We start from the raw sequence: 57,671 nt of genomic DNA on the forward strand, positions 1-57,671 counted from the left end.
GGGGAAATCCGACTATTGAAGTTGATGTAACACTTGACGATGGTTCGCTAGGTCGCGCAGCCGTACCATCAGGTGCGTCTACAGGGGCATATGAAGCGCATGAGCTACGTGACGGTGATAAGTCCCGTTATGGCGGCAAGGGTGTGCTTAAGGCTGTTGAGGCCGTTAATACTGAAATCTACGAAGAACTTATCGGTTTAGATGCTGAAGATCAGCGTCGCTTAGACCAAGCCATGATAGATTTAGATGGAACCGAAACAAAGTCTCGTTTGGGTGCTAATGCTATTCTTGGTGTGTCTATGGCTGCAGCGAAAGCTGCTGCAAACGCTTCAGCTTTGCCACTATACCGTTACATTGGTGGTGCAAATGCACACGTACTTCCAACCCCTATGATGAATATTATCAATGGTGGCGAACACGCAGATAACGCCATTGATGTTCAAGAATTTATGATCATGCCAGTTGGTGCACCTTCTTTCTCCGAAGCACTTCGGATGGGAACAGAAGTGTTTCATAGCTTGAAAAAATCTTTGTCAGATGCGGGACTAAGTACTTCTGTTGGTGATGAAGGTGGTTTTGCACCCAACATAGCTTCGACTGAAGAAGCTATTTCTTTTATCATGAAGTCTATCGAGAATGCTGGATACCGCCCAGGCGAAGATTGTGCACTAGCTTTAGATGCAGCGTCTACCGAATTCTACAAAGACGGAAAATATGTTCTTGCTGGAGAAGGCAAGTCTCTTTCTTCGGATGAAATGGCGCAATACCTCACAGATCTCGTCAATAAATACCCTATTATATCTATTGAAGATGGTATGGCTGAAGATGATTGGGATGGATGGAAAACACTTACAGGCCTTGTTGGCGCGAAATGTCAGCTCGTTGGAGACGATTTGTTTGTAACCAACTCCAAACGCTTGGCTAAAGGTATCGAATTAGGTGCTGCAAACTCTATTCTAGTTAAAGTAAACCAAATTGGTACGCTTACAGAAACAATGGAAGCGGTTAATTTGGCAACAAGTCGTGGCTTTACCTCAGTCATGTCTCACCGTTCAGGTGAGACAGAGGATGCAACGATTGCTGATCTGGCTGTGGCCATGAATTGTGGGCAGATTAAAACTGGTTCTTTGGCGCGCTCTGACCGTTTGGCTAAATACAACCAACTTCTCCGCATTGAAGAAGAGCTAGATGAACAAGGCGTTTATCTTGGTCGTTCGTCGATTCGGATCTAGGAAGAATTGCTAAGTTGAAAAAAAGAACGCTCAAAACTTAATTGGTTTGAGCGTTTTTTATTCTGCGCTGCAATAAAAATTGATAAACCTGACATTAAGCTAGTTTGACTATCAAAATAAGAATTGGTTAGAGGAAATTGATCTTTGAATGCGTAGTTTACTAGCAACTTTTGTCTTAAGCCTCGTTCTTTTCTACTTGGCTTATAATGCCCTCGCTGGTGATCAAGGGTTGGCGAAATGGACGAACTTGCAGAAACGAGAAAAAGAATTAATCCTTGAGCTAGAGGTGATTCAGGGCGAAAAAGATGTGGTATATGAAAAAATCCATCGACTTAGACCTGAAACTTTAGACTTAGACTATATTGAAGAAATAGCGCGTAAAAAACTCGCCTATGCTAGAGAAGATGAAGTTATTTTAAACGTCAAAGAATAGGTGCATTGGTCAATTCAATTGATCTAATTTGATCGAAAATCACAATATGGTGCGATGCAGCACCAATAATGCATAGCAGCTCTGACTGGACGGGGTGCTATTCAAGTCAGTAGTCTGAACAAAATGTCATGGAGGTTCGCTTGGTCGCCGCTAACGCTACATCACCCAAAAAGGGTAAAACGAATCCGAAGTCAGCTCCTTCAAACGAAGAGATGCTAAAATACTATCGGGATATGCTATTAATTCGTCGCTTTGAAGAGAAAGCTGGCCAATTATATGGTATGGGTCTTATTGCTGGTTTCTGCCATCTCTATATCGGTCAAGAAGCCGTTGTAGTCGGTGTTCAAAGTGCTTTGATCGAAGGCGATCAGGTTATAACTGGATACCGAGACCACGGTCATATGCTTGCATGTGATATGGAAGCGGACGGTGTAATGGCCGAACTTACCGGTCGTGAGGGTGGATACTCTCGCGGTAAAGGTGGTTCCATGCACATGTTCTCCAAAGAGAAAAATTTCTATGGTGGTCATGGTATTGTTGGGGCTCAGGTCTCTCTTGGTACAGGATTGGCTTTTGCCAATCAGTACAAAAAGAATGGCAATGTTTCTGTTTCTTATTTCGGTGACGGTGCTGCGAACCAAGGCCAAGTGTATGAGTCATTCAACATGGCCTCACTATGGAAGCTTCCAGCGCTATATGTGATTGAGAATAACCAATATGCTATGGGAACTGCGGTTTCCAGAGCATCAGCAGAACAGGAATTGTACAAACGCGGTATTTCGTTTGATATTCCGGGTGAAGCTGTTGATGGAATGGATGTTTTAAAAGTTCGCGAAGCTGCTCTGAAGGCAATCGAACACATTCGTTCTGGTAAAGGGCCTTACATTCTTGAGATGAAGACTTACCGCTATCGCGGTCACTCTATGTCTGACCCCGCCAAATACCGTAAACGTGAAGAAGTTGACGATATTCGGTCGCATCATGACCCTATTGAAGGGCTTAAGAAGCAGCTTATCGAATCTAAGATCGCCTCTGAAGAAGATCTTAAAGTTATAGACAAAGAAGTTCGTGTCATCGTGAACAAAAGTGCTGACTTTGCACAAACTAGCCCAGAGCCGGACCCGTCCGAACTTTGGACAGATGTATTGCGGGAGGTGTAAGTTACATGTCAGTAGAAATTCTTATGCCAGCTCTTTCACCAACTATGGAAGAGGGCACATTATCAAAATGGCTAAAATCTGAAGGCGATAAAGTCGCTCCCGGTGATATCCTAGCAGAAATAGAAACAGACAAAGCAACTATGGAAGTTGAAGCTGTGGACGAAGGCACAATTGCTAAAATCCTCGTAGCTGAAGGTTCTGAAGGTGTTAAGGTCAACGCAGTGATTGCAATGCTTGCCGAAGATGGTGAAGACCTTGCCGCAGTTGCTTCAGCCGGTCCTTCTGCTTCATCAGCCTCTAAAGAAGTAACTGAGAATCCTGAGCCTGCAGAAGTTAATGTTGGACACAACATGCCACCAGCAGATGACATGTTGTCAGACCCAGATATTCCAGACGGAACGGAATTCAAAACAACAACAGTACGTGATGCGCTCCGCGATGCGATGGCAGAAGAAATGCGCCGTGACGAAACTGTTTTTGTAATGGGTGAAGAAGTTGCTCAATATCAAGGTGCTTACAAAGTTACGCGTGAACTTCTTCAAGAGTTTGGTGATCGTCGTGTCGTAGATACACCAATCACAGAACATGGTTTCGCTGGATTAGGTGTGGGGGCTGCATATGCTGACCTTAAACCGATTGTGGAATTCATGACGTTTAACTTTGCGATGCAGGCCATCGACCACATCATCAACTCTGCTGCTAAGACATTGTACATGTCAGGTGGTCAAATGGGTTGTTCGATCGTGTTTCGCGGTCCAAATGGAGCAGCTTCTCGCGTGGGTGCACAGCACTCTCACGATTATGCGACGTGGTATGGAAATGTGCCGGGTCTAAAAGTTATAGCGCCTTATGACGCTGCTGATGCAAAAGGTCTACTTAAAGCAGCTATACGTGATCCAAACCCTGTTGTATTTTTGGAGCATGAGCTTCTCTATGGTGAAAGCTTTGAAGTTCCTGACATGGAGGATTTTGTTCTACCAATCGGTAAAGCTAAAGTCCGTCGAGAGGGAACAGATGTAACACTGGTCGCTTTGTCTAGAATGGTTGGCTACGCGTTAGAAGCGGCTGAAATTCTAGCCCAAGAAGGTATTAGTGCGGAAGTTGTTGACCTGCGTACTGTGCGTCCTCTCGATAAAGCTACTGTTATTGAAAGTGTGAAGAAAACAAATCGAGTTGTTGCCTGTGAAGAGGGCTGGGGAACATACGGTATTGGTGCAGAGATTTCTGCGATTTGTGTCGATGAAGCATTTGATTACCTTGATGCTCCGCCGGCACGGGTTCACCAAAAAGATGTTCCATTACCATATGCTGGTAACTTGGAAAAATTATCCTTGCCGAACACGAATGACATCGTGGAAGCAGCTAAAAAGGTCTGCTACTCTAAATAACTTTAGAGGATGCACGGTAATAAAAATGAAAAGGTTCGCGCAGCAGTTTAGCTGCGCTGCCTGACCATAAGGGAACTGCCTAGATGCCAATAAACATCACAATGCCAGCTCTATCGCCGACGATGGAAGAAGGTACTCTTGCAAAATGGCTTGTCAAACCGGGCGATGCTGTTGGGCCGGGCGATGTTATCGCCGAAATTGAAACTGATAAAGCAACAATGGAAGTAGAAGCTGTTGACGAGGGGCGTGTAGCAGTCATTCTTGTCGACGAAGGCTCTGAAGGCGTCAAAGTTAACTCAGTTATTGCTGTGTTGGCTGAAGAGGGGGAAGATGCGGACGCGATTAAAGGTCCAGCTGAAACTTCACCTCCAACAACTGCAGCAGCCTCCAAAGAAGCACCTGTCGAAAAGACTTCAGCGCCGGAAAAAACGCCTCCGCAATCATCGCCAGCTCCTTCGACTTCTTCGCCAGCTCCATCAAAAAATGGAGATCGTATTTTCGCATCACCATTGGCAAAAAGAATCGCTGCTGAGAAAGGCATAGATCTTTCTACAGTTTCAGGATCAGGGCCGCGCGGACGTATCATTCGCTCTGATGTTGAAAATGCTAAACCTATCGCAGCGAAGGCGGTAGCTAGTGCAGTTTCACCTGATGGCTTAATCTTGCCGCAAATTTTAGATGATCGCGTATATGCGCCTGAAAGCTATGAATTAAAACCGTTAGATGGAATGGCAAAAGTCGTCGCCAAGCGTTTGACAGAAAGCTTTATGCAGATCCCGCACTTCCCGTTGAATGTTGATATTCAGTTGGACAAATTGCTGTCAGCACGAAAATCGATCAATGATTCAGCGCCTGAGGGCGTTAAAATTTCAGTCAATGACTTTCTAATCAAAGCATCAGCTTTAGCTTTGATGGACGAACCTGATTGTAACGCAAGTTATACAGATAACGGGTTTGCGTATCACAAATCAGCGAATATTTCTGTGGCTGTAGCGATTGATGGCGGCTTGATAACACCGGTTATCAAGGATGCGCAATCTAAAGGATTGGCAACGATTTCTGCTGAAATGAAAGATTTGGCAAAACGTGCGCGTGAGAGAAAATTAGCCCCTCAAGAATATATGGGTGGTACGTTCTCTATTTCAAACTTGGGTATGTTTGGAATTAAGTCATTTTCTTCAATCATCAATCCACCTGAAGGCATGATTATGTCTGTAGGATCTGGAGAAAAACGTCCAGTGGTTGGCAAAGACGGTCAATTAACAACAGCAACTGTGATGACAGTAACATTGACTTGTGATCACCGTGTTGTTGGCGGAGCAGAGGGTGCCAAATGGCTGCAAGCCTTCAAACGTTATGTAGAAAGCCCAGAATCTATGCTGCTGTAACGTAGTGTAGATTTAGTGGTACTATTAAACATAAAGGAGCGAGCCCGTGGCGGACGCAAAAAACCAGTTTGACCTTATAGTAGTTGGTTCCGGCCCTGGAGGATATGCCACAGCTATCCGTGCATCTCAATTGGGTATGAAAACTGCCATTGTTGAGCGTGCTGAGTTAGGTGGTATTTGTCTAAACTGGGGATGTATCCCGACGAAAGCCTTGCTTAGAACATCAGAAGTTTTCCATATGATGGAAAATGCTGAAGCATACGGACTAGGTAAAGTTAAGCCTGTTGCACATATTGAAAAAATTGTGGAACGTTCTCGTGGCGTTTCCAAACAAATGGCTGGTGGTGTTGCTTTTCTCATGAAGAAAAACAAGATTACAGTTATTGAAGGAACAGCCAGTTTGAAGGCTGGAAAGCCTGCTCCACATGTTGTCGTGAAAGATGGTAAGGGTGCGGGAACCTATACTTCTAAACATGTTATTATGGCGACAGGTGCACGTGCACGAGCTATACCTCAGGCTGGGCTAGTCCCTGATGGAGACCGGATTTGGTCATATCGTGAAGCGCTTGTGCCTAAAGAAATTCCAAAGAAACTTCTTGTGATTGGTTCAGGAGCAATCGGTATAGAATTCGCTAGCTTTTATAACACTTTAGGGTCTGAAACGACTGTCATAGAAGCGCTAGATCGTATTCTTCCCGTCGAGGATGCTGACATTTCTAACTTTGTAGATAAACAGCTCACAAAGCAGGGAATGAAGCTTGTGAAATCAGCTCAAGTTCAAGGGCTGGAAAAAGGCAAAAATAGCGTTACGGCATCTGTGAAACTTAAAGATGGTAAAATTGAAAAGATAACAGCAGATGTTGTTATCGTTGCCGTTGGTATAGTTGGAAACGTTGAAAATACTGGGCTTGAGGAAGTTGGTGCAAAAATTGACCGCACACACGTCACAGTAGATGGATTTGGCAGGACAGGTGTGGCAGGTCTATATGCAATTGGTGACCTGACAGGTCCACCTTGGCTTGCACACAAAGCAACTCATGAAGGTGTTGTTTGTGTAGAAAAAATTGCTGGTAAAAATCCGCATGAATTCAAAACAGACAATATAGCTGGTTGTACCTACTGTCACCCGCAAGTTGCTTCTGTGGGACTGACTGAGGCTGCTGCAAAAGAAAAAGGGCACAAAGTCAAAGTTGGCCGTTTCCCGTTTATTGGTAATGGTAAAGCAGTCGCACTTGGAGAGCCTGAAGGCATTATCAAAACAGTGTTTGATGAAAAAACAGGTGAACTGCTCGGTGCTCATATGGCAGGTGCTGAAGTGACTGAGCTCATTCAAGGCTTTGTAATTGCGCGCCAAGGAGAGTTGACTGAAGCAGAGATTATGGAAACGATTTTTCCACATCCAACACTTTCAGAGATGATGCATGAAAGTACATTGGATGCTTATGATCGAGCTCTTCATATCTAAGGTACTCTAGAATTTTTCTCAAAAAGGCGGTCAATAATTTGGCCGCCTTTTTTATGCGGTTTTAATTAAACAGTATATTTGAATACAATGAGCGAAACCTATGGATTTCACGATAAAATCCAGCTGAATACTTGTTTTAAATGTCATTGACTTTCATTTTGGCATTAATATGAGCTCTTCGAATGTTATTTAAACTACTGTTATTTAAAACAAATACGTAAATGTCGACTAAAGTCGCTCTTATGTTCTCCCTCTCTTAAGTGGATCATTTTTAATGCGGCAATATAGCCGACTAAGAAAAGACCTTTAGGGGAGGCATATGACAAATCAATCTTCTTCATCTGGACCGACACCAGAACAGGCGAAAGCATATTGGGCGGCAAATGTTCGTTTAATGAGTGTGCTGTTGGCTGTTTGGTTTTTGGTTTCCTACGGCTGTGGAATACTTTTCAGAGACGCTCTGGACACAGTAAGTTTAGGTGGTGCGCCACTTGGTTTCTGGTTTGCTCAAAATGGATCAATCTATGTATTTTTAGCGTTGATCATCATTTATGCGCGTCAAATGGCTGCGCTTGAGCGAAAATTCAACATAAAGGGGTAGATTATGGATCAACAGATGTGGACCTACTTCTTCGTTGTCACAACTTTCGGACTGTATATCGCGATTGCGGTATGGTCTCGTGCCGGTTCAACTGACGAATTTTACATTGCAGACCATGGCGTGCATCCGGTTGTAAACGGTATGGCTACAGCAGCTGATTGGATGTCAGCAGCGTCATTTCTTTCTATGGCTGGACTAATCGCATTTCTTGGCTATGGCGGCTCAGTTTATCTAATGGGATGGACAGGCGGATATGTATTGCTGGCGTTATTGCTAGCACCTTACCTGAGGGAGTTTGGGAAATTTACCGTTCCCGACTTTGTCGGAGACCGTTTCTATTCACCAGTCGCTAGGGTAATAGCGGTCGTTTGTGCTATTTTCGTTTCATTTACTTATATTGCAGGTCAAATGAAAGGCGTTGGAGTCGCTTTCTCAGGATTTCTGGGCGTTCCCTTTGAATGGGGAATTGTGATTGGTATGGTGATAGTCTTCTTCTATGCTGTTTTAGGCGGTATGAAGGGAATAACATACACTCAAGTTGCTCAATATTGTGTACTTATTTTCGCCTACACAGTGCCAGCAGTGTTTATGTCTATGATTGTGACCGGCAATCCAATACCTCAGTTAGGTTTTATCTCTAACATCAAAGGTGAAGACATTGCGATGCTAGCAAAACTCAATGCAGTTCTCGTGGATTTGGGTTTTGCAGAATATACAACAACTAATAAAAGTATGATTGATGTATTCTGTATTACAGGTGCACTAATGTTTGGTACCGCAGGGCTACCACATGTGATCATTCGATTCTTTACGGTGCCTAAAGCTTCAGATGCGCGTCTCTCTGCTGGTTGGGCGTTATTCTTTATCGCACTATTATATACAACTGCGCCCGCTGTTGGCGCACTCGGTCGTATGAATTTCATAGATCAAGTGAACGAAAGCACGTATGTATCTGCTGAAGACTATGAAACAGGGGCAGCAGAGATTGCTGCAACAGGTGCTACACCAACACCAAAATGGTTTAACTCTTGGGAGAAAACTGGACTGCTCGGTTTCCAAGATAAAAATGGTGACGGTGTTATTCAATACCGAGCTGGTGATGCAAATGAAGTTGAACCGTTGAATAGGGACATATTTGTTCTTGCAAACCCAGAGATTGCACAACTACCAGGTTGGGTAATAGGTCTTGTTGTAGCTGGGGGGCTTGCTGCTGCTCTTTCAACTGCAGCTGGATTGTTGATGGTTATTTCTTCATCAGTCAGCCACGACCTTATGAAACGAACTTTAAAACCAGATATGGATGACAAAACAGAGTTATTTGTTGCTCGAGCTGCTGCTGCTGGTGCAGTGGTTGCTGCTGGTTTACTAGGTGTGTTCTCCGCGCAATTGGGCTTTGTTGCTCAGGTTGTGGCTTTTGCTTTCGGGCTCGCCGCTGCATCCTTATTTCCAATTATATTCCTTGGGATATTCTGGAAACGTTTCAATAAGGAAGGTGCTATCACCACGATGGTCTTCGGGTTAGTCTCAACATTTGGATACATTTACGCATTCAAATTTGGCGGGCTTTCTCCTGATCTGTACTTTTTAGGTATTTCCCCAGAAGGTATTGGCTTTTTCATAATGTGGATAGCGATGGTACTTGGAGTCGTGGTTAGTTTAGCTACACCTGAACCACCTCAAGATATTCAAGACCTTGTTGAGGACATACGTGTTCCTGGAATGCGATCTTCTCATGGTATTGCAGACGCTGGGATGGCTCCAGCTGAATAGACAAGCTAAAGTATAGAAAAACACAGAAGGGCAATCTTTAATTAGGTTGCCCTTTTTACTGAAGTTTTTTTGATTAGACCTTAGAAGATCTTGCCATTGTTGAGCATGACAGTTCAGATAGGTTCTGGAGAATGGAGCCTTTATGCCTGTTTGGTTAATCTTCTTTGTAATGACATTGTATATTTCAGGTCTATTTTTTATGGCTTGGAAGGGAGAGCAATATGCGAAACAGGCAGGCGCAGGGTGGCGACGGCATCCACTTATTTATTCGTTAGCTTTAGGGGTTTACTGCACGTCTTGGACCTTCTTTGGCGCTGTAGGTTCTGCCGCTATTAATGGATGGTATTTTCTTCCGATATATATCGGACCGATTTTGCTATATCTGTTTTGGCCAAGTATCTTACAGCGCATTGCAGATGTTTCTAAACGAGAAAGTATCAACTCTCTTTCTGATTTTTTAGCATCAAGATATGGTAGAAGCCGATTGTTGGCAGCCATAGCTACAGCAACTCTGACAGTGGTTTCTTTGCCATATATTGCGCTGCAATTAAAATCTGTAGGCATGAGCTTTCAAGCGATTACAATTGGTCACACGGATCATTCAGCAACACCGGCGGATCAGACTGTATTAGTTGCAGCTTTAGGCTTAGCTGTTTTTGCGGTACTTTTTGGCGCACGGTATGAAGATGCGACGAAACCCAATTACGGCTTAATGAATGTATTAGCTTTTGAAGCAATCGTGAAATTAGTTGCACTTATTGCGGTAGCAATATTAGGGATCGTTACTCTATCCGGATTGTCTGATTTTGAGCTCTCCGACTATGCGACAAAGTTTGACACACAAAATATACAGTTCAATTTTTTGTCTACAACATTGCTATCAATGGCAGCAATGGTTTGCTTGCCAAGACAGTTTCATGTGGCAATCATTGAGCGACGTTCTAACAATGAGATGAAATTATCTCGGATCGTGCTTCCACTTTATCTTTTGCTGACAAGTCTTGTCGTTATTCCGATAACCATAGCTGGTTTGCACTTGCTGCCGTCTAATACTCCAACAGACTTATTTGTTGTTCTTCTCCCTCAGGCAGCGCAACTTCCATGGTTGACTATACTGGTTTTTATTGGAGGTTTTTCCGCAGCTACTGGTATGGTTGTTGTTGCCGCTATCGCATTATCTACAATGATAACAAACGATTTGATCGTTCCAGTTATGTTGAGACTAAAAACATTTGACCCTGCTGACCAGAACATTGGATCAAAACTTCTCAACATAAGACGGACTACTATTTTAGGCTTACTGTTGTTTGGTTATTTGTTTTATCAGGCATTTGGAGACCGCAATGCTTTGATGGAGATAGGGTTACTTTCTTTTGCAGGAGCAGCACAATTATTTCCAGCTTTAATCGGAGCTGTCTATTGGCGTAAAGCCCACAGAAATGGAGCCATGGCAGGAATTTTAGCTGGCTGTGTGTTGTGGGCCTATACATTGGTTCTACCTGCTGTATTTGGGCCTGAATGGATGATGGGGAGTATTTTGCCACCCTCTAATTTCTTCGGAATTGGTACTGTAGATAGTCTTAGTCACGGTGTTCTTTGGAGCTTATCAATCAATACATTGCTATTTGTCATTCTATCGTTGAGGGCCAAAGAACGGCTACGAGATAGAGTGCAAGCAAATGTATTTCGAGAAAAAGGCTTAGAATCTGGTCACGGCAAGCCTGTCTCGTACACAGTAAAAGGCGTAAGTGTTGGTGATTTGCAGGCGTTAGCGTCTAGGTTCCTGAAACCATCTGCAGTTTCATCTGCTTTTGCTTCCTACGCTGAAGAAATAGGGGTCGATACTAATCCATCGGTAGAAGCAGATTGGCGGCTCGTGCAGCGGACTGAAAGGTTGCTTTCAAGCGCGTTAGGTTCATCTTCGGCGAGAGTTGTGTTGGGTTCTGCCATAACACGGTCAGACGTAACTTTAGATGATTTATTGTCTATTTTAGATGAGAAAAGTCACGCTAAGCGTTTTGACCGCCATCTTTTGCAAGCGACACTTGAGAACATATCTCTAGGCGTTTCCGTGGTTGACGGTGAACAAAAGCTGGTTGCTTGGAATTCAGCCTATATAAAAATGTTCGATCTGCCTGAAGAGTTGGTTCGTGTGGGAAGGCCAATTGCAGATATTATCAAATGGACAACAAAAAATGGAACAGCAGCAACGGATGAAAAAGATGCACTAGTCTCCATAAGATTAGCGCATATTAAAGAGGGACGACCCCACACTTTTGAAAGGCAACGGCCTGACGGGACCATAATTAAAACGATCGGAAATCCTATGCCTGGAGGTGGATATGTTAGCACCTTTACAGATGTTAGCGAAGACAAAGCAATAGAAAGACGATTGAGAGAAGCAAAAGAAAATCTTGAAATCAGAGTTGTGGAAAGAACTTCGGAATTAGAAAATCTTACGCAAGAATTAGATGGAGCAAGAAGAGAAGCAGAAGGTGCTAATGCGTCTAAAACTAGGTTCTTGGCCGCCGCAAGTCATGATTTACTTCAACCTTTAAATGCGGCTCGTCTATTTACAGGGGCATTACAAAGCAATCTACAAGGAACGAACCCTGATGCACTAAGACTTGTCGGTAAGATAGACCAAGCAATCCAATCTTCTGATCAATTGTTGCGAGGTCTACTTGATATCTCAAAACTCGACCATGGAGTAAGAGACGCTAATTATACGTCTCTTTCGCTCGGGGCTCTTTTTTCTGATATTGGTGACGAAGCAGACCCTATCGCGAAAGCAGCGGGTCTACGGTTTAAGTTGGTTCCCACCACGTTGGGAGCATTTGCTGATGAAGATTTCTTAAAATCAATAGTTCGGAACTTCGTTTCCAATGCTCTACGATATACTCGATCCGGTGGTGTACTTGTCGGTGCACGCAGGCGAGGAGGAAAGATCAGAATTGAAGTATGGGATACTGGTGTTGGCATCCCAACAAGCAAACAGCATCTTATTTTTGAAGAATTTCAAAGATTAGAAGAAGCTGATCGAAATGGAATTCGAGGCGCTGGATTAGGGTTGGCCATTGCAAATAGAATGGCTGGACTTATGGGAGCGAGCGTTGGATTACGTTCATGGGAAAATAAAGGATCGGTGTTTTTTGTTGATTTGCTGGAATCTCAATCGGTTAGCAAAGAGATTAAACAAGTTCAAAAAGAACATAAAAGCCTTTACAGCCTAAAAGGTGTGAAGGTACTTTGCGTAGACGATGAACCGACAATATTGGATGGTATGGAAGCACTTCTGTTATCTTGGGGCTGCATTCCATTTCGAGCGAAATCTGGAGATGAGGCTGTTAGAATTGCATCTTCCGAACATTTGGATTTTGCTTTTTTAGACTATCATCTATTAGGTGGTGAAACCGGTTTCGACGTGAGAGAAAAAATACTGTCCGCATGTAATTACTCATTACCAGCGGCATTGCTGACTGCCGATAAATCTGAGTATGCATTAAGTCGGGCGAAGAAGGAAGGGTTGGCTGTTTTTACTAAGCCCGTTTCTCCCAGGGATTTACAAGCATATTTAGCGGGGATCCCCATTGCTGCTGAATAACGACTATTTAGATTGCCACAACGCTTGTAGAGACAGTAATGCTTGTGTCCGGCTAGCTACACCTAGCTTTCTAAATATAGCTGTCATATGTGCTTTTACTGTAGCTTCCGAAATTCCCATTTCATAAGCTATTTGCTTGTTCAAAAGTCCACTCTTTAGACCAGACAACACACGACGTTGTGCTGGTGTCAAACTAGCTAACCTACTCGCTATTTCGCTTGCTGGAGAAGGTTCGATTGCTTGTTGAAATTCCGGTGGTGTCCAATTTTCACCTGATAACAAATCGGAGATAGCTCCCTTAAGAGAATTCATGTCGAGACTTTTAGGGATGTACCCAACAGCTCCGAGAGCCATGGCTCTTTCAATAATTTCTCGATCTTCAGTCGCGGTAACAATTGCTACGCGCTGTGAAGGCGCCTGAGCCTGAAGGGTAATCAGACTCTCCAAACCTGTTGTATCTTTTAAATTGAGGTCCAACAAGACAAGGTCTGGCAAACTACTTTTTAAGCATTCACAAGCTTCTAAAACTGATCCTGCAAAATATGTTGAACGGATATTAGGGTTTAAACTTGCAGCTGCAGCTAAGGCATCTCGAAAGAGCGGATGATCATCTACAATAAGTAGACTCGATGATTTTTTGATTTCCAACTCATGTTCATCGTCGCCCATTTTTTCCTCCACAATGCAATAACGTCTACCTCCCAAAATACTCCTTTTTTAAATACGGAGAATCTTCGTCGCGGCGCGTTTTGTATTTATTATCTTTCTTTCATTATGACAGAGTTTTTAGATTATTCTAGCAGGTCAGACCTTAGTCGGACACGACCAATGGATATCTAGCGGATTGGACGCCGCCTTTAGATACTGCCTAGATAAAAACTATACTGGGGAGAAACAAGATGAAGAAAACAGTACTCAAAAACTTAATGCTTTCAGCGTCGATATTGGCGTTTGCACCATTAGCAATTGCAGATGCACCTGGTGATATAGAATCACGAATTGCAGAACTTGAGGCTATGGTAAATGAACTTAAGGCAGAACTTACCAATCAAAAGGCATCAACCGATGAAGAAATTGTTCGATTAAAAGCGCGTGAACAATCAAACAGTGCGCCCGAATTAGACCCAAGTCAGCCTTCAATAACGTGGGGTGGAATCATAGATGTTGATGCACACGTTACGGACTTTTCAGATGGTGACATTGCAGGATCGTCTATTGCGCGTGATTTCTACATCCCTTCTGCAACTCCAGTTGGTGGGATAGGAGAAGATCCTTCCACAGACTTTACAGCCAAGTCGTCCCGCTTTTATGTCACAGCAAACAAACAGGTTGATGGCCATAAAATTGGTGGTCGGTTAGAAATGGATTTCCTAGGTTCAGCTCAGGGAAATGAAGCCGTATCTAACTCTTATTCACCGAGACTTCGTCGCGCATTTGTCTCCTATGACAATTGGTTGTTGGGACAGGAGTGGTCTACATTTCAAAATACATCTGCTATTCCAGAGTCTGCGAGTTTCTTAGTTCTTGGCGACGGTATGATATTTATACGTCAGCCACAAATCCGATATACCAAAGGCAATTTTCAGTTTGCCGTGGAAAATCCTAACACGAATACAAACTTAGCTGGGCTTGCAGATGATAGTTTAATTCCAGACCTAATCGCTCGCTATAATCTAACCGGTGATTTTGGAAACGTTTCAATCTCAGGGATCGGTCGACAATTGAAAGCTGAACTTGGAGCTCTAAATGAAGAGACAACTGGATATGGTCTTTCAATAGCCGGAAAAGTCAATGTAGGTGAAAAGAACGATATTCGCTTTTCTATTAGTGGCGGTGAAGGCATTGGTCGTTACATGGGCTTAGCTATAGCAAAGAGTGCGGACCTTACTTTAGATGGCAGCTTTGAAGCAATTCCATCTTACGGCGGATATCTAGCTTATCGCCACGTTTTAGGTGATAATAACAGGCTGAATATTGGTGCCGGTGGAATTACTATTGAAAACCTTGATTCAGCCTCAGATGCTATGACCAAACAAGCCCTTAGCGGATACATAGCCTATATGTGGGATATAGCTCCTAAAGTTACGCTTGGAGCTGAATTTATGCATGCTGTTAGAGAAAATGAGGGCGGTGATGAAGGTGATATGAACCGTTTTACTTTTTCAACAAAGTACGCCTTTTGATATATAAATAAGAATACGAAGAAAATGGACGGATAGGCGTTATGTCAAACCAAGATAAAATATTTCCTGTACCTGATGACTTTGCTAAGAATGCATTGATTGATGATACGCTATATCAAAAAATGTATCAGGCTTCCATCGATGATCCTGATGCTTTTTGGGGTGAACATGGCAAGCGCCTATCATGGTCCAAACAATACACAAAAGTCAAAGATGTATCTTGGAGCAAAGAAAACCTTCATGTGAATTGGTTTTCTGATGGTGAATTGAACGTATCTTATAACTGTATTGACCGTCATCTCAAAGATAAAGCCGACCAAATCGCTATTATTTGGGAAGGAGATGACCCGAATAAATCTGAAAATATCACTTTTGCACAATTGCATCGCCGCGTATGCCGGTTTGCAAATGTTCTAAAAAGTATGGGCGTTCAGAAGGGTGATCGAGTAACTATTTACCTTCCTATGATTCCCGAGGCTGCATACGCCATGCTAGCTTGTGCTCGAATTGGTGCCATACATTCAATCGTTTTTGCGGGTTTTTCTGCTGAAGCGCTTGCTGGAAGAATTAACGACTGTCGAAGTTCTGTTATCATCACTGCCGATGAAGGGCTTCGAGGCTCGAAGTCTGTTCCGCTAAAGAAGAATGTAGATGAAGCTGTAAAGCATGCACTCGGGGTAGACAAAATACTCGTCGTTGAGAACACAGGTAATCCGGTCTCTATGAAAGGAGGACGTGATATTTGGTGGCATGAAGCAGCAACTGGTGTTGATGAATTCTGTGAACCTGTAGCGATGAAAGCTGAAGACCCATTATTTATTCTTTATACTTCAGGTTCTACTGGCCAACCAAAAGGAGTTTTGCACACAACAGGAGGGTATCTTGTTTGGGCTTCGATGACTCATGAATACGTTTTTGACTACAAACCCGGAGATATTTACTGGTGTACGGCAGACGTTGGTTGGGTAACTGGCCATAGTTATATCGTTTACGGTCCTCTTGCTAATGCAGCAACAACTCTCATGTTTGAAGGTGTGCCAACTTATCCAGATGCTTCACGTTTCTGGAACGTTGTTGATAAACACAAAGTCAATATTTTCTATACAGCACCAACGGCTATACGGGCGTTGATGGGGCAAGGCGAAGATTTCGTAAAAAAGACATCCCGCAAATCCTTGCGCCTCTTGGGCTCAGTAGGGGAACCGATTAATCCTGAAGCTTGGGAGTGGTATCACAAAGTAGTCGGTGACAGCCGTTGTCCGATTGTTGACACGTGGTGGCAAACAGAAACGGGCGGAATTATGATTTCTCCATTACCAGGTGCAACTCCACTAAAACCAGGATCTGCCACTCGCCCATTTTTTGGAATTAAACCTGAACTCGTTGATTCCGAGGGTGTTGTTCTGGAGGGTGCAACGGAAGGAAATCTTGTGATTTCCGATTCTTGGCCGGGACAGATGAGAACAGTTTACGGCGATCATCAAAGGTTTAAAGATACATACTTTTCGGCATACCCGGGGAAATATTTCACTGGTGACGGATGTCGAAGAGATGAGGATGGCTATTACTGGATTACAGGCCGCGTTGATGATGTAATCAACGTTTCAGGTCACCGTATGGGAACGGCGGAAGTGGAGAGTGCACTTGTTGCACACGACTTAGTGTCAGAAGCAGCCGTTGTAGGTTACCCTCATGATGTTAAAGGCCAAGGAATATACGCTTATGTCACGTTGAGCGCAGGAAACGATGGCACGCCGGAATTAGCAAAAGATTTAGTCAATTGGGTCAGAGCGGAGATCGGTCCAATTGCCTCTCCAGATAAAATCCAATTCGCTCCAGGACTTCCAAAGACGAGATCGGGAAAAATCATGAGGCGTATTCTTCGTAAAATTGCAGAAGATGAATTCTCAAACTTAGGGGACACCTCTACTTTGGCCGACCCTGAGGTTGTGGATGATCTAATTGAGAATAGGCAGAACAGGAAATAAGATTTTTCTACCCTGTTTTCTTGGCATTAACAAAAGCACGAGCAAGATCAATGACGTTTGAGAGCATAGTAAAATGCTCCAAACGTCATTGGTTTATCCAAAAATCGAATTGTCACAGAGGCTTGTCTTCAGAATTTAGAATACGTTCTGCAGCACCATCTGGGTCATCATATTGCCCTGAGCGAAGAGACCACGCAAAAGCGATTAATCCTAAAAATCCCATAACCAGAGCTGCGGGTATTAAATAAATCAACATACTCATGGGTCTTATTTTACTCGCTTCGTTTGTGTTAGATTTAGACGCAGTGCATTTAAGGTAACAATTAAAGATGACCCTGACATAGCAATGGCTGCGACCAAAGGTGTAACAAAGCCAAATACAGCTATAGGAATTGCAACCAAATTATATAATGCAGCGAACCCGAAATTCTCAAGCATGCGAGAGCGCGATCTACGTGCGATGTCAATTATGTCCGCTATAACCAGAACGTCATCACCAGAAAATACGCCATCACTTGCGGCACGGCTAACATCTGCGGCACCGCCTGGTGTTAAAGAGGCATGCGCATTAGCTAAAGCACCTGCATCATTTAATCCATCGCCAATCATTAGAACTTTTCTGCCTTCTGATTGTAATGTTGCAATTCGTTCTGCTTTCTCTAAAGGCGAAATTGATCCACTATACAATTCAATATTTGATTTTCGAGCAAAAGCGGCAACTTTGTTGTGGACATCACCAGACAGTAATTCAACTTTAAATCCGCGTTCATCTAATTCAGTTGCAATGCAGTCTGCGCCCAACACTGATGTCTCATCAAATTCAAACGCGACAGGCTCATCGTCGTCGTACTGAAAATACAAGGAAGGAATATCCTTAGAAGAGGGGGCAACTCCAGTCACCCATTTTAAAGACCCTAATTTCGCGTTCTTTCCATCAACCACACCTTGAATTCCACAGCCTGAAATTTCTTCAATATTGGAAGCAATCTCTCCTGGGCCTGCTAAACAGGCCAATGCCCTAGAATATGGATGTCTGCTTCCTCTTGCTAGTTTGGCTGCCAATTCCAAGTGATTGAGATCGATATTATTATCTTTTAGGGATGCATCGGGTTTTGTTAATGTACCTGTCTTGTCGAAAATGACATAATCACAAGCAGCAATTCTTTCTAAAGCATCACCTGATTTTAAGTACACATTTTTTTTGAAAAGCTTTCCAACAGCAACGACTTGTACGACGGGGGCAGCGAGTGCTAGCGCGCAAGGGCAGGTGATAATTAGTACAGAAATAGCTATGAAAATTGCTGTTTTAAAGTCACCATTGTAAAGCATCCAACCAAGAAACGCAGCAGCAGAAACAGTATGAACGACTGGTACATATAGTTTCGCTGCCTTATCCGCAATTTGGCGGTATGTTGAACGTTGTTGTTCTCCGATTTCCAGTAATTTGGATACCTCAGCTAACATCGAATTTTCAGCTGAAGATTTTACGCGTGCTACGATACTTGAGGTTAAATTTATCGTTCCTGCGTATATGGTTTGACCAATTTGCGATATTACAGGTGTACTTTCGCCAGATACCATATGATTATCCAGCTCACTGCAACCTGATATAAGCACAGCATCAACAGCGAATCGCTCTCCTGCGGCAACCTGTATGATATCATCTGGTATCAATGTAGAAGCTTTGACAGATTCAGCACCACCATCAGCATTTATGCGAGTTACTGAGCCTGTTTGCATCAAGGCAAGATCTCGTGCTGCTGATTGGGCTTCCCTTAGCAGCTTAGCATCCAAAAATCGCCCTATAAGAAGGAAGAATAACAACATTACTGCTGCATCAAAATAGGTGTGCATACCGTGGTGAATAGTTTCATAAAGGCTCATGCAGGCTGCTAGTAAAACAGCTAAGGATATGGGAACATCCATATTTACGTGACCAGCACGGATTGCAGATATTGCGGATGAAAAGAACGGGCGTCCCGAAAATGCAACAACAGGCAGGGCAATACACGCAGAGATCCAATGCAGAAATTCTTTGGTCTCAGCGTTCATTTCATCAACACCAGCCCATACGGATACCGACAAAAGCATAACATTAGCTGCTGCAAAACCAGCTACAGCCATTGCCATAAGTAATTGACGTTCTCTCTTTGAGTGTTCGTTATCTGCCTCTTCAGGGTCAAAAGGGGTTGCACCGTAACCTAAAGAAGAAATTTTTGATATGATATCAGCGGATTGCAGATTTTTAGTTTTCCAAGAAACATGAAGACGACCGGTTGTCAGATTCATTCTAACTGCATTAATGCCTGCTAATTCACTGATGCCATTTTCTATTTTTGAAAGACAACCACCACATTTAGCGCCTCGAACGAGAATATCCAAACTGTATTCGTCAGCTGACTTCTTCACAAAAGCAGTCGGATCAACTAGAAGAGCAGTCTTGTCACTCTCTTTGGGTGCCAAGCCTGATGGACAACCAGCAATCTCTGAAGCATTAAAATCAATCGAACCGCCAGTGAGAGTCATGGGATGAATATCTCCTTTTGTGCTTTGAAGAATATTTCAGAAGATTTTTTTACTTCAATCTGCACGGTCCATCTGCCTGTTTCTAAGCTATCTATTGGATGGGCATATTCTCCATTGGCAGAAAATTGCATAGGAAAAGACACGTTTTGATGTTTACTAGAGTGCTGATTTAAAACAGCATTTACTTGCAACTCATTTAGAGGTTGGTCGTCTTTGTCAAAAAAACGAGCGACTAGGACTGAATTTTTTTGTGTGTCTTCAGAGTGCATCACACCTATTTCAGATCTCCAACCTAAAAGTACCTGTTGATGCTTTTCGTGTATCGTATCGTTGTAATTAATACCTTGAACATATGATTTTTTGGAAATTTCGCCAGGAAAGGACTTTATTGCTTGAGACAGAAATATTCCGTTCACAATGAAGATTACGCCAAAAAATGCAAGAAACATGAATAGAACATGTTTACCAGTAAGTTTGGTTTTTGATGAGTTTGTCTTTTCCATTAATCATCTCTTTTGGGTATAGCAAAAAATACTCTGTTGCTTTGAATATCACCTGTCGCAACATCCTTTGCTTCAATGATGAGGTGTTTGCCTGACTTATACTTGTCTGCTTCTGGAACAGTAATTAAAATTCTGAATCTATCGACATGCTCTCCAGACATAATGATTGTTTTGTCTGTATCGTCATTTCCAATTATTTTAAGGTCGAGACCGTTTATTCCGGATGCAGTGATTAGAACTTCTCGGTCTTCGCTTTTTTTGTTTACAAGTTTAATTGAATATCCATTGCGAATATCTCCATTGGATAATTTCACAAATGGTGGTGAGCGATCTTTGATGACATTGAGCTCAAAGGTTGAGCGAGTTGAAAGCCCATAGACCATTATACAAGAAATTGCAGCAATCAAAAATGCGTACAAAATAACGCGTGGGCGCAGCATATTATAAACTGCAGGCTTACCTTCTGATCTAGCTTGAACATTTTTATCTGTATCATACGCAATTAGCCCAGTTGGCCGATCAACGCGTTTCATTATTGTATCGCAAGCGTCAATGCATAGCGCACAATGGATACATTCAAGCTGAGCTCCATGACGGATGTCTATTCCAACAGGGCAGGCGACGACACAGGCATTACAGTCTATGCAATCACCGCGACCATCCCAGCTCGTATTTTTTTTATGAGCACCTCGAGGCTCACCTCTATCCCATCTATAGGTTACATTTAAAGCATGCTCATCAGTTAAAGCTGCCTGTATGCGAGGCCAAGGGCATAAATAAGTGCAGACCTGCTCGCGCATTGTGCCGGCGAGAGCGTATGTCGTGAAGGTCAATATTCCTGCAAATACATAAGCACTGACTTCAGCATCTCCTGTGAAGAAGTTTGCAAAAAGCGTAGGTGCATCATGATAGTATAATATTAGCGCGCCGCCAGTTGCGAATGAAATAAATAGCCAAACAATATGCTTGCCAACTTTGCGCAGTGCTTTGTTTACGCTTAGAGGGGCTCTATCCAATTTAATGCGCGCATTTCTATCACCTTCAAAAATTCGTTCTACGGCGATGAATAGATCAGTCCAAACCGTTTGTGGACACGCATAACCGCACCATACCCGCCCAAAGAGCGATGTAACCAGAAATAATCCAAGCGATGCTAATATCAATAAACCTGTAATATAGTAGATTTCTTGTGGCCAAATTTCCAAAAAGAAAAAATAAAAACGACCGCCAGCGAAGTCTGCTAATACTGCTTGATTTGGTGCGTCAAGACCACGGTCCCAACGCAACCAAGGGAGGATGTAATAAACAGCAAGTGCAAATACCAACACCACCCATTTAATGGTCCGAAATTTTCCTGAGACAAGTTGAGGGTATATTGGTTCCCTTGCCTTGTATAAGGCACTTTGTCCTGGAGGAGGTGGTGTGACGTTGTTATACATCGCTGTGAATCACTTTTTGAATGTTATTCGCCGCCGCCAAGTGTGTGAACATAAACCGCTAACGCTTTGATGGTGGCCTCATCCAAGCGTTCATTCCAATGCGGCATAATGGAGTTTCGTGCGCTATAAATAGTCTCACGAATTGCACTGGCATCTCCACCATATAACCATTCTTGATCGGTTAGATTCGGTGCGCCAAATGTTCGGTCCCCAGTACCATCAACACCATGACAAGAAGCACACTGATATTCAAAATTTTCTTCAGCTCGTGCAACTGCATCGGTATTTGCTTCCTGCCCTGAAAGCGAAAGAACTTTTTGAACAAGGTCATCAATTTCTGATTCGGAAATAAATCCATCTCGACCAAAAGCTGGCATTTCAGAATAGCGTGTTTCATCGTGGGTTGAACGAATTCCGTACGTGATTGTTTGTTGAATATCGTCTAGCGAACCACCCCACAACCAAACATCATCAGCAAGCATTGGGTAGCCAATAGCACCTCGTCCGCCAGCTCCATGACAAGTCGCACAATTATCACCAAATGAACTTTCACCCATAGCCAGTGCAAATTGTTGTAGTTCTGGTGTTTTCTCAATTTCTTCAAGAGAAGCACTCATGAGTTTTTGGGCATTTTCAATTCGCGCAGAGCGTAGTTCTCCAACTGCTTCACCAACTTGAGCGCGGTCAGATTGATTCCAAACCCCGACTGTATTTCCCTGAAACCCTGGTAGTGCAGGCCAAGCCGGCATCAAAATCCACCAAAGAATAGAAAATGCTATTGTGGCATACCAGACATAGAGCCACCAACGAGGCAGTGGATTGTTTAGCTCTTTGATACCGTCCCATTCATGGCCGGTTGTTTCTACACCGGAAAAGGCATCGACATCTTTATTTTTATCATCTGTCATCGGAAATCTCCCGATCTTCTAAAGGAACATTTGCTGCGGCATCAAAAGTAGATCTATTTGACGGCCAAAGCGCGTATGCTAGCGCAGCGGCAAACATGAGAACGAAGTAGAGAAGTCCCCAAGTTTGGGCAAAGCTTGATAGAGCGTGATAAGTCATAAACCCTATCTCCTATTGTGTAGGTCGTCGGCTTCGTATTTATCGAAATCGACTAGTGAACCCAGCATTTGCATATACGCGATTAAAGCGTCCATTTCCGTGACGTTTTCAGGATCACCATCAAACGCGCGAACAGCAACGGAACCTTCCCGGCCGGCTAAGTTTTCATAACGCTCGACCATTTCTTCCCAATCAGAATTAGGATCGGTTTGGACAATCAAATCAGATTTTGCAAACTCGACCATTTCATCTGTGTAGGGGACACCCAACGCTTTCATGGCTTTGATGTCCGCTTCAATATTTTCAAATTTCAATGGTCGACCAATCATGAATGCATAGGGAGGCATTACAGATTCTGGAACGACTGATCGCGGGTCTTTCATGTGGTCCATATGCCATGTGTCAGCATATTTTCCGCCCAGTCTTGCGAGGTCTGGCCCTGTGCGTTTAGACCCCCATTGGAACGGGTGATCATACATGCTTTCTGCCGCCAATGAGTAATGACCATAGCGTTCAACTTCATCTCGCAATGGGCGCACCATTTGTGAGTGGCAGACATAACAACCTTCTCTGATGTAAATATTGCGGCCTGCGAGTTCCAAAGGTGTGTAGGGGCGCATTCCTTCCACTTTTTCGATTGTGTTCTTCAAATAGAAGAGCGGAGCAATTTCGATTAATCCACCGATAGCAACAACAAACAAAATACCAATTGTCAGTATTGATGAATGCTTTTCAAGAAATGAGTGTTTGTTAAACAAAGACATGTTCCAAAGCTCCTATTCTGCAGGTTGCGCTGGAGCGCGTGTTGTAACAGGTTCATTGCTTAAGAGTTCTGCACGCTCCGCATCGCTGAGTTCGGAGAGGCGGGTGTCGCCGCGTGCTGTTCGCCATAAATTATATGCCATCACAATGGCACCGCCGAGGTAAAGAACACCACCAAGTGAGCGGATAATGTATGCGATATGTTTGGCTTCTACAGTTTCAACGAATGAGTATTCCAAGAAGCCGAATTCATTGTATGAACGCCACATTAGGCCTTCCATAATTCCTGCGACCCACATTGAGGTTATGTAGAGAACGATTCCTAAAGTCGCTGCCCAGAAATGCCATTCAACCATCGCTATGGAATACATACGTGGTCGTTTCCATAGATATTGAGTCATACAATAGAGGGCACCAAAGGATATGAACCCCACCCATCCAAGAGCACCTGAATGCACGTGTCCAATACCCCATTCGGTATAGTGGGAGAGTGAATTGACAGCACGCACAGACATTAATGGACCTTCAAAAGTCGACATTCCATAAAATGCTAATGATAGAACCATCATTCGAACTACAGGATCAGTTCTTAGCTTGTCCCATGCACCTGATAGCGTCATCAAACCATTGATCATTCCGCCCCATGACGGCATCCACAACATGAGTGAGAATGTCATGCCCAAGGTTTGTGCCCATTGAGGCAATGCCGTGTAATGGAGATGGTGTGGACCGGCCCAAATGTATATGAAAATCAAAGACCAAAAGTGAACGATTGAAAGGCGATAGGAATATACCGGACGATTTACGCGTTTGGGGATGAAGTAGTACATTATGGCAAGGAAGCCAGTGGTGAGAAAGAAACCAACAGCATTGTGTCCATACCACCACTGCGTCAGGGCATCTTGAACGCCAGCCATAGCTATATAGCTTTTTGAGCCAAATAAGCTTACGGGCAGGGTTAAATTGTTTACAATGTGAAGCATTGCAATTGTGACTATAAAAGAAAGGTAAAACCAGTTGGCAACGTAGATGTGTGGCTCTTTACGTTTCCAAATTGTACCAAGAAATACAAAAAGATACCCAACCCATACGATTGTCAGCCATAGGTCTGCATACCATTCAGGTTCTGCATATTCCTTTGATTGTGTGATCCCCATCAAATAACCGGTTGCGGCTATTACGATGAAAAGTTGATATCCCCAAAAAACAAACCAAGGCCACGCACCGCCAGCAAGTCGAGTGCGGCAGGTTCTTTGAACAACATAGAATGAACTTGATATGAGGACATTTCCTCCAAAAGCGAAGATCACGGCAGATGTGTGCAAAGGGCGTAGACGACCAAAGTTCGTGAAACCCCATTGGTCGAAGTAAAAGAGATTGGGGTAGGTCAATTGCAGGGCAATAATGACTCCGACGAGTAATCCAGCAATTCCCCAAAACATTGAAGCAAAGACACCGGCTTTTACGATACCGTCTTCATATTTTGTGGGATCAAATACTTGCTCGTCGTCGCGCCCAGCATACCAAAAGACTAGCGCTAACGTGCCGAGCACAAATCCTGCTGATAGAAGTCCAGCGTGAAAACCCATTCCTGGATCGACCGAGCGGGAAGCTACGTACAATGTGATGAAAGCAAGTAGGGTCGTAAAAATCCCTACACTCACAACACTAATATCGGGTCCATTTGCCCCTCGCAATTGCATATTCGTCACTTTTTGCCCCCTCGCATTGTAGCCATCTGGAGTTGCTTTTACCATATTTAAAATGGGGCTAAAAAACCACATAATAAATCCGTCTATTATTGTGAATGCGCTGGTTCTTTTAATTTTACAACGGCACATTTTGCCGCAATGACAGAAATCCAGATTTATTATAGGGTTTTTGAGCGTTCAGAATTATTGTCTAGGCGAAGAGGTATGTAAGATGTTGAATAAGTGGTATTTTATAAGTTTAGGAACTGCCACAGCACTTACCAGCATTGGGTTGGCTATGCGTTCTTGCGCTACAAATAAAGTGGATAACGTATTTGGCGCAACATGGTGTACACAGGATTTGAATGCAGTTACCCAAAGTACATTTTCTGTAAACGGTGCATTACACTGCGGCGGTTGTTACGTTGCCGCGTTGGGTTTAGTCATTGCCGGAGTATCAGTTTTTCAACTTTTGTTAGCGGTTATGAATTCGAACAAATGCTCAAAGAGAATTACAGCTTTCTCTTAGAATCGTAATTTCACAATATTGAGATTATGCGGTCTTGATTCTGTCAGCTGCCAGTTTTTGTACGGACCCAATATCCATTTTTCCTGACCCTAACAGTGGAATTTCATCTACTTTGAATACTTTCCGAGGTAGGGAAAGTTCGCTGACCCCGTGATTTTGAAACCAATGAAGTAAATCCATTCTATCTGCGTTATCATTCGTCGTAAGAAGTATAATTTGCTCGCCTTTGCGGGGATCTGGTAAAACCGCCGCAGCATGGTTGTGTTCTGGCCATACACTTTGAGCGCAATTTTCCACAACTGCCAACGACACCATTTCTCCACCAATTTTTGCAAATCTCTTGATGCGTCCACGTATTGTCAGAGCGCCGTCTTCGTCTTGACTAACAACGTCGCCGGTATCGTGCCATCCATCTTCGATTGGTTTTAGAACCATGGGATCATCTTCAGATAGATACCCAAGCATAACATTGGGCCCCTTCGCTTTCATTCGTCCCGCACCAACGATGCCGTCAACAGGCTCAAATTCGACCACAACACCAGGAAGAGGCCTTCCTACGGTGCCTGGTCTATTAAAATCTGGTTGGTTCACGGCAAGAACAGGAGCTGCTTCTGTCGCTCCATAGCCTTCGAGAATATCGACATTGAATTTCTTTTTGACGAAATCTCTAGTTTCTTTTTTGACGCTTTCAGCACCACAGACGACATATCGTAAACAACTTAATTCCTCATTGCCGGAGGCTCTGGCGTATTGGTTGAGAAAAGTGTCTGTTGCAAAAAGAATCGTAGCTTTAGTGTCAGCTATTCGCTTAGGGATTTCTTTCACTTGCAAAGGAGAGGGGTGAAGGACGACCTTCATTCCTGTAAGTAATCCTATCATGACCCCAGCTGTTAGTCCAAAACAGTGAAAAGTTGGAAGTGGATTATACATGATATCTTTAGGCGTGAGCATGCCTTCAACATGTTGAATAATTTGAAAAACATTAGACACTAGATTGGCATGTGAAAGAACAACTCCTTTGGGACTACCTTCAGTGCCTGATGTGAAAAGAGTTACAGCAGGAGAATCCCAATGCGCTTGTGAACGAAATAGCCAAGGTATGAATGGACCCAAACCACCTTTGATTTTGTCCATAAATGTAAGCGACTCTCTGACGTCTTCTAAGTAGATGAAATTGAGTTCATTCTTGAGTTCATCAACAAGGTTTTTGAGGTTTGCTTTTTCTACAAACTGATGTGCGGTAATGATGTTTGTTATATTTGCAGCTTTGCAAGCTGCTTTGATATTTGCACTTCCGGCGGTGAAGTTAAGCATAGCCGGTATGCGGCCATAAGCATTGAGAGAAAAGAAAGAGATGATAGAACCAGCTCCGGTAGGGAGCATGATTCCCATAGTTTCTTCTTTCATTCTTCCTTTAGTTAGTGCACTTCCAAGGGCAAAGCTTGCTCTGACAATTTCTGTATAACTGAGTTGTCTACCATCAGAGTCTTCAATGATAATTTTCTTTCCGCCGACTTTTGAACGAGCATCGAGTAATGCACCAAATATATTTTTCTGTGCTTTTCTAATGTCGAAAGACACATCTAGATTTGACATTTCCTACTCCCATCCGACGTTTTGATCACTTGTTGTGATACTTTTAAGGTATGGATACGAAATATTTTAACATGTCGACAAGCTCTAATTCATCACTATACTTGATCCTAATATAAATCAGGCCCATTTTCCGAACATGACAGAACTCTTCAACACGCTAAAAGATCGCCGCGCATCCAAACCAGACGTGCGCCATCCTGAAAAACAAAAGCGTCCCGATACGCCGGTTCTAAAAAAACCGGACTGGATCAGGGTGAAGGCACCTATGGGTGCTGAGTTTGCAAAAACTCAGAAGATCATGACTGAAGGTAACCTCACAACTGTTTGTGAAGAAGCGGGATGCCCCAATATAGGGGAATGTTGGACTAAAAAACACGCAACAATGATGATTATGGGGGACACATGTACACGCGCGTGTGCCTTTTGTAATGTTCGTACGGGTAAACCAAATCCATTAGATGCAGATGAACCTCGTAGAGTGGGTCTGGCCGTTGCAGAAATGGGACTTGAGCACGTCGTTATTACATCAGTTGATCGTGATGATTTAGAAGATGGTGGAGCTGCTCATTTTGCTGAAACGATTCGTTCGATTCGTGAACAAGCCCCCAATGCCACCATTGAGATACTGACGCCTGATTTTTTACGAAAAGGTGACGTTGCCAATATCGTCATTGATGCAAAACCAGATGTTTTTAACCATAATCTAGAAACTGTTCCGCGGCTGTACTTATCCATTCGCCCCGGTTCACGCTACTATCATTCTCTTAAATTGCTCGATCAGGTGAAACAACGCGATCCAAACCAGTTTACGAAATCTGGTATAATGGTTGGCTTGGGTGAAACCAAAGAAGAAGTTATGCAGGTGATGGATGATATGCGTTCTGCAGGAATTGATTTTTTGACAATTGGTCAATATTTGCAGCCAACACGAAAACATGCTGCGATCGACAGGTTTGTAACGCCAGAAGAATTCAAAACATACGAGACGATTGCTCGCTCAAAAGGCTTTCTCATGGTGTCAGCAAGCCCTCTGACGCGTTCTTCGTATCATGCCGGAGAAGATTTCGCGCAATTGAGAGAAGCTCGAGAAAAAATGAACGCCAAAAAATAAGATATGACGGTTGTTACTAAATCTATCGTCGTACCATATCGGGCCGAGCAAATGCTTGAATTGGTTTCTGATGTAAAAAGTTATCCAGAATTCATACCTTGGATAAGATCATTAAAAGTTGTGTCAGAGGCCGATTCAGAAGCTGGATGGGAAGGCAGAGCAACAGCCGCTGTTGGGTTTAAAGGGTTTTCGGAAACATTCACAACCGACGTTAAAAAGAGCCTATTGGAAAATAAAGTCAATGTTCAACTCGTCAAAGGGCCGTTCAAATATCTTGAAAATAGCTGGCAATTTTCTGACCATGAAAAAGGCTGCGAAGTTGATTTTAAAATTAGATTTGAGTTTTCCAACTTTCTCCTACACGCATTAATGAAGGCTAATTTCAATAGGGCGGTTACCGTTTTAATGGATGTCTTCATAGAAGAAGCAAGAAAACGTTATTCCGAGTGACTTTTACTGAGCAAGCCGCATCAAAAGCTCAAGCGCTACTTCCATAGATTTGCGACGGACATTGGAACGACCGATATCACCAAAATGACATGCTTCATGCAACGTTTCTCTATCTCGGCGTTTGGCGGCAATGTGTACTAATCCGACAGGTTTCATTGGAGTTTGGCCGCCAGGACCAGCAATTCCTGTGATTGCAACTGTTAAGGAAGCTCTAGAATGTTCCATTGCACCTTCTGCCATAGCTATTGCTGTTGGTTCAGATACGGCTCCAAAGTCAGCTAAAATATCACCCGATACGCCCAACATATCTTGTTTTGCGCGGTTCGTATAAACCACAAAACCGCGTTCGAGAGTTTGAGATGAGCCGGGAATTTCAGTTATTAGTCCAGCAAGAAGTCCCCCTGTACAACTCTCTGCAGTAGCTAGAGTTAATTTTTGAGTTTGGGCTGCTCTTAAGAATTTACGAGCTTCTTCAATCAATTGGTTGTCAAACATAAAAACACCCTAATGTTATTGAATTATAGGTTATTCACTTGAAACAAGTAAAACGCTTGCTTGAGCAGCAATACCTTCTTTTCGTCCGGTAAATCCTAATTTTTCCGTGGTCGTAGCTTTAACACTTACGCGATCTAATGGAATACCCAATATTTTAGATGTAATATCGCGCATTTTCATGCTGTGTGGTTTTATTTTGGGAGCTTCGCAAATAATTGTTATATCTGCATTTGCAATCATAAACCCTTTTGAGTCTGCCAGGTCAACGGCATGCTTCAAAAACACTTTTGATGCAGCACCTTTCCATTTCACATCACTTGGTGGAAAATGTGTTCCGATGTCTCCTTCGGCTAGCGCGCCATATATTGCATCTGTTAATGCGTGCCACGCAACATCGGCATCAGAGTGTCCTTTAAGAGATGCTGAATGGGGGATTTCTAGACCGCATAGAGTGACAGATTGACCGTCTTCAAAAGCATGAACGTCATAGCCGTTTCCTATTCTAGGAAGAATATTCTTAATCTCTAAGCTGTTTTGAAGTAGTTTTTCAGCCATCTCAAAGTCCTCTGGCAGCGTTATTTTTACTAAGCTATTTTCACCCTGAATAAGCGCGATATCGGCACCCAATGATTCAACTGCCTCCAAATCATCTACAAATTGCGATGATTTTCCATTCTGCGCTTGCCAGATAGCATTGAATCGAAAAGCTTGAGGAGTCTGGATGCGACGCACAGGGGATCTGTCCAATGTTTCAAGTTTTCCATCGGTGCCTACTTTTTTTATAGAATCCATCATTTGAAGTGCTGGAGCAGCAGCTTGATAATCAATCAAAGCCTCAAACAGTGAGTCTATAATCTTTAAACTCACACCTGGTCTGGCAGCATCGTGAATTAGAACAATGTCTGGAGAGTTGGGTTTAATGTGCTTAAGTGCATTCCTGACACTATCCGCTCGCTCTTTGCCGCCTAGAACAATAGAAATGTTATTATATGGTTGGCAAATTTCTTTAGCTGTTTGCAGGTATTCTTCGGAAATAACGACAACAATCTCGTCAAATTTTCCGCATTCTGAAAAAGTTTTAAGACTCCAATCAAGGACTGGGCGTCCGTTGAGCATCGCAAACTGTTTGGGTGTAGAAAGGCCGGAGCGGGAGCCAGTGCCAGCTGCGACGATAATTGCTGTATTATGTGACATCTCGGTGACTGCCTCTATATTAATCATCAAGCTGCGCTAAATGGCCTTGATAGATTGCTATATGCATATAAAATGCACAATAATTAGGCTATGTAAGCCGTTTTGGAATTTGTAATGATATCTGTTGGCGATGTAGAAATTAATGACGCGGTTTTTTTAGCTCCGATGTCAGGAGCTACCGATGCGCCGTTTCGTCGCCAAGCGTCAAGGTTTGGTGCTCCTGTCGTTATAACTGAAATGATAGCAGGTTCAGAATTGGCTACAGGTCGTCAAGACATGGTTTGGCGAATAACGAAACCTGAAAACACTTTTCCCTTCGTTGTGCAATTGGCAGGTCGAGACCCTAAATGGATGTATGAAGCGGCTAGAATAAGCGCTTCAGCAGGTGCAGACATAATCGATATCAATATGGGTTGTCCATCGCGGCAGGTAACAGGCGGTCAGTCTGGCGCGGCTTTGATGCGAGATCTTGATTTGGCGCGTGAACTAATCATTGCGGCACGTGAAGGTGGTGGACTACCCGTGAGTGTGAAAATGCGTCTGGGGTGGGACGATGACACCTTAAATGCTCCAGCCTTGGCCAAAATATGCGAAGAGGAACACGTTAAACTTATCACAGTGCATGGTCGTACGCGATGTCAGTTTTATACTGGGAAAGCTGACTGGAATAAAGTAAAAGACGTTAAATTAGCATCGAATTTGCCGCTTATCGTGAATGGTGACATAGATTCATCTAAAACAGCCAAACAAGCTATTTTATTATCACAAGCCGATGGTGTGATGATTGGAAGAGCAGCTTTGGGACGGCCTTGGTTGCTTGGTAAAATAGCTGCTGACTTGGCTAACCGTCCCTACATTGAGCCAACTTGGTCTGAAAAATTGAGTTCTTTATGTGAACAAGTGTCTGATAGTGTTTTGCTTTATGGAGACCGATTAGGTGTTAGAGTTTTTAGAAAGCACCTCGCGGCTTTTATAGATTATTCTAGAGAAATTCGACTAAACACTGAAGATAGAAATGAGCTTAGGGGACGGTTTTGCCGCATCAGCTCAGAAAATGATGTCATTTCAGCAATTACGTCTTTGGAAGCTCCTCAAACTGCCATTTGTAGAACTGAGGAGCTTGTTTAATGTCAACTAAAATGACCTTATCTGAACAAATACTTGATACGCTTCCTGTAGCTGCGCTCAGTGTAAATTTAGATGGTATCATTGAATTTGCCAACCCTATGGCAGAAACTCTGCTTTGCCAAAGCATTGCACTTCTTAAAGGCAATCCTCTTGAAAAATTAACTGCAAAAGATTCTGCGATAGTTGATTTGATTCATAGAGCTGCGAAAGATGGAGGAACTGTATTTGCTAGAAACATCGTATTATCAGGCCCATTTATCTCACCAATTCATATTGATGCGACTGCCGCTCTGTCTCAAAACGAAGATATTATTGCGGTAAGCCTTTCACCAACAGCCCATCAAGCGGATCATGAATCAAAAAGTCAATCAGCCGCTATGGCTGAGGTAGCTAGAATACTGGGACACGAAGTCAAAAACCCTCTTGCTGGTATAGTGGGTGCCGCGCAATTACTCGCGCGTCAGGCTCGCAATGATCAAATGTCTATGCTGACTTTAATTAAGGAAGAGGGCGCTAGGATAGGGCGCCTTGTTGATCGATTCGCTGCATTTGAAACGTTTTTCAGACCTCGGCCTACCATGACGAATATTCACCAAGTTCTAGATAGAATTATGGAAATGTCATCTGCAAGTTTTGCGGAGAATGTAAAACTAACTTTCAGATTTGACCCGTCATTGCCCGATATTTTCGTTGACCCAGACCATATACATGAAGCTTGTTTGAACCTCGTCAAAAATGCTGCTGAAGCCATCACAGACACTAGGGACAATGGTCATATTCACATAGAGACTCGATATCGTGCGGGCGTGAGTATGCGTCATGGAAAAGGGGAAAAAATCACCCGGTCAGGTGCTATAGAAGTTTCGATCAAAGACAATGGCCCCGGTGTACCAAAATCTGTCGCGGATAAAATTTTCACCCCATTTTTCTCAACTAAACAATCAGGCGAAGGGATAGGCCTGACAGTTGTTGCTGAAATTATATCAGCTCATGGCGGATTTGTAGAACTTGACAATTCTTCTACAGGAGCATGCTTTAAGCTGTTGCTGCCTATAACAAAATCAAAAACATAAAGGTAAATCATAGTGAGTGGTCCTACAGTATTAGTCGCAGATGACGACTCGAGCGTACGTTTAGTTGTCAGCCAAACCCTCGCTCAAGAAGGGTATCACGTTAGATCGACAAACACAGCGTCAACACTGTGGAAGTGGATTGAGGCAGGAGAAGGAGATTTGTTAATTACAGATGTCTATATGCCTGATGAATCAATCTTCGATATAATGCCGAAAATCCGCCAAGAGCGGCCTGAATTGCCTATTATCGTTATAAGCGGACAAAGCACCGTATTAACAGCAACAATGGCATCTGATCATGGCGTTTACGATTATATGCCAAAGCCATTTGATATTGATGTATTGGCAGATTCTGTAAAACGCGCGCTTCAAAAGCGGTCATTGAAAGGAATTGAACCCGCTAGCCGGAAGGCAGAAAAAGACGAAGCACTTCCATTAATTGGGCGCTCTACACCTATGCAAAACGTGTATCGTGTAATTGCGCGGGTGATGAATACAGATTTAACGGTGTTGATTGAAGGTGAAAGTGGCACTGGTAAAGACCTTTGTGCAAGTGCCATCCATGACCTTGGAAAAAGAAAGTCTGGTCCTTTCGTTGCGGTTAGTCTCGCCGCTTTACAAAAAGAACAAGTTGAAGCTGATCTTTTTGGTGTAAATATTGATGGTGAGGCATCTTCTCCCGGACGTGTCGGCGAAGCAAACGGTGGAACACTATATCTCGACGAGGTAGGTGATATGCCATTGGAAGCTCAAACCCGATTGCTCAGATTTTTACAAGATGGACAATACTCCTCACATGGCGGTGGTCCTGTTCGACAATCAGATGCAAGAATCATTGCGTCAACAAAGCACGATCTTCGCAATCTTGTAGAACAAGGGTTATTTCGTGAAGACCTGTATTACAGGCTAAATGTTGTCTCTCTATCTCTTCCACCTCTTCGTGAAAGAAAGGAAGACATTTTAGAGCTTGCTGCTGCGTTCTTAGTGCGCGCAAAAAGAGAAGGTTTACCAGAAAAGCAACTTGATAAATCTGCGTATGACCTTTTGTCAGCCTATGATTGGCCTGGTAACGTCCGAGAATTGGAAAACCTGATCCGCCGCCTTGCTGCTTTGAGTCCGGAACCAGTAATATCCGCCCGGGAAATTGAACGAGAAATGCGTTCTGGAACAAAACCAGAGACAAAAACGGATGCATTTGAGGCAGAGGTAGAGGCGTTATTGTCTAGACATTTCATGGCAAGGCTAAGTATTGCAAATGAATCTGAAGGTACGATTTATCAAAATGTAATTGAGCAAGTTGAACGTCCTCTTTTGAAGTTGGCGCTTGCTGCAACGAATGGAAATAAGGTTCGCGCTGCTTCATTACTTGGATTAAACAGGAACACTTTAAGATCTAAAATCAATAGCTTAGAGATTTCTGATGAGGAATAATCGAAGATAATTAAAACTTTCTGCGTGTGCACTTAAATGTGTTCACGCAGATAAGTGTTTACGAATTCGTGTGTTGCGTTTATGTATCAGTGTGTCTCAGTTGCGACACGTAGTTTAGTAAGCATAAATGCGAACCCCTAGAATAAAACTCATATCTCCAACAAATTATGGTCCTGTAGGGACTGCTGTGCTGCGTGCACTATTTGCGATTTCTGCAATCGTAGCTACTTTCGCGACATACCTATCTGTTGCTGATGTCGGGAACACATCTACGGCCGGCAGCCCCATGATGACATGGCTTCTTGTGGCCAATCTGTTCATTATCTTGATACTTGCTGCTGCATTAATGGCGAGGATCTATCGACTTTTTCGAGAGAATAGAAGCACCCAAGGTGGCGCCAGACTTCGACTAAGAATTATTGCATTGTTCGGGCTGGCTGCAATGGTTCCTACGATAATCGCAGCGTTACTTGGGACACTAATAAACAGAAGTGTCGAGAATTGGTTCTCTGAAAGAGTATACGCTGTAATCGAAAATGCTTCCGATGCTGCAAATGCTTCCTTTACAGCGGTCATAAGTGATGTGCGGAGTAATGTAACTGAGGCGGCAAAAGACTTAAATGATGCGTCAGTGGTAGCTGCGTTTACGGAAGCTCCTTTGCAGTTCAAAGAATTTTTGACAGCGGAATCTCAATTGAGAAATCTTCCTGTACTTGCCATTTACAATTCTCAGAAGGAAATAGTGTTTTCAACGCAAAATGACACACCTCTGACAATAGGGCCGATGTCCGAGCTAAACTGGATTGCCGCAAAAAATGGCAAAGACGCAGTGAGTGTTTCAGAAGACTTTGTAGTGAGTACGCTTACACGGCTTACAGCTTATCCAAATGCTTACTTATATAGCGCGAGCCAAGGTCCGATTTCGGTCGGTAAACAACTAAAAGCAACACAAGCAGGTTTAGAAGAATATCGGGCTGCGGGACTTCGAAAAGATAGTTTAAGAACAGTTTTTGTGCTGTCTTACATCGAGTCAGCTTTACTCGTCCTTTTAGGCACAGCTTGGTTGGGTATGTATGCCGCTGGGCAAATTGCAACCCCAATCGGAGATTTAGCAGCAGCAGCTAGGTCAGTACGAGACGGTGATCTATCGGTCCGATTGGATCGTCCTAAAGGTCGAGACGAAATTGACGACCTTTCTCAAGCGTTCAACCAGATGACTATGCGTTTATCACGCCAAAGAAGAGATCTAGACTCTGCTAGGCTAGAAGCAGAAGGGCGTTCTGAATTTATTGAGACGGTGTTATCGGGTGTTGAAGCAGGCGTTATACGCGTTGACCCGCTCTTTAAAATAACACTCGCCAATGCGTCAGCCGGTAGATTATTAGAGCTATCGTCTGAAATGCTTCAGGGCGCTCTATTACATGAAGTCGCACCGGAATTCTTATCTGCCCTCCGCAAAGCTGTAGAATCTAGTGAAGCAATAGGATCTAATATTCAGATTACATCTGGTCGAGGAACTAGAGATATTCACGTTCGAATTTCTCCTGAAGCTGAAATGAGTGGCTTTGTCGTTACATTCCATGATACGACCAGATTGGTCGCTGGGCAAAGGCAAGCAGCATGGAAAGATGTAGCTCGCAGAATTGCGCATGAAATTAGAAATCCGCTAACACCGATACAGCTATCTGCCGAACGGATACAAAGGCGTTTTGGCAAACAAATTACTATAGATAAGGACACTTTTGATAGCTGTACTGACACGATCTTGCGTCAAGTTGGAGATATTGGTCGCATGGTTGAAGAATTTTCTTCTTTTGCACGTATGCCAAAACCGACTTTAGCTCCGTTTGACTTGAATGAGCTTGTTCAAAATATTGCATTTGCACAACGTTTGGCGTCACCAACAGTTGCTATTGTTGCTACAGTTCCAGAACAAAAAAGCATGATGACAGGCGATGAACGTCTGCTTGGTCAAGCGCTAACAAACATAATCAAAAATGCACGTGAATCTGTCGAACGGCACATACTCACGGGTGAGATTAAAGTTGGTTCTGTTTCTATAAATCTGGAAGTTATGTCTGAAAAAGCAATTTTAACTGTTCGAGATACTGGGGTTGGGTTTCCCGTTGAGGACAGAAGCCGCTTGTTGGAGCCATATGTAACAACACGCGAGACTGGAGTTGGTCTCGGTTTGGCGATTGTAAGTCGTATTGTCGAAGATCATGGCGGCGAAATAACCCTAGGGGATAATGAATTAGCGGAATCTGGCGCACGTGTGAATATCAGTTTGCCACTTACCGTACTTAATGAAGATGAGGAATTACCCCCCTCAAGTGAAGGAGTAGCATGATGGCGTTTGAAATCTTAGTGGTTGATGACGAAACGGATATTCGAGAGCTAGTCGGTGGTATTCTAGAAGATGAAGGCTACAAAGTCCGTACTGCTGCTGATGCAAAGCAGTCTATGGATGCAGTTAGAGAACGTGCACCAAATCTTGTGCTACTAGACGTCTGGCTAAAGGGGTCAGAATTTGATGGTTTGGAAATTCTTTCAATGCTGAAAGAATTAGATCCCAATATGCCGATAATCATTATGTCAGGGCATGGAACTGTTGAAACTGCGGTTACAGCAATTCGAAATGGGGCATATGATTATTTAGAAAAGCCATTCAACTCAGACAAATTATTGGTGCTAGTACAAAGAGCTCTAGAAGCAGCTCAATTGCGCAGAGAAAATACACGACTTAAATCACAAACAGCCATAAGCGATCAATTGATAGGTGACAGTCAGGCAACGCAACAATTAAGAGCTGCGATAGCCAAAGTTTCACCTGCCAATAGTCGTGTCCTTATTTCAGGTCCTCCCGGTGTAGGAAAAGAACTCGTGGCTAGGATGATACATGCTAATTCTTCAAGAAATGATGGTCCATTTGTCGTTGTGAATGCAGCAACTATTGCACCTGAACGCATGGAAATGGAGTTGTTTGGAGAAGAGGATCAAACCGGACGACCAAGAAAAATAGGTCTGTTTGAACAGGCACACAACGGAACTCTGCTTTTAGATGAAGTTGCGGATATGCCGGCAGGAACTCAATCAAAAATACTTAGAGTTTTAATAGATCAGCGATTTAAGCGAGAAAATGGGAATTCCGACGTAAAAGTCGATGTCCGAGTGATTTCTTCGACAGCCCGTAATCTTCAAGATGAAATATCTGTGGGACGGTTTAGGGAAGATCTTTATTATCGCCTTAGTGTGGTGCCAATAAATGTGCCTTCTCTTGAGAGTCGTCGTGAGGATATTGCTGATTTAGCAGTTTTCTTTGCTAAGCGTATTGGTGAATCTTCTGGACTGCCTGCTAGAAGTTTCTCTGAAGAAGCCTTAGCTGTACTTCAATCATCAGAATGGCCTGGAAATGTACGCCAACTAAGAAATGTGGTTGAACGTATTTTGATACTTGCAGGTGGGGATTCTTCCCAGCAAATAATGCCTGACCATCTTCCAATTGATAGAAGTGGTGATGGAAGCAACACAGCTTCCATGGATACCATTTCTCTACCTCTTCGGGAAGCTCGAGAAAAATTCGAACGAGAATATCTTACGCTACAAATTACGCGTTTCGGCGGAAATATCTCTCGAACAGCAGCTTTTATTGGTATGGAGAGATCTGCTCTGCATCGCAAACTAAAAGCTTTGGGTGTAGATACATCTTCAGAGAAGCTTTAACACTTCAGTGTTGGATAGAAAAACATGCGAATTATCATTTGTGGAGCTGGGCGCGTCGGTCAAGGTATAGCCGAAAGGCTCTCTTTGGATCATGACGTGACAATGATCGACGCCGATGCAAAGCTTCTAGAGCAGGTTGGAACGCGCTTTGATGTTCGAACAACTATTGGGCATGCTGCATCTCCAGCTATCTTGGCGGAAGCTGGCGCTGACAACGCAGAAATGATTATTGCGGTAACATATTCAGATGAAGTCAATATGGTAACGTGCCAAGTGGCACATTCGCTTTTTAAAGTTACGACCAAAATTGCAAGAATTCGAAGTCAGGCATATACGCATCCCGCATATTCAGACTTATTTACTCGCGATAACTTGCCAATTGATATGCATATATCGCCGGAATCAGAAGTAAGTGAGTCCATTTTGCAAGGGCTTATGACGCCTGGTGCTTTTCTTTCCGCAGATATGGGAATTTTAAGCTCAAGCGAAGGCGGCGTAGTCAAGCTCCTCGGTGTTGAAATCACCGATAAAAACTCTCCAATGCATGAAGTACGTCTGGAGGATGTATATGAGTTATGTCCAGACAGCGGTGCGCACATTGTTGGAATTGGCCGAGACAAAAGATTATTTGCACCAAAAGACAATCATAAAATAAAGCTAGGTGATCGTATCTATTGGATCATCCCAACGGACAAAATTGAACATATGTTTGATATTCTTGGCTTGTCTGAAGGGCAAAGCCGACATGTTGTCGTTGTTGGTGGTGGTCATATCGGCCTAAATGTAGCCAAACAATTGGAAAAAACGCACAAGAGAGACACGAAGAATGGTCGGCTAAAACACACGGTTAAAGTGCGTTTGATAGAAAAAGATAATGAGCGAGCAAACCATGCTGCTGAAGCATTGGAAAGAACAATTGTGCTGCATGGAGATGGCTTGGATCCAGAATTACTCGAAGAAGCTGGTGTGTCAAATGCTGATTTAGTCGTTGGCCTTACCAATGATGATAAAACAAACCTTCTTTTAGGTGCGCTTGCTAAAAATATCGGTGCGAAGAAGGTTGTTTCTCTCGTAAATGAAGCTGACTTGGCAAACATCAAATCTAATGTCGGTATCGATGTCTTGATAGATCCAAGGTCGATCACTGTTTCGAAAATTCTTTTGAAATTGAGACAAGGACGATTGTCAAATCTCAAATCACTTGAAAATGGTGCTGCTGAAGTTGTTGAAGGTATAGTTAAAGAAACGGCACCTTTAGTGGGTATGAGTTTAGTTGCCGAGGAATTGCCCGAAGGCATTTCTGCTGGTGCACTTATTCGAGACGGCAAGCCAATAGACCTATCTAACCGCGTAAAGGTTCAAGATACGGTTATTCTTTTTGCAGAAAAAGAAATGGCCCGAAAAGTCGATCAACTTTTCCGCGTTAAGCTTGAATATTACTAGGCTCTAGGGAAGGGAAGACAATATTGAACCTTTCAAGTGTTCTCAAGCATCTTGGGCTAACAGCTATCGTCATAGGTGCCTGTGCGTTGCTATGTGGATTGTTCGCATCCATCTCAGGTGATGCTTCATCAGCGCGTGGTTTTCTGTTTTCTGGAGTTCTCGGTACTTTTTTAGGCGGGTCATTTCTAATATTATTGTGGGATGTTCCTGCCAAAACCGGAGCAAGGGAAGGTCTTCTATTCGTACTTGGTTTTTGGTTTTTGATGCCGCTTATAGCCGCTCCTCCTTTCTGGGCGTCGGGTGTTTCTAATTCATGGATCGAAGCAAGTTTTGAAGCCGTCTCCAATCTAACGACCACAGGAACAACCGCTGGAGAAGCTGTTCAACCTGATTCAATACGCTACTGGCGCGCTATTTTGCAGTTTATCGGCGGTGTATTGGGGGTGGTTATGGCAGTTATCGTACTAGCTGCCTTAAATTTGTCTGGTCCTGGCGTGCACAGGTCGCATCTCTTAACGCTAACTAGAGATGACCTATTCGGGCGTATTGGTAGAATTACGGCGACAGTAGCACTGGTTTATGGGATAGCTGCTATAATTGGGACATTCGCCATTGTGTTGGCAGGCGCTGAATTTATTGATGCTTTCACACGTAGCCTAGCAGCGATATCAACCAGCGCGACTTTGAGTGGAGCAGCTGGTGCTTACGCATATTCTCCCGCAGCGGCGGCTGTCATAACGCTTTTACTTTTCATCGGTGCAACAAATATCGCTCTTCACGCGGATATTTTGAGGCAAAGCAGTTGGAGAGTTTACCTAAGAGATACCGAAACGCAGATTCTAATACTTGGCGTACTGGCCTTTGTATTGCTCATGGCTATCTCAAAACAGAAGTTTGATTTTCGTTTCATCTCTGAGGCGCTTTCTTTTGTGTCTACTTCGGGAATGAATGTAACGGGAAGTGAGAAAGTTCTTGATATCCTACCACAACCTATTCCTGATGTTTTTGTCTTTGTAGGTGCTGCAGCTCTTTCGACAGCTGGCGGTTTAAAAATGACACGTGTATTGGTTTTATTTAGTCGTGCGCTTACTGAGTTCAAAAGGTTATCATTTGAACATTCTACAGCAAAACTTAAGTTCCAAGGGCGGACACGTGCAGATGCCATTGTTGTCGGCGTATGGGTTTATTTAATAGCCTATCTTGGTGCCGCAATTATTCTAGGCATGTTGCTGGCATTGACTGGATTGAATGTCGAAAATGCTTTTCGGGGTGCTATTGGCGCGATCGCAAATGCTGGTCCGCTTATGGATGCAGCTGTCGTGGACCAATCCCCCAGTTCTACATCACTCTTTGTCCTTGCCATTGGGTGTATATTAGGGCGTATTGAAGTCTTAGCGCTGGCACCATTGTTTTCTAGTGATTTTTGGCGCAAATAGTACTAGATAAACTTTTTACGAATCAAAACTCAGTTTGTCGCAACGTTAAACCAAGACCCAAAACGGAAAATTAATAACAAAGTCCCGAAAAGAGGCTCATAATAAAATGTCATCCGATAAAAAACAAAACCTTCAAGACACCTTCCTAAACGCTGTACGTAAAGACAAAGTCCAATTGACTATATTCCTTATGAATGGGGTCAAGCTTCAGGGCGTCGTCACATGGTTTGATAACTTTTGTGTGTTACTAAAAGGCGATGGTAGACCGCCACAACTTGTTTACAAACACGCTATTTCGACAATTGCACCAAATAGTCCGGTAAAATTATTTACTGGTGATGATGGCTCTTCCGACGAAGCGTGAATACATCCAATTTAATAGATATCTCGGTGCCAACTCAAATAGCTGGAATAGTCATTCCAGCACTATTTGATGCTCCAATCTATGATCAATCACGGATCGAAGAAACTCAAGGCCTCGTTGAAGCCTTAGGTGTAGAATTGGGCTTTACTGATGCTGTCCGCATTAGAAAGCCCAATGCTGCTAAACTATTTGGTGCCGGTCAATTAGATCTCATCAGTGAGAGGCTAGATGATTGCGAAGGCAATTTACTCGTCGTTGATTGCTCGCTTTCCCCCATTCAACAGCGAAACCTCGAAAACACTTTGAATGTTAAAGTAATGGATCGAACCGGCCTTATACTTGAAATATTCGGAGTGAGAGCACGTTCTGCTGAAGGGCGATTGCAAGTAGAAATGGCGCGTCAATTATATGAACGCTCTAGGCTAGTAAGAACCTGGACACACTTGGAACGCCAAAGAGGTGGAACAGGCTTTCTAGCGGGTCCGGGTGAAAGCCAATTGGAAGCTGACCGACGGATGTTGGACGGCAGAATCGCAAAACTAAAATCTGACCTTGAAGCTGTTCGTCGGACGAGGCGACTTCAAAGGGCTGGGCGTAAACGTCGCGGCGCGCCAATAGTTGCACTTGCTGGTTATACGAATGCGGGAAAATCTACTCTGTTTAACTCACTAACACATTCGAGTGTATTTGCAGCTGATATGCCATTTGCAACCCTTGATCCAACTGCACGTGATGTTGAGTTGAGCAGTGGCAAAAAAATTTCAATGATTGATACGGTTGGTTTTATTACCGACCTCCCAACTCACCTGATCGAAAGCTTTAGAGCAACAATTGAAGAAGCTATTGAAGCGGATTTATTATTGCACGTAAGAGATATCAGTCATCCTGAAACTGACAGGCAGTCTAGTGATGTAAATGATGTTCTTACGAAACTAGAACAAGATTTGAATGCTGACCGTCCTCCAGTGATTGAGGTGTGGAATAAATCAGACGCTTTGAGCGATGATGTGCTGACCGCATTAAAGACAACTGCGGAAAATCGAGATGATATCGTTTTGACCTCGGCGACGACAGGTGAGGGCTTAGTTGATCTCATGCAAATGGTGCAAGACAAGCTATTTGCTTCAACGCGTGAATTTGAGCTGAAGATTGAACCAAAATATGGGCGTGCGCGTTCTTGGCTTCATCAAAATTGTGATATTTCCAATGAAACGGTTGATGAGAATGGAAATGTTATTATCCGTGTGCAGTTGTCTGTTCGTGAACTCAATGAATTTGCGCATGAGCATCCAGACTTGGATATGAATTTAGTTATATTATCATCAAAATCCTAAAAGGTGATGAGGTCATGATGTTTATTTGGTCTCAGTAGCCTTTACATGCTGCCAGAGGTCAGATTGGGCAGATAGACTGAGTTGTGAAAAGTCGGAGCCTAATTCTCTTGCACGTTCTTCCATTGCTTGAAAGCGGCTTACAAATTTAGCATTTGCTGCCCGAAGTGCGCTTTCTGGATCAACATTATGCTTTCGGGCAAGATTGGCCACAACAAGGAGTATATCACCCATTTCCTCTTCTACATGGGCTTGATCATTTTGTGTGGCAGCTTCTTCAAGTTCCCTCAATTCTTCTCGAAGTTTATCTGTAACTTCTTTTGCAGATGGCCAGTCAAATCCCACTCTAGCAGCCCGTTTTAAAAGTTTCTCAGCCCTTGTCAGGGATGGTAACGCATACGCTACGCCATCAAGTGCAGAAACTGGAGTTTTATCATCTGATTTGTTTTCACGTTCTTTAGCTTTCAACTCTTCCCAATGACTTGTTTGGGCGTCAGAGTTTTCAATTTCGACACTCCCGAAAACGTGTGGATGACGGTGAACCATTTTATTGACGATGGAACGCGCAACATCTTGAATATCAAATTCACCCTGATCTTTTGCGATTTGACTTTGGAAAACCACTTGAAGAAATAAATCGCCTAACTCATCCCGAAGTTCCTGCATGTCATTTCTATTGACAGCTTCAGCAACTTCATAGGCTTCTTCAATTGTATAAGGAACAATAGATTCAAAAGTTTGCTCCAAATCCCACGGGCAGCCGGTTTCTTTATCGCGAAGTCTTTCCATTAGTCTAATGAGATCGGAAATCGCATCTTCAGAAGAGATAAATGAGCGGTCTTTGGTCTGATCCATTGAGAATGTTCACCTGATACTGATATTTGAAAGCAAGCTTGATATGAGCTCGGGTTTAAATTGAATGATCCTGAAAGCTAGCGCTTTTAATCAATGCGAATACATTCATTCCAGCTTTTAATCCAAGGTTAATTAAAGAAGCACGCGTTATCCTAGATTTCAAAGAATGACCATTTACATCAAGCACAACTTCACCAAAGGGACTAGTTTCTTCTAATTCGAACGATCTAACGACACATGGAATGATATTTTTAAAGCTCGTATTTTGGGGATAAATTGTAGCAATACCAACATCCTGCATACGAATTTTGATAGCGATTTTCTGATCAACCTTTAAAGGAAAACGTTGAGGTAGAAACAATTGCTGCCCTAATACATCTATTTCAGCAAGCATCATCTCTTTGTCGATGTTTTTGACAACGCCTACAAATAAAGAAGAATCTGATTGCGTAAAAATTTGAAGGTCTTCCAAAGGTTTTTCAACGAAAACTTCTTGAGTTTTACCAAAAGCAATTTTCCTACCTTCAGATATGATTAAAGTAGAACCTGTAAGGCGCAAAACTTCTTCGATATCGTGGCTGACTAATATTATAGGAATGGAAAAATTAGACTGAAGGCTCTCTAAGTACGGAAGAATCTCAGTTTTTCTCTCCCTATCAAGTCCCGTAAGTGGTTCATCCAATAGTAAAAGTGATGGGCGTGAAAGCAATGTTCTACCCAAAACAATTCTTTGCTTTTCCCCTCCAGATAATTCTCTGCTGGTCTTATTCAGCAATGATGACAAATTGAGGTTTTCGATGACTGAATCTAGAGAGAGTTGAGAATTCTGGTGTTTGCTTCGTTTGTCGGCATATTTCAGGTTTTCAATAGGTGAAAGGTGAGGAAATAGCCTTCCATCTTGAAATAGATACCCTATTTGTCGTTTATGCGTTGCTTCATCGATTTTCTGTTTGCGATCATACCAAACAGTTTCTATTCCGCTGCCATCGCTGGATCGTATTGAGCCGTTATCAGGCGTTTCCAAACCTGAAATCATTCGAAGCAGGGAACTTTTTCCCGAACCACTCGCACCAAATATTGCGACAGGTGCCTCAAACGAAAATTCTTGAGAAATTTCTATATTGAAATTTTCCCATTTCTTTTCAATGTCCAAATAAAGCCGATTAGCCGACATTTAGTCGAAACCTTTTATTGAGAGTGTATACGCCCAAAAGAATAGCGAACGACATGAGAAGAAGGAATGCAGACCACAAATGGGCTTGAGCATACTCAAGTGTTTCAACATGCTCATATATAGCAATTGAAATAACTTTGGTTTCGTTGGGGATATTACCGCCAACCATAAGCACAATGCCAAATTCACCAATGGTGTGGGCAAATGTTAGAACCATAGCTGATATAAACCCTCGCAATGACATCGGAATGATAACACTCACAAACGCATCTAAGGGTGTCGCTCCCAATGACTGAGCTGCTTCATATTCTTTTCTGCCGACAACTTCAAAAGCAGATTGAAGAGGTTGGACCATAAATGGTAAAGAGTAGACGAGGGAAGCTAAGACAAGCCCATTGAATGAAAACGTAAGTGTCTCGCCCGTTATTGTCATCCAGAAAGCTCCTAGGGGCGAATTTGGATTGAAGGCAACCAGAAGGTAAAACCCAATAACTGTTGGCGGTAGAACAAGCGGAAGCGATACGACAGTTTCACATATTGGTTTTAACCGAGACTTCGTGTGAGCAAGCCACCAAGAAAACGGTGTTCCTAGTATCAACAGGATTATCGTAACGGTCACAGCCAGCTTTAACGTAAGCCATAAAGGTCCAAAATCATCTATCATGGGGAAAAGCATTAATGTGCAACGTCATACCCACTATTCTTAATAATTTTTCTGGCTGTGTCCGACTTTAAAAATGATAGAAATTCAATGGCAGCCTGATTAGAAGACCCAGTTGAAAGCAACAAAGCGTCTTGTCTAATTGAAGAATAGTCCTGCTCAGGAATTATCCAAACATCATCATCAATTTCAGGTGAGAAAAATGAACCCGCCAGCAGGCCTATACTCGCATTTCCACTGGCTACCATAGCGTATGCCTGTCCGACATTTTCACCCAATACGAGTTTTTGTGTGAACCCCTTTGTTCCGAAATGCTTTTCTAAAAATTCCATCGCTGCAACACCATAGGGAGCCAGTTTTGGGTTTGCTATGGCGATCTTAGTATCAGTCTGTAAAATATTCTTCCAGCTCGCTTTGTCGCGATTAGGAGCCCAAAGAACAAGCTTGCCGATAGCGTATGTAAACCGTGTACCTGCTACAGCCTTAGGGGATTCTTCTAACAATTGGGCGTGCTTCTGGTCTGCTGAAAGATATGCATCAAATGGAGCGCCATTCAAAGTTTGAAGATAAAGCTTTCCCGTTGAGCCAGAAATAATAGTCAGTTCATGCTGAGTTGTTTCTTCAAATTTGGCTTCCAGTAATCGCATCGTTGGGATGAAATTAGTCGCAACTGCGATATTCGCTGTTTCGGCTGTACATATTGGCGTAAACAAAAGTAGACAAAGTAAAAGAGAATTCAGGAAATGTTTCTTGGCATTCAAGGACAATTGATTGAAAAATTTCGACATTCTCATATTGGGCTTAAAACTCATTTTTTGAAATAAAACTAAGAATGTAACATTGTTGGTGAAACTGCAATTGCCTGTTTGTTTTAATGCAAAGGCTAAATAGCGCAATCACAGCATGAGTAAGCGCCAAATACACTAATTCATAAGAAGTATGGATTGCCAGAAGCGTAATAGTGGCGAGCTTTCAACACCTGTTTTGATAAAAGCTAAATCAGCCATAGTGGCGGAGAAGGAGGGATTCGAACCCCCGGAACCCGCAAAGGCTCAACGGTTTTCAAGACCGCCGCATTCGACCACTCTGCCACTTCTCCGAGGCGCTGTTCATACATAAACTAATTTTATTTGCAAAGGGAAATCTTACTTTTTTTTCTAAAAAGATAAAAACCACAAAACCCTGTTAATCATACTCTTGAGGAAAAACGTCGAAACGAGGCTATCAAAGCCCAATAGCTGTTAACTTATATAGTTAAAATTTAAGACCGTCTTATTAAGGTAAACGCCCTGGTAACCATACAGGTTATCAAATTTGGGCATAAAATTAACTATTAATCCAATTTCCTTTGTTATGTTTACTTCATACCCGCCGAAAGAGCGGAGAGTTTGAGGAAAAAATTCCCGAGCTCGCCTTTTAAAACAAAAGGAAGACCAGACCGATGGCAAGAGCCGCCCAAACACGAAACGCAATGCGTTTTTGTATAGTAAAGAGAGTTGTGCTTAGCACAGCAGTGATTGTTTCAGGTGTGATAGCGCCTGGAGCAAGTGCTGAAACCTATAATGGAGTGCCAATTACTTTTGTTGGCAGTTCTCCTTCAACTCCCCAATATATGCAGATTGCCTCCGCGCCAACAAGTTCAGCAAAAGTGCAGGGCGGCTCTAAGCGAATTGAATACAGATATCCTGACCAACCTAATATGTCATATGGAAAGCAGGGGCCGCGTTTATTGGGAAATAATGCCAAGCCGATTGCCTTTGCTTCTGCGACAAGCGCTATTTCTCGTAATCAAGCGCAAAAGATTAGCGGCTCGTCATACGTGGCTCCAAGTGGTGTGCTAAACAATTCTGCTACAGCGTCGAATCGTGGATTTAGAGCCGTAAAATTGGCCTCCACACCTCCAGCAGGGTTCGCAAAACAGAAAATCGGTGCTCCGTATGAAATTCAAGGACGATGGTATGTGCCGTTTGCTGAGCCAAATTATGATGAAGTCGGAGTAGGGTCTTGGTATGGACCGCAATTTCACGGCAAAGATTCTGCTGTCGGTGAAGTCTTCGATCAAAACGCTCTGACTGCCGCACACCCAACGCTGCCTATTCCAAGTTTGGCGCGTGTTACAAACCTAGAGAATGGCCGTAGCGTCGTCGTACGCATAAATGATCGTGGACCGTTTGTTGACGACCGTATTATTGATTTGTCTAAACAATCAGCGACTGTTTTAGGATATAAAGACAACGGCACAGCCAAAGTTCGTGTTCAATATATGGGATATGCGCCAGAGGCTCACAATTCTATTCCAGCGAAATACGTTGAGGAAGCACGCCAAACGCTTGCAAAAGGAAAAGCTGAGGCACCAGCAAATCCCATGTTGATGAAAGCAAGTTATTCGCCTCGCCCAATACAACGCCAGATGATGCCACTTCAACAAGCTTCACTTCCATTGTCTTTTTCTAATCAAGAGAAATATGTTCTTCAGGCAGGTGTGTTTGGTGAATTGGCCAATGCTCACCAATTACGTGCGAAACTTCACACTTACGGACACGTGTCGGTTAAAGAAACGCGAATCAATGGTCGCGACATGTTCAAAGTCTTTGTCGGTGAATGGCAAACACGCGATCAAGCGGTTAAGGCCAGAGCAAATCTTGCTGGTAGCGGCTTTGAAACACTGATTGTGTCCAACTAGACAGATTTTTGTCAAAACATACGCTTCTTTCAGCTGGAAACATTGACGTTTCCAGCTGAACTGATTTTGTGTGCCTTATAAGGTTGCTTTTGGTCAGCCGTCCCTGTCTATGCGATCGTATAGATTGAGTATAAAGGTTTCACATGCGCATTTTTTCTGCATTCATTGTTAGTACATCCCTCCTGCTTGGAGGCGTTTATACGCCAGCCTATGCCGATGCTCTGAATACGTCAGCCGATTATGCTTACATTATGGATGCTGATACCGGCATGGCCTTGTATTCAAAAGATGGCGATACGCCATTTATCCCCGCTTCCATGACCAAGATTATGACCGCCTATATTGTGTTTGAACGTATTCGCGATGGCCGGCTTACTCTCGAAGATGAGTTTGTTGTATCTGAAACTGCGTGGCGTGAAGGTGGAGCCGCTTCTGGTGGTTCTACGATGTTTTTGGAACTTGGCTCAAAAGTATCAGTAAGAGACCTTTTACGCGGTGTGATCATTCAATCTGGAAATGATGCATGTATCGTAATTGCTGAGGCGATCAGCGGTTCTCAAGAAGCCTTCGCTGAAGAAATGACGCGGCGTGCCCGCGAGTTAGGATTAGATAGTGCTACGTTTGAAAACCCTACTGGGCTCTACTCAGACAATCACCGCATAAGCGCTGCAGACCTTGCACAACTTGCTTATCTTACAATCAAGGATTTTCCTGAATTCTACGCTTTGTATAGCGAGAAAGAATTTACTTGGAATGGTATCCGTCAGCCAAACCGAAACCCTCTATTGGGCGAAGTTCAAGGTGCTGATGGCTTAAAAACCGGACATTTAGAAATTTCGGGCTATGGCCTTGTTGGATCTGCTGTACGGGATGGAAAACGCCGGATTATTGTTCTCAACGGCCTTGATAGTATTGCAGAGCGTGCATCCGAAGCTCGTCGCGTTATGCGGTCGGCTTTTGTAGATTTTAAAGTGGTTGAAGTCGTACAGCCAGATCAGATCGTGGGTGAGGCAGACGTATTCCTCGGAAAACAGAAAACTGTAGAACTTAAGGCCATTGAACTTATGAAGGCCGCTCTACATGCCGATTCCATTCGTGATATAAAGGTTGAAGTGGTTTACAACGGTCCACTTAAAGCGCCTCTATCCGAAGGTGATGTTGTTGGTGAAATAATCGTGTCAGCACCAGGCATGCAGGATGTAAGAGCACCTGCTGTTTTGGCACAATCGATCGCTAGAAAAAGTCTATTTGAGCGCGCTTTAGTCGGAATGGGGCTTGGTGGCTAGAACATGAACCTTGGACGATTTGTTACGCTCGAGGGTGGTGAAGGTGTTGGCAAATCAACATTGGCCTCCAATCTACAAAAAAAACTATTAGAGTTGGATATAAAGTGCCTGCTTACGCGGGAACCTGGTGGTTCGCTTGGTGGCGAGGCTATTCGCAACATAGTGCTTAATCCACCACACAAAGAAGATTGGTCGCCGTTGACACAAACGCTTTTGTTTTTTGCCGCGCGTTGCGATCATTTGGAAAATGTTATCAAGCCAGCTCTATTGCGAGGTGAATGGGTTATTTGCGATCGTTTCACAGACTCAACCCGTGCCTACCAAGCCGTAGCTGGCGGCGTTGATGATCATGTTGTCAGCACATTGGATCAGCTAGTTGTAAATGAGCAACAACCCGACCTTACGCTTTTATTAGACATGCCGCTGGAGGCCTCGGCGAAACGACGGATCGAACGCAATGGGCCACAAGATGCATTTGAGAAACTCCCTCAATCTTTTCATGAAAATGTTAGGCAAGCATTCTTAGAAATTGCAGATAGGTATAAAGATCGATGTTATGTTTTAGACGCATCAAATTCAGTTGATCAGGTGACGGCTGAAGCTTTAGAGCTAATATGTAAGCGGTTTTCTGTTCAATGAGTGAAATAGACATAGCTTCATTTGGGCCCGTAATTGGTCATGACGATGCACAAGCAGAGATTCTTGAAGCTCTACGTTCAGGACGCATGCATCATGGCTGGATGTTTACTGGCCCACGAGGCATTGGGAAGTTTCGTACAGCAATGCAGTTTGCTGCAGCTTTGTTGTCAGGTGAAACAGGTACACTAGATATTGATGAAGCTAATCATACGGCTCATCTAATGTTGAATAATTCACACCCAGACCTTCGAATTGTCCAACGTCCTTTTGATGATAAAGGAAAACAAAAAGCAGAAATTCCTGTTGCGTCGATCAGGGATTTAATCAAATTTTTCTCATTGCGGCCCGCTATGGGAGGCTGGCGTATCGCTATAATTGATGCTCTGGATGAAATGAACCGCAATGGTGAAAATGCTCTTCTTAAAACCCTTGAAGAACCACCTGCACAATGTCTCATCATTCTTATAGTTCACGGAGAGGCGCAGGTTCTTCCAACGATAAAAAGCAGATGTCGAAATTTGCGTTTTAATCCATTATCAGAAGCAGAAGGCGTGACAGCTCTTGTAAACACAGGCATGCTTGAGGCTGATGCGAAAGATACACTCAGCTATGCTCCAGGCCGGCCGGGCATTGCCATGAAGCTAAAGTCTTCTGACGCACGTACTGCAGCGCGTTCAGCGAGAAGTGCTGCATCAAAGCCTGCAGGGATTGATTTTAGGCAATTGTCTGAAGTTCTCACAAGCGCGGCCAAATCTCCTGAAGCCTTTGATGCCGCGTTTAGCTCTCTATGTGCAGTGGCTTACAAATCTGCAAAAAATGCCGATGACGCATTATCAGCGGGAGCTTGGGCCCAAACGCATGAAAATCTAATTGCTTTAGCCGCTGAGACTAAAGCACTTAATCAAGATAAATCTCAGGCTGTCGCTAATGCGATAACTCAGATTCAAAGAACAGGACGTTTGGTAAGTCGATGAAGCCCACCTTATTTGATAGCCATATCAACCTTCACGGCGAACAATACGATGAAGATAGAGAAGAGGTTCTTCTGCGGGCGCGTGAAGCCGGTGTTTCTCGATTCATCTCCATTTGCGATAAATTAGAGAATTTTCCAGCAATCCGTAAGCTCACAGACCAGCATAATGATATGTGGTGTTCAGTAGGAGTGCATCCTCATTACGCTAAACATTACGAAGCTTTGACGAGCCAAGAGCTGATTGAGTTGGCCAATGATGAGAAAGTTTGTGGAATTGGAGAAACAGGATTAGATCTGCATTATGGCTATAGTGATATCCAATTGCAGGAAAATGCCTTCCGCAAACACATTATAGCCGCAAGGGAGACCCAGCTTCCATTGATTATTCATAGTCGGGAAGCAGATGACCTGATGGGCGATATTCTAGAAGAAGAGATGCAAAAAGGTAGGTTTCAACCTCTTATGCATTGTTACACATCAGGTGCAAATCTAGCGCGACGCGCTACTGCACTTGATGCATATTTTTCGGTGTCTGGTATTTTGTCCTTTAAAAAAGCTGAGGATGTACGAGCAGTAGCTTTGGAGATGCCACTCGACCGTGTAATTCTTGAAACTGATTGTCCGTATCTAGCACCAACACCTTACCGCGGTAGACGCAATGAACCTGCATATCTAACTGAGGTCTGCAAAGCCTTCGCTAATCTACGAGGGTTGAGCTTTGAAGATGTCGGTAAGATAACGACGGAGAATTGTTTGCGATTATTTGGGCGGGTTAAATAATGTCCCAGAAAAGTAAAATACAGCTTCGAATTCTCGGATGCGGTTCATCAGGCGGCGTTCCGCGTATAAATGGTGATTGGGGCGATTGCGACCCGACAGAGGTCAAGAACCGACGTTCAAGATGTTCCGTCCTAATACGAAAGTGGAGTGACAAACATTCAAAGCCCACTCAGGTGTTGATAGATACATCACCGGATATGCGAGAACAGCTCCTTGCGGCAAATGTAAAAAGGCTAGACGCCGTTGTGTACACGCATGATCACGCCGATCAATCCCATGGTATTGATGACTTAAGAGCTATAGCTTATTCCAACAAAATGCGGTTACCCGTCCACATGGATACGGCAACAGCAAGCACACTGATGACCCGTTTTGGCTATTGCTTTCATGGAGGCGGCGGATACCCATCTATATTAGAGGGCAAAGATTCTATCCGCGTTGGTGAAGTTCTCAATCTTGATGGCCCAGGCGGGAAGCTTGAGTTATTACCACTAGATCAAGACCATGGACGTATCAGATCTTTAGGTTTTCGAATGGGCCCAATTGCATATTGTAATGACACTGTGGGCTTGCCAGAAGATACTTTCCAAGCACTTGAAGGTGTTGATACGCTCATCGTTGATGCTTTGCGTTATCATCAGCATCCATCACATGCGCACTTAGATCTGGCGCTAGAATGGATAGACAGGGTCAAGCCTCGGATAGCTGTGCTTACGAATATGCATATTGATATGGACTATAAAACGTTACAAAAAGAACTTCCTGAGAATGTTATGCCGGCTTATGATGGTATGGAGCTAGAAGCCTCATACTAATTTAGCTAGGCGTCAACAAACGATAACTCGCTGTTTTTACTTGTATCTATTATTCAAAATTGCACATAATGTAGATTATGCGATTTATTGCGGTGGCTAGAATATAAAAGTCTACGGTGCAAGTTTCTTGATATAACTTATCGATGTGCATTGGGTGTGTTTAGATATTCTGTGAGACATAATTGAATGAATGCGACTATTCTAGATAAGCAATTGCACCTGACCAAGCTTATGCTAGAGCGACAAGCGATTGTTACTGAACATAAGTTCCAGCACTTGGATGAAGCCTCCCCTGTTTATTTTTCAGCATATCGCAGCGACCTTTTAGGTAGATACCTATCAGGCAACAAAATATTCAAATTAGCTCCAAACCTACAAGAATACCTGACCTCAACCCAATCCCACATTCCCGTTGCGACTTTTGGCGGCAGCCATTCAAATCATTTAAGAGCTTTTTCAGCTGCATCTAGACTTCTACGGCTACATTCAATTGTGTTTATGCGGGAAAGTCCAAATGGAATGCATAAGCCTCTAGCTGAGACGGTTATCCAAAGAGGTTGTAAGCTTATTCTTCTGTCACCAGAGGAATATAAACACCGTGAAGATCAAGCATTTTTATATAGCCTACACTCCAAGCATGGACCATTTTACCTGATATCTGAAGGTGCAACATCACCACTTGCCGTGAGGCATATCGCCAATGTTTTTGCGCCGTTGAAGAGCCAATTTTCTCACGCTTTTGTACCCGTAGGCCTTGGCGGAACATTGGCTGGAATTGTTGCTGGTTTAGGTGCTGAAACCAAAGTTATAGGTGTTTCAGCATTAAAATCAGATTACAGCCTAAAAAGTCGGGTTGAAAACCTGCTAAAAGCCTCCAATTGTGAAAATTCTGGAAACTGGACGATTGATTACAATTATCACTTTGGTGGATTTGGGAAAGCAAAACCTGAGTTGTTGAATTTTGCATCCCGTTTTGAGGCTCAGACAACACTCAAATTGAACCAAACATATACAATGAAATCTGCATACGCATTATGCTGTGAATTGCGGGATGCAAAGATGGACAGTCCCTTATGGGTCAATACATTCAACCCCTATTGAAAATCACTTTCAGGAATTTGTATCACAGATGTATCGATAATTTCTTCCATGACAGGATAACTATCGGTTTGGTTTACGTTTGGTAGCTCAGCGATGACACCGCCTAGCAATTCTCTAAATGCGTCCATGTCTGATGTCCGAATTTTCATCAGATAGTCATATCCACCCGATAGCATATGACATGCCAGCACTTCGGGTATATTCTTCACCGCAAGATTGAAACCTTCCAGCGCGGTTCTACGCGTGCTTTCTAGCTTTACCTGCACATAAACCAAATATCCCTTTTGAACTTTTTTAGGATCTATATCTGCGCGATATCCACGTATTACGCCATTTTTTTCCAATCGGCGAAGTCGCTGAAGACAAGGACTCTTTGTTAAATTAACAGCTGCGGCAAGCTCAACAATAGGTATTCGACCTTTTGTCTGTATAACTCGCAAAATGTCTCTGTCTTTCCGGTCAATCATTTTATCTCCTATCAATATCAAAGCCCATATGTAATGTTTTTTTATAAATAGCAAAACAATAGCAATGCATATTGCTAAATATAGGTCCCTATTCCTTTTCAAAATATGAGATTATTTTTCGTTGCAAAATGCATCTCTCAGAGGTCGACTATGGATACCACATACACACAAGTTTCTCGTTCAAAACCCAATACTCATGTTTTTGACGATAGTTTTCTTGGGGAATTTTCTTCCCTTTATGCGGCCTCAGAAACTGAGGTCGTGCAATTTCTTTTAGGCCAGATTGATGTTACTGCTGATCAAAAGAGCAACATCAAGCAACGCACGATACAACTTGTAGAATCAAGTCGAGAAGATGCTGGAGATGGCGCGCTATTTGATCAATTCCTTCAGGAGTTTGGTTTATCCTCTACTGAAGGTGTAACGCTAATGAGATTAGCGGAATCGCTTATTCGCACACCAGACTTTGATAATAAAACATCGCTTCTAAGAGACAAATTAATAGCAGGTGATTGGAAGTCACACGCCGGCAATTCGTCTTCTTGGTTAGTAAATAGTGCGACTTCAGGGTTACGTTTGTCTTCAGCATGGATCAAAGCGTCTGGTGGTGTAAATGCAAACAACCTTGTCTCAAAATTAGGTGACAGGGTTTTATTGCGCGCTGTCCAATATGCAATGAACATGATGAGTGATCATTTTGTGCTTGGTAAAACAATTGGATTAGCGCTCAAAAAGTCCGCCATGTATGAGAAAAAAGGCTTTAGTTTTTCCTACGATATGTTGGGAGAAGCTGCACATACACAGGCAGATGCTGATCACTATTTCAAAAACTATCTAAATGCCGCCAATACTATCGCAAAAACGGCAAAAAAATACCCATCTTATAAAGAAGCGCCTGGATTGTCAGTAAAGCTGTCTGCCTTACACCCACGCTATGAGTCAGTGCAACGCCAAGAGTGTGTTCCCAAGCTAGTTGAAAGCGTTGGAGAAATAGCGCTTATTGCAAAGCAAGCCGGCTTTGGTTTGACGATTGATGCGGAAGAAACTGAACGTCTAGAAGTCTCTTTAGAGGTTGTACATGGCCTATTGAACAACCCGGCACTGCATGGATGGGACGGTTTGGCTGTGGTCGTTCAGGCTTATCAAAAACGATCGCAAAAAACGATAGAATGGCTGGTAAATACTGCTAGAGCAGCAAACAGGTGTATTTCAATTCGCTTAGTCAAAGGCGCTTATTGGGATATGGAAGTTAAACGCGCTCAAGAACTAGGGCTTGCCGATTATCCTGTGTTTACCCGCAAAGAAAACACCGATCTTTCCTATCTGGCGTGTGCACAACAATTATTCAAAGCAAATGACTGCATCTATCCTCAATTTGCCACACACAACGCTCAAACAGCCGCAGCTATTATCGAACTTGCCGGCAAGAGTAGAAACTACGAATTCCAACGCCTTTACGGTATGGGACCAGAATTGCATGCAATTTTGATGAAAGAAGCTGGCGTTAAAAGCCGCATATATGCACCTGTTGGAAAATACAAAGATCTTCTACCTTATCTTGTGAGACGATTGCTTGAAAACGGAGCAAACAGCTCATTTGTATACAAGGTATTAGACCCGAAAACACCTGCATCTTCACTGGCTGTTTCGCCGGAAAGTTTAGTGACAAAAAACATTCCAGAAATGAACCCCAAAATCCCTTTGCCTTTGGATCATCTCGGTTACGACCGCTTGGCAGCGAAAGGTTGGGACTTCACGCAATACCAAACAGCATCACAGCTTATGGCCACAACAAAACGCTATGTGCCTGAAGATGTTTATTCTATTATTGCAGGTAATAAGGTTGAAGGAACACTGAAACCAGTCATCTCTCCAACACATGCAAGCAAACCAATATCTAATGCTCACTTTGCCGATAAAGAGACCTTGCAACAAGCTTTTGATGCATGTCACCAATCGACTTGGAGTACGCAGTTTACACCTGAACAACGTAGTCAATGTCTATTAAAGGCCGCAAAACTTCTTGAGCAACGTGCAGATGCTTTCTTTTCCTTATGTGTTCAGGAAGCTGGTAAAACTTTACCAGATGCCATTGCCGAAGTACGTGAAGCGGTCGACTTTTGCCGATATTACGCCGGTGAAGCACTGACACCAAATATGCATTTACGTTCCCCTTTAGGAAATGTGCTTTGTATTTCTCCGTGGAATTTCCCTCTTGCTATATTTTTGGGGCAAATTACTGCGGCTTTATCGGTTGGAAATAATGTCATAGCCAAGCCGGCCGAAACAACGCCAATAATCGCAAGTGAAGCAATAGACCTACTTTATGATGCTGGCATCCCTCACGACTCGCTACACCTTATCATTGGTGAAGGGTCAACTACAGGATCTGCTCTCGTCGCGTCTGAAGAAATCCATGGTATTTGTTTTACAGGCTCCACCCAGACTGCCAAAAGAATTTCTCAGACTTTGGCAGATACTAACCGTCCACTCACGCCGCTTATCGCCGAAACTGGTGGTCTGAATGCGATGATTATTGATTCAACAGCACTACTTGAACAATGTGTGGCTGATGTTGTTGCATCTTCTTTCCAAAGCGCTGGTCAGCGCTGTTCCGCCTGTAGAATCGTATGTGTTCAAGACAGCATTGCCGATGACTTTATAAAAATGTTGGCCGGAGCAATGGCTCTTCTAAATGTCGGAGAGCCTGCATATCTATCAACGGATGTTGGTCCAGTCATAGATCAAAACGCAAAAAACAAACTAACCTCATATTCTAATGAGGGAAAAAAACGTTGGAAAGTTATTGCGCAAACACCTGTGCCCGAAGATCTTGATGGGTATTTTGTCCCGCCAATAGCTTTTGAGATAAACGCATTATCTGAACTAGAGGAAGAACAATTTGGACCAATTCTTCATGTTGTTAGATTTGCGTCAGATAAATTATCCGCGACCGTAAATCAGATAAATGCACTGGGATATGGTCTGACAATGGGCTTGCATACGCGTATAGATGCGCGAGTGGATGAAGTTCGAAACACCGCTAAAGTGGGAAACCTATACATCAATCGCAATCAAATCGGTGCTGTTGTGGGTGTTCAACCATTTGGTGGAGAGGGACTGTCAGGAACTGGCCCTAAAGCAGGTGGACCGCACTATCTCTACAGGCTTTCAAAGCATAATCAGTTCAACGACTATACGAACTCTGAAACCTTCACGCATGAATTGCCTGAAGATGGAGCCGATATTGATAAATTGGCGCTTACCAATGCGCAGATTGCTCTATCAAATTGGAGTATTTCTGAAGCCGAAGCATTTATGACTCAATTCACCGAAGATCAGCACACCTATCTAGATGTTGAATCAATGTCTCATTTGCCATTAGTTCGACTTCCTGGACCAACAGGTGAAACAAATGAGCTGTCATTACATCCACGCGGGGTACTCGTGTGTTCTTCTGATCATGTGGAAATAACAGAGCTGCAAATCCTAAAAGCTTTAGGAAGCGGAAATGCAGTCATAGTTTGTGTGGATGATCTACAGAAAACACAATTGGCGGCTTTATTAGATAGTATGACATATTCAGGGCTACCTGAGCATCTCATGACTTTAGCCTCTATAAATTCTCTGCCTAATTATCTGAAACAGGATATTCAAGGGGCTGTTATTGATGGTAAAAATCAAAACTCAGTCGCAAGTTACTTCTGTAAAAAGGCGGGCCCAATCCTGCCATGT

The 57,671-nt window shown here is 43.2% G+C and carries 47 protein-coding genes and 1 tRNA gene (1 of these 48 running past the window's edge); 30 read left to right on the plus strand and 18 right to left on the minus strand.

What is annotated here, in order from left to right; genetic code table 11:
• The 9 genes from eno to AC5EF3_RS01545 form a co-directional block, all read left to right on the plus strand.
• Positions 1-1,232: phosphopyruvate hydratase (gene eno / locus AC5EF3_RS01505; RefSeq protein ID WP_493546760.1), on the plus strand; the 1,232-nt coding region annotated here is incomplete at its 5' end.
• Between the two features lie 148 nt (positions 1,233-1,380).
• A complete protein-coding gene (locus tag AC5EF3_RS01510; RefSeq protein WP_015827527.1) occupies positions 1,381-1,665 on the plus strand; it encodes an FtsB family cell division protein in 285 nt (94 codons plus the stop codon).
• A 212-nt stretch (positions 1,666-1,877) separates the two neighbouring features.
• Positions 1,878-2,825 (plus strand): pyruvate dehydrogenase (acetyl-transferring) E1 component subunit alpha, encoded by a 948-nt coding sequence (gene pdhA, locus AC5EF3_RS01515; RefSeq protein WP_407635710.1) that lies wholly within the window; start codon positions 1,878-1,880, stop codon positions 2,823-2,825.
• A gap of 5 nt (positions 2,826-2,830) precedes the next feature.
• Positions 2,831-4,213: a pyruvate dehydrogenase complex E1 component subunit beta gene (locus AC5EF3_RS01520; protein WP_015827525.1), complete on the plus strand. Its 1,383-nt coding sequence runs from the start codon at positions 2,831-2,833 to the stop codon at positions 4,211-4,213.
• A gap of 83 nt (positions 4,214-4,296) precedes the next feature.
• Positions 4,297-5,601 carry a pyruvate dehydrogenase complex dihydrolipoamide acetyltransferase gene (locus AC5EF3_RS01525; RefSeq protein WP_493546761.1) on the plus strand — a complete coding sequence of 435 codons (1,305 nt, stop codon included), beginning with the start codon at positions 4,297-4,299 and terminating at the stop codon, positions 5,599-5,601.
• A 46-nt stretch (positions 5,602-5,647) separates the two neighbouring features.
• Positions 5,648-7,066 (plus strand): dihydrolipoyl dehydrogenase, encoded by a 1,419-nt coding sequence (gene lpdA, locus AC5EF3_RS01530; protein WP_493546762.1) that lies wholly within the window; start codon positions 5,648-5,650, stop codon positions 7,064-7,066.
• Between the two features lie 319 nt (positions 7,067-7,385).
• Complete coding sequence (locus AC5EF3_RS01535) at positions 7,386-7,667, plus strand: DUF4212 domain-containing protein (RefSeq protein ID WP_015827522.1); 282 nt, start codon at positions 7,386-7,388, stop codon at positions 7,665-7,667.
• Positions 7,668-7,670: 3 nt separating this feature from the next.
• Positions 7,671-9,437 (plus strand): sodium:solute symporter family protein, encoded by a 1,767-nt coding sequence (locus AC5EF3_RS01540; RefSeq protein WP_493546763.1) that lies wholly within the window; start codon positions 7,671-7,673, stop codon positions 9,435-9,437.
• A 199-nt stretch (positions 9,438-9,636) separates the two neighbouring features.
• Positions 9,637-13,041, plus strand: coding sequence for a PAS domain-containing hybrid sensor histidine kinase/response regulator (locus tag AC5EF3_RS01545; RefSeq protein WP_493546764.1), 3,405 nt, complete (start codon positions 9,637-9,639; stop codon positions 13,039-13,041).
• Between the two features lie 3 nt (positions 13,042-13,044).
• Here the strand turns inward: AC5EF3_RS01545 and AC5EF3_RS01550 are convergent, their stop codons facing one another.
• Positions 13,045-13,710: a response regulator gene (locus AC5EF3_RS01550; RefSeq protein ID WP_493546765.1), complete on the minus strand. Its 666-nt coding sequence runs from the start codon at positions 13,708-13,710 to the stop codon at positions 13,045-13,047.
• A 230-nt stretch (positions 13,711-13,940) separates the two neighbouring features.
• On the opposite strand from AC5EF3_RS01550, the gene AC5EF3_RS01555 reads away from it, so the two are divergent.
• Positions 13,941-15,224 carry a DcaP family trimeric outer membrane transporter gene (locus tag AC5EF3_RS01555; RefSeq protein WP_493546766.1) on the plus strand — a complete coding sequence of 428 codons (1,284 nt, stop codon included), beginning with the start codon at positions 13,941-13,943 and terminating at the stop codon, positions 15,222-15,224.
• A gap of 41 nt (positions 15,225-15,265) precedes the next feature.
• Positions 15,266-17,212: an acetate--CoA ligase gene (acs, locus tag AC5EF3_RS01560; RefSeq protein WP_493546767.1), complete on the plus strand. Its 1,947-nt coding sequence runs from the start codon at positions 15,266-15,268 to the stop codon at positions 17,210-17,212.
• Between the two features lie 112 nt (positions 17,213-17,324).
• Here the strand turns inward: acs and ccoS are convergent, their stop codons facing one another.
• The 9 genes from ccoS to AC5EF3_RS01605 form a co-directional block, all read right to left on the minus strand.
• Entirely contained in the window at positions 17,325-17,474 is a 150-nt protein-coding gene (gene ccoS / locus AC5EF3_RS01565; RefSeq protein WP_493546768.1) for a cbb3-type cytochrome oxidase assembly protein CcoS, read from the minus strand.
• A gap of 5 nt (positions 17,475-17,479) precedes the next feature.
• Positions 17,480-19,738, minus strand: a complete 2,259-nt coding sequence (locus tag AC5EF3_RS01570) for a heavy metal translocating P-type ATPase (RefSeq protein ID WP_493546769.1) — start codon at positions 19,736-19,738, stop codon at positions 17,480-17,482.
• Positions 19,735-20,241 (minus strand): FixH family protein, encoded by a 507-nt coding sequence (locus AC5EF3_RS01575; protein WP_493546770.1) that lies wholly within the window; start codon positions 20,239-20,241, stop codon positions 19,735-19,737. The genes AC5EF3_RS01570 and AC5EF3_RS01575 overlap by 4 nt, the downstream gene beginning before the upstream one ends.
• Positions 20,241-21,680 (minus strand): cytochrome c oxidase accessory protein CcoG, encoded by a 1,440-nt coding sequence (ccoG, locus tag AC5EF3_RS01580; RefSeq protein ID WP_493546771.1) that lies wholly within the window; start codon positions 21,678-21,680, stop codon positions 20,241-20,243. Before ccoG ends, AC5EF3_RS01575 begins: the two co-directional genes overlap by 1 nt.
• Positions 21,681-21,703: 23 nt before the next feature.
• Positions 21,704-22,588: a cytochrome-c oxidase, cbb3-type subunit III gene (gene ccoP, locus AC5EF3_RS01585; protein WP_493546772.1), complete on the minus strand. Its 885-nt coding sequence runs from the start codon at positions 22,586-22,588 to the stop codon at positions 21,704-21,706.
• Positions 22,578-22,745, minus strand: coding sequence for a cbb3-type cytochrome c oxidase subunit 3 (locus tag AC5EF3_RS01590; RefSeq protein ID WP_015827511.1), 168 nt, complete (start codon positions 22,743-22,745; stop codon positions 22,578-22,580). Before AC5EF3_RS01590 ends, ccoP begins: the two co-directional genes overlap by 11 nt.
• 5 nt (positions 22,746-22,750) lie before the next feature.
• Positions 22,751-23,509 (minus strand): cytochrome-c oxidase, cbb3-type subunit II, encoded by a 759-nt coding sequence (gene ccoO / locus AC5EF3_RS01595; RefSeq protein WP_015827510.1) that lies wholly within the window; start codon positions 23,507-23,509, stop codon positions 22,751-22,753.
• Between the two features lie 12 nt (positions 23,510-23,521).
• Entirely contained in the window at positions 23,522-25,210 is a 1,689-nt protein-coding gene (ccoN, locus tag AC5EF3_RS01600; RefSeq protein WP_041302145.1) for a cytochrome-c oxidase, cbb3-type subunit I, read from the minus strand.
• Positions 25,211-25,751: 541 nt separating this feature from the next.
• Positions 25,752-27,323, minus strand: a complete 1,572-nt coding sequence (locus AC5EF3_RS01605) for an AMP-binding protein (protein ID WP_493546773.1) — start codon at positions 27,321-27,323, stop codon at positions 25,752-25,754.
• Between the two features lie 136 nt (positions 27,324-27,459).
• Between AC5EF3_RS01605 and lipA the strand changes: the two genes are divergently transcribed.
• Positions 27,460-28,434, plus strand: coding sequence for a lipoyl synthase (lipA, locus tag AC5EF3_RS01610; RefSeq protein ID WP_015827506.1), 975 nt, complete (start codon positions 27,460-27,462; stop codon positions 28,432-28,434).
• 3 nt (positions 28,435-28,437) lie between these two features.
• Positions 28,438-28,884 carry a type II toxin-antitoxin system RatA family toxin gene (locus AC5EF3_RS01615; RefSeq protein ID WP_493546774.1) on the plus strand — a complete coding sequence of 149 codons (447 nt, stop codon included), beginning with the start codon at positions 28,438-28,440 and terminating at the stop codon, positions 28,882-28,884.
• Positions 28,885-28,887: 3 nt separating this feature from the next.
• Here AC5EF3_RS01615 and AC5EF3_RS01620 read toward each other — a convergent pair whose 3' ends face one another.
• Both AC5EF3_RS01620 and AC5EF3_RS01625 read right to left on the minus strand, forming a co-directional pair.
• Positions 28,888-29,379: a CinA family protein gene (locus AC5EF3_RS01620; RefSeq protein ID WP_015827504.1), complete on the minus strand. Its 492-nt coding sequence runs from the start codon at positions 29,377-29,379 to the stop codon at positions 28,888-28,890.
• Positions 29,380-29,409: 30 nt separating this feature from the next.
• A complete protein-coding gene (locus AC5EF3_RS01625) occupies positions 29,410-30,573 on the minus strand; it encodes a bifunctional 2-C-methyl-D-erythritol 4-phosphate cytidylyltransferase/2-C-methyl-D-erythritol 2,4-cyclodiphosphate synthase (protein ID WP_493546775.1) in 1,164 nt (387 codons plus the stop codon).
• A gap of 114 nt (positions 30,574-30,687) precedes the next feature.
• Between AC5EF3_RS01625 and AC5EF3_RS01630 the strand changes: the two genes are divergently transcribed.
• The 9 genes from AC5EF3_RS01630 to hflX all read left to right on the plus strand — a co-directional run bounded on the left by AC5EF3_RS01630 (position 30,688) and on the right by hflX (position 42,505).
• Positions 30,688-31,701: a tRNA dihydrouridine synthase gene (locus tag AC5EF3_RS01630; protein ID WP_493546776.1), complete on the plus strand. Its 1,014-nt coding sequence runs from the start codon at positions 30,688-30,690 to the stop codon at positions 31,699-31,701.
• Positions 31,701-32,774 carry a two-component system sensor histidine kinase NtrB gene (locus tag AC5EF3_RS01635; RefSeq protein ID WP_493546777.1) on the plus strand — a complete coding sequence of 358 codons (1,074 nt, stop codon included), beginning with the start codon at positions 31,701-31,703 and terminating at the stop codon, positions 32,772-32,774. The genes AC5EF3_RS01630 and AC5EF3_RS01635 overlap by 1 nt, the downstream gene beginning before the upstream one ends.
• A 12-nt stretch (positions 32,775-32,786) precedes the next feature.
• The gene (locus AC5EF3_RS01640; RefSeq protein ID WP_015827500.1) at positions 32,787-34,205 is read left to right on the plus strand and encodes a sigma 54-interacting transcriptional regulator; all 1,419 of its coding nucleotides are present in this window, start codon (positions 32,787-32,789) and stop codon (positions 34,203-34,205) included.
• 127 nt (positions 34,206-34,332) lie between these two features.
• Complete coding sequence (locus AC5EF3_RS01645) at positions 34,333-36,555, plus strand: sensor histidine kinase NtrY-like (protein WP_493546778.1); 2,223 nt, start codon at positions 34,333-34,335, stop codon at positions 36,553-36,555.
• Entirely contained in the window at positions 36,555-37,928 is a 1,374-nt protein-coding gene (gene ntrX / locus AC5EF3_RS01650; protein ID WP_015827498.1) for a nitrogen assimilation response regulator NtrX, read from the plus strand. The genes AC5EF3_RS01645 and ntrX overlap by 1 nt, the downstream gene beginning before the upstream one ends.
• Positions 37,929-37,952: 24 nt before the next feature.
• On the plus strand, positions 37,953-39,371 hold the full coding sequence (gene trkA, locus AC5EF3_RS01655; protein WP_493546779.1) for a Trk system potassium transporter TrkA: 1,419 nt from the start codon (positions 37,953-37,955) through the stop codon (positions 39,369-39,371).
• A gap of 23 nt (positions 39,372-39,394) precedes the next feature.
• Positions 39,395-40,807 carry a potassium transporter TrkG gene (locus AC5EF3_RS01660; RefSeq protein ID WP_493546780.1) on the plus strand — a complete coding sequence of 471 codons (1,413 nt, stop codon included), beginning with the start codon at positions 39,395-39,397 and terminating at the stop codon, positions 40,805-40,807.
• A gap of 106 nt (positions 40,808-40,913) precedes the next feature.
• Entirely contained in the window at positions 40,914-41,171 is a 258-nt protein-coding gene (hfq, locus tag AC5EF3_RS01665; RefSeq protein ID WP_015827495.1) for an RNA chaperone Hfq, read from the plus strand.
• 26 nt (positions 41,172-41,197) lie between these two features.
• Positions 41,198-42,505, plus strand: coding sequence for a GTPase HflX (hflX, locus tag AC5EF3_RS01670; RefSeq protein WP_493546781.1), 1,308 nt, complete (start codon positions 41,198-41,200; stop codon positions 42,503-42,505).
• A gap of 21 nt (positions 42,506-42,526) precedes the next feature.
• Here hflX and mazG read toward each other — a convergent pair whose 3' ends face one another.
• The 5 genes from mazG to AC5EF3_RS01695 form a co-directional block, all read right to left on the minus strand.
• Positions 42,527-43,357, minus strand: a complete 831-nt coding sequence (mazG, locus tag AC5EF3_RS01675) for a nucleoside triphosphate pyrophosphohydrolase (RefSeq protein ID WP_493546782.1) — start codon at positions 43,355-43,357, stop codon at positions 42,527-42,529.
• Positions 43,358-43,412: 55 nt separating this feature from the next.
• On the minus strand, positions 43,413-44,510 hold the full coding sequence (gene modC, locus AC5EF3_RS01680; RefSeq protein ID WP_493546783.1) for a molybdenum ABC transporter ATP-binding protein: 1,098 nt from the start codon (positions 44,508-44,510) through the stop codon (positions 43,413-43,415).
• Between the two features lie 10 nt (positions 44,511-44,520).
• The gene (gene modB / locus AC5EF3_RS01685) at positions 44,521-45,195 is read right to left on the minus strand and encodes a molybdate ABC transporter permease subunit (protein WP_493546784.1); all 675 of its coding nucleotides are present in this window, start codon (positions 45,193-45,195) and stop codon (positions 44,521-44,523) included.
• Positions 45,196-45,206: 11 nt separating this feature from the next.
• The gene (gene modA, locus AC5EF3_RS01690; protein ID WP_493546785.1) at positions 45,207-45,980 is read right to left on the minus strand and encodes a molybdate ABC transporter substrate-binding protein; all 774 of its coding nucleotides are present in this window, start codon (positions 45,978-45,980) and stop codon (positions 45,207-45,209) included.
• A 221-nt stretch (positions 45,981-46,201) separates the two neighbouring features.
• Positions 46,202-46,291 (minus strand) — tRNA-Ser (locus AC5EF3_RS01695).
• 399 nt (positions 46,292-46,690) lie between these two features.
• Between AC5EF3_RS01695 and AC5EF3_RS01700 the strand changes: the two genes are divergently transcribed.
• The 7 genes from AC5EF3_RS01700 to AC5EF3_RS01730 all read left to right on the plus strand — a co-directional run bounded on the left by AC5EF3_RS01700 (position 46,691) and on the right by AC5EF3_RS01730 (position 53,469).
• Positions 46,691-47,875 (plus strand): septal ring lytic transglycosylase RlpA family protein, encoded by a 1,185-nt coding sequence (locus tag AC5EF3_RS01700; RefSeq protein ID WP_493546786.1) that lies wholly within the window; start codon positions 46,691-46,693, stop codon positions 47,873-47,875.
• 143 nt (positions 47,876-48,018) lie between these two features.
• Complete coding sequence (locus tag AC5EF3_RS01705) at positions 48,019-49,161, plus strand: serine hydrolase (protein WP_493546787.1); 1,143 nt, start codon at positions 48,019-48,021, stop codon at positions 49,159-49,161.
• Positions 49,162-49,164: 3 nt separating this feature from the next.
• The gene (gene tmk / locus AC5EF3_RS01710; protein WP_493546788.1) at positions 49,165-49,800 is read left to right on the plus strand and encodes a dTMP kinase; all 636 of its coding nucleotides are present in this window, start codon (positions 49,165-49,167) and stop codon (positions 49,798-49,800) included.
• Complete coding sequence (locus AC5EF3_RS01715; protein WP_493546789.1) at positions 49,797-50,774, plus strand: DNA polymerase III delta subunit-related protein; 978 nt, start codon at positions 49,797-49,799, stop codon at positions 50,772-50,774. Before tmk ends, AC5EF3_RS01715 begins: the two co-directional genes overlap by 4 nt.
• Positions 50,771-51,553 (plus strand): TatD family hydrolase, encoded by a 783-nt coding sequence (locus AC5EF3_RS01720; RefSeq protein WP_493546790.1) that lies wholly within the window; start codon positions 50,771-50,773, stop codon positions 51,551-51,553. The genes AC5EF3_RS01715 and AC5EF3_RS01720 overlap by 4 nt, the downstream gene beginning before the upstream one ends.
• Complete coding sequence (locus tag AC5EF3_RS01725; protein WP_493546791.1) at positions 51,553-52,368, plus strand: MBL fold metallo-hydrolase; 816 nt, start codon at positions 51,553-51,555, stop codon at positions 52,366-52,368. The genes AC5EF3_RS01720 and AC5EF3_RS01725 overlap by 1 nt, the downstream gene beginning before the upstream one ends.
• 186 nt (positions 52,369-52,554) lie before the next feature.
• Complete coding sequence (locus AC5EF3_RS01730) at positions 52,555-53,469, plus strand: 1-aminocyclopropane-1-carboxylate deaminase/D-cysteine desulfhydrase (protein WP_493546792.1); 915 nt, start codon at positions 52,555-52,557, stop codon at positions 53,467-53,469.
• On the opposite strand, the gene AC5EF3_RS01735 is transcribed toward AC5EF3_RS01730, so the two are convergent.
• Positions 53,463-53,936 carry an Lrp/AsnC family transcriptional regulator gene (locus AC5EF3_RS01735; protein WP_015827464.1) on the minus strand — a complete coding sequence of 158 codons (474 nt, stop codon included), beginning with the start codon at positions 53,934-53,936 and terminating at the stop codon, positions 53,463-53,465. The two genes, AC5EF3_RS01730 and AC5EF3_RS01735, sit on opposite strands and share 7 nt — an antisense overlap.
• A 150-nt stretch (positions 53,937-54,086) precedes the next feature.
• Here AC5EF3_RS01735 and putA point away from each other — a divergent pair, with 150 nt between their 5' ends.
• Positions 54,087-57,671 carry the 5' portion of a bifunctional proline dehydrogenase/L-glutamate gamma-semialdehyde dehydrogenase PutA gene (putA, locus tag AC5EF3_RS01740; RefSeq protein ID WP_493546793.1) on the plus strand. It continues 99 nt past the right edge of the window, so 3,585 of the gene's 3,684 nt are visible here — the first part of the coding sequence; its start codon is at positions 54,087-54,089; its stop codon lies off the right edge, out of view.

The organism is Hirschia sp. (assembly GCF_058892565.1).

Bases quoted from the DNA above. Each gene is read 5' to 3' on its own strand.
- AC5EF3_RS01510 (WP_015827527.1), top strand. From the start codon at position 1,381: ATGCGTAGTTTACTAGCAACTTTTGTCTTAAGCCTCGTTCTTTTCTAC.
- pdhA (WP_407635710.1), top strand. From the start codon at position 1,878: ATGCTAAAATACTATCGGGATATGCTATTAATTCGTCGCTTTGAAGAG.
- AC5EF3_RS01520 (WP_015827525.1), top strand. From the start codon at position 2,831: ATGTCAGTAGAAATTCTTATGCCAGCTCTTTCACCAACTATGGAAGAG.
- AC5EF3_RS01525 (WP_493546761.1), top strand. From the start codon at position 4,297: ATGCCAATAAACATCACAATGCCAGCTCTATCGCCGACGATGGAAGAA.
- AC5EF3_RS01535 (WP_015827522.1), top strand. From the start codon at position 7,386: ATGACAAATCAATCTTCTTCATCTGGACCGACACCAGAACAGGCGAAA.
- AC5EF3_RS01540 (WP_493546763.1), top strand. From the start codon at position 7,671: ATGGATCAACAGATGTGGACCTACTTCTTCGTTGTCACAACTTTCGGA.
- AC5EF3_RS01545 (WP_493546764.1), top strand. From the start codon at position 9,637: ATGGCTTGGAAGGGAGAGCAATATGCGAAACAGGCAGGCGCAGGGTGG.
- AC5EF3_RS01550 (WP_493546765.1), bottom strand. From the start codon at position 13,710: ATGGGCGACGATGAACATGAGTTGGAAATCAAAAAATCATCGAGTCTA.
- AC5EF3_RS01555 (WP_493546766.1), top strand. From the start codon at position 13,941: ATGAAGAAAACAGTACTCAAAAACTTAATGCTTTCAGCGTCGATATTG.
- acs (WP_493546767.1), top strand. From the start codon at position 15,266: ATGTCAAACCAAGATAAAATATTTCCTGTACCTGATGACTTTGCTAAG.
- ccoS (WP_493546768.1), bottom strand. From the start codon at position 17,474: ATGAGTATGTTGATTTATTTAATACCCGCAGCTCTGGTTATGGGATTT.
- AC5EF3_RS01570 (WP_493546769.1), bottom strand. From the start codon at position 19,738: ATGACTCTCACTGGCGGTTCGATTGATTTTAATGCTTCAGAGATTGCT.
- AC5EF3_RS01575 (WP_493546770.1), bottom strand. From the start codon at position 20,241: ATGGAAAAGACAAACTCATCAAAAACCAAACTTACTGGTAAACATGTT.
- ccoG (WP_493546771.1), bottom strand. From the start codon at position 21,680: ATGTATAACAACGTCACACCACCTCCTCCAGGACAAAGTGCCTTATAC.
- ccoP (WP_493546772.1), bottom strand. From the start codon at position 22,588: ATGACAGATGATAAAAATAAAGATGTCGATGCCTTTTCCGGTGTAGAA.
- AC5EF3_RS01590 (WP_015827511.1), bottom strand. From the start codon at position 22,745: ATGACTTATCACGCTCTATCAAGCTTTGCCCAAACTTGGGGACTTCTC.
- ccoO (WP_015827510.1), bottom strand. From the start codon at position 23,509: ATGTCTTTGTTTAACAAACACTCATTTCTTGAAAAGCATTCATCAATA.
- ccoN (WP_041302145.1), bottom strand. From the start codon at position 25,210: ATGCAATTGCGAGGGGCAAATGGACCCGATATTAGTGTTGTGAGTGTA.
- AC5EF3_RS01605 (WP_493546773.1), bottom strand. From the start codon at position 27,323: ATGTCAAATCTAGATGTGTCTTTCGACATTAGAAAAGCACAGAAAAAT.
- lipA (WP_015827506.1), top strand. From the start codon at position 27,460: ATGACAGAACTCTTCAACACGCTAAAAGATCGCCGCGCATCCAAACCA.
- AC5EF3_RS01615 (WP_493546774.1), top strand. From the start codon at position 28,438: ATGACGGTTGTTACTAAATCTATCGTCGTACCATATCGGGCCGAGCAA.
- AC5EF3_RS01620 (WP_015827504.1), bottom strand. From the start codon at position 29,379: ATGTTTGACAACCAATTGATTGAAGAAGCTCGTAAATTCTTAAGAGCA.
- AC5EF3_RS01625 (WP_493546775.1), bottom strand. From the start codon at position 30,573: ATGTCACATAATACAGCAATTATCGTCGCAGCTGGCACTGGCTCCCGC.
- AC5EF3_RS01630 (WP_493546776.1), top strand. From the start codon at position 30,688: ATGATATCTGTTGGCGATGTAGAAATTAATGACGCGGTTTTTTTAGCT.
- AC5EF3_RS01635 (WP_493546777.1), top strand. From the start codon at position 31,701: ATGTCAACTAAAATGACCTTATCTGAACAAATACTTGATACGCTTCCT.
- AC5EF3_RS01645 (WP_493546778.1), top strand. From the start codon at position 34,333: ATGCGAACCCCTAGAATAAAACTCATATCTCCAACAAATTATGGTCCT.
- ntrX (WP_015827498.1), top strand. From the start codon at position 36,555: ATGGCGTTTGAAATCTTAGTGGTTGATGACGAAACGGATATTCGAGAG.
- trkA (WP_493546779.1), top strand. From the start codon at position 37,953: ATGCGAATTATCATTTGTGGAGCTGGGCGCGTCGGTCAAGGTATAGCC.
- hfq (WP_015827495.1), top strand. From the start codon at position 40,914: ATGTCATCCGATAAAAAACAAAACCTTCAAGACACCTTCCTAAACGCT.
- mazG (WP_493546782.1), bottom strand. From the start codon at position 43,357: ATGGATCAGACCAAAGACCGCTCATTTATCTCTTCTGAAGATGCGATT.
- modB (WP_493546784.1), bottom strand. From the start codon at position 45,195: ATGATAGATGATTTTGGACCTTTATGGCTTACGTTAAAGCTGGCTGTG.
- modA (WP_493546785.1), bottom strand. From the start codon at position 45,980: ATGTCGAAATTTTTCAATCAATTGTCCTTGAATGCCAAGAAACATTTC.
- AC5EF3_RS01705 (WP_493546787.1), top strand. From the start codon at position 48,019: ATGCGCATTTTTTCTGCATTCATTGTTAGTACATCCCTCCTGCTTGGA.
- tmk (WP_493546788.1), top strand. From the start codon at position 49,165: ATGAACCTTGGACGATTTGTTACGCTCGAGGGTGGTGAAGGTGTTGGC.
- AC5EF3_RS01715 (WP_493546789.1), top strand. From the start codon at position 49,797: ATGAGTGAAATAGACATAGCTTCATTTGGGCCCGTAATTGGTCATGAC.
- AC5EF3_RS01720 (WP_493546790.1), top strand. From the start codon at position 50,771: ATGAAGCCCACCTTATTTGATAGCCATATCAACCTTCACGGCGAACAA.
- AC5EF3_RS01725 (WP_493546791.1), top strand. From the start codon at position 51,553: ATGTCCCAGAAAAGTAAAATACAGCTTCGAATTCTCGGATGCGGTTCA.
- AC5EF3_RS01730 (WP_493546792.1), top strand. From the start codon at position 52,555: ATGAATGCGACTATTCTAGATAAGCAATTGCACCTGACCAAGCTTATG.
- AC5EF3_RS01735 (WP_015827464.1), bottom strand. From the start codon at position 53,936: ATGATTGACCGGAAAGACAGAGACATTTTGCGAGTTATACAGACAAAA.